The organism is Rubripirellula tenax (assembly GCF_007860125.1).
In the GTDB taxonomy this organism is placed as follows: domain Bacteria; phylum Planctomycetota; class Planctomycetia; order Pirellulales; family Pirellulaceae; genus Rubripirellula; species Rubripirellula tenax.
Window position 1 is genome coordinate 243,844 of sequence record NZ_SJPW01000006.1, and the last position, 57,671, is coordinate 301,514.

The window sequence follows — 57,671 nt, forward strand, 5'->3', positions numbered from 1 at the left end:
AGTTCGCGATTCGCAGTGCTGCTTCCGTTCGGCCTACGGCCTCACTCCAGCAGCACTGCGAATCACCGATCCCAATTCCCCAACCCAATCTTTCATAACGCCTGGTACAGGAATTGGGGGCATCCCAGTGAAGCAACCTGTGAACATCTGCTTGGCTTCCGCCCACTTGTAACCACGGGAATGGTCAGGGTTTGATCCACCGTTGGTCCAGAATTGTGGGCGTAGAGGATCCTTAAACGAATCACAGGCACCAGGGTTTTCGAGAACAGCTGCGATCGCGGCGTTGTTACCGCCCAGCATCGAGCCGTCATTCGGTGCACTGGTCGAAACGGCACCGTCGCCCAAGTCCGTCGCAATTTCTCCCATGGCAATCGTGTTGGACAATCCGTCTAGGATGTCACGGAAACGAGAATCAGCACATGGCTTGAAAAAGCCTCGATGGGCTGCTCGGCAAGACTCTTCGCGCGCCGATGCCAAGCGACGGTCATTCCAAGGTCCGAATCGGGTGTGATAGGTGCTGTCGCCCAAACAGGCGGCGTAGTTGGTTCGCCCAAGAGCGGGCAAGCCCACACCCGGGTCACTTGGGCAGCGGAAAGTTTGAATCTCGTACGTCCATGGGAGATATTGGATCGTTCCTGGTGTTGGACCCATGGCCGGCCATGGGTTCGTCGGAGTTCCGGGTGGAGTATTTAATCCGTCGGTCCGCCTGGCATTCGGGTTAGAAATCTCCTCCCAAATTGCCTGCAGTTCAACGAACGGCAGGATTCCGACAAGCATGCTAAGACGCTTGCTGTTCGTCAAAACGTTTTCTGCCCACCAGGCATTTGGATCGCCGGTGCCGATTCGCAAGACCGTCCCGGTACCCTGCGTAGGCAATTGCTTATACGCGGAGTGATAGTTGTGCATGCCAAGCCCGATCTGCTTGAAGTTGTTGCTACAACTCATACGTCTAGCGGCCTCGCGGGCGGCCTGTACGGCGGGCAACAATAGTCCCACCAGAACGCCAATAATGGCGATCACGACGAGCAATTCAACCAGAGTGAATCCACGTCGGATTTTCGAATGACCCATAATTTCTCCTTCAAGTTAAAGTAAACAAACACAAACGGAACAGACTCAATCGTCTATTTTTCGAGGGGCAGTTTTCTACCGGACGAAAAAAGGTTTTGGCTTCCTCGGCGACGTAAGTTCGCTTCGCTGGGTCCATCCCATTGGGATTGGACGGTGACCGCATTCGACGAGGCAGATCAGCAAGAAAAGACGGCTCGATGACCACTCGGTGTTTTGGCATCTCGCGGAGTTCGCGGCCCTAGCAGCAGCGAACCGGTTCAAATTCTACCTTTGCCGAAAACTCTGGCTGTCACCTCTTTAGATGACAAGCCGAATGATCCTTGACGAAGCAGCGCCATCGATTTTGCCAACACGCCCCCATTTCCATCGATATACTGCGCTGATGGCCCCTCCCTTAAAACTTCTTGCATCGCTCATTTTGCTGCTTTTGTGCGATGCTGGCTTGTCTGCTTATGAGCCCCAGTCGAACGCGGCCCTTGCTGCGAACGCCCATCTTTCAAATGACGTTGGCGACGACGCGAGACTGCGCGGTCTTTCGATATCACAGCTAGAAAAACATCTGGTCGACATCGATAGTCAACTCGGTCGGCTCGCGACCTTCAGCCTGCGAAGCGGAATCGGAGTGATCGGCTACCGTTCCGGTTGGCGAGGAACGCCCGAGCGGCATGAATGGGTTGAGGTAAAGCTGGACAAGGAATACTCCATTGATGAAGTCGTTTTGGTGCCTACGCTTTGGCGTGATTCTCAGAAGGGATTTCAATCAGACGGATTCCCGCAAGAGATTCGCGTTTTGTTGGGAACCGCCGACGATCCCGACGGCAAGGTCGTCGCCGAGTACACGTTAAAAGATCAGATTGAACCAAGGATCGGTCCACTCGTGGTCTTCACCGAACATAGGACGGCGTCGTGGGTACGTATCGAAGCTACACGGTTGTCGACGCGGGCGTACGACGGGAAGCACATTTTCCAACTCGCCGAGCTTCTTGTTTTCAGCGGAATGGAAAACGTGGCCCTACGAGAGAAAGTCGTCACGTCGTCCAATTCCAACGACCGTGTTGGTGCGTGGGACGAGAAATTCTTGGTGGACGGACTGACGCCCTATTTGATGGATTCATCCGAAGGCGACCAAAGCCTCGCCTACGTGAGTCGCTTCGGCGAGCAGCCGATCCTGTACGTCGATTTGGAATCGCGATTCTCGATTTCCGAGATTCACCTACATGCGGTGGACCAGGACGACACAGTTCCGCAAGCGTACGCAGGCGATCTCGGTGTTCCCAATCGGCTTAAAATCGAAGGGGCCGACGACGAAGATTTCTCCAACTCCAAGATGTTGCTCGATTACCAACGTACGAACATCAACGACATTGGACCGACCATGATTTGGCGGATCCCGAAAACCACCTGTCGCTTTGTCCGGTTGAGCGCAGCCGAACCAGATGTGTCGGTGCAGGACGTTTCGACCGGTAAACGGTCGCGAGATAAACGCATCGGGTTTGCTGAGATCGAGCTGTACTCGAAAGGCAAAAATGTTGCTCTCGGAAAGCGTGCCTTCGCAGACTACCAACCCAATCCCGGTGATCGTTCGCTGGACGCACTGACCGATGGAAGGAATCTGTTCGGCGATATCCTTCCCATCCGCACGTGGCTCACCGAACTGGCGAAGCGTCACGATCTGGTGCACATGCGACCCGTGGTCGTCGCCGAATTGAACCGCCGCTACGCCAGACAGCGAGTCCAGTTGACGTGGGTAACGTGGCTCGCCGTGTTTCTAGCCGTTGGGATTGGCGCCACGTTCTTGCTTGACCGAATTTTTCGCATGCGCCAACTGGCTGAACTTCGAGTTCGATTTGCTGCGGATCTTCACGACGAACTCGGTGCCGATTTGCATGTGATCGGACTTCTGAGTGACCTCGCACAGTCGGCCGTCAATTCTCCGGAAAAGCTCGAATCCATGCATCAACGAATCCGGACGATGACGCAACGTTCCAGCGATGCGGTCCGATACTGCACGAACATGCTGGAAGCCAAAGGGCTTTACGGAGACCTGCTGGATGATATGCAACGATCTACCGAACGCATCATGGCCGACTTCGAAGGCGAACTTACGGTTGAAGATGACGACGAAATATTGTGCAAACTGAAACCACGCACACGCGCCGACCTATTTCTTTTTTACAAGGAATCTCTGGTCAATATCAGCCGACACAGCAACGCGACGCATTTTAGCGCTACACTGAAGGCGCACGCCAACACGATCTGCTTGACGGTTTGCGACGACGGTTCCGGACTCGCCGACACGCCCATCAATGGGCTCCCTTCTTCTTTGATGCGGCGAGCAAAACTGCTCAGAGCAAAAGTTAATGCAGAGCAACCCGAAAGTGGCGGAACCTGTATTTCCCTGAAGATGAAAATTCGAAAATGGGGTTTCCGCAAATAGCGTCAGAGCCATGAATAAGACAACCAAAGTCATGCTGGTCGAAGATCATCCCGAGTATCGCGACGTCATCGCGCTCGCTCTGAACGATCAACCCGACATTCACTTGATCGGCCAGGTCGGTTCGTCCGAGCGTGCGCTGCAGATTCTGCGCAACCGATCGAACGAAGACGTGCCGGATCTGATTTTGCTTGATCTGAACCTGCCAGGCATGTCGGGGTTAGAGGCACTGCCGCTGCTGCGATCGTGTTGCCCCGCTGCCAAGTTCATTGTTCTGACGCAGTCGGATAACGAATCCGATGTGCTGTGTGCGGCGCAACAGGGCGCCACCGGATACCTGCTCAAGTCCTCGACCGTCAACCAGATCATCGAGGCGATCCGAACCGTGGCCGAAGGGGGGGCGCTGCTGGGCAGTGGAGTGGCCAAGTATATCCTCGGCAAGTTGCAATCTCGATTGGTATCAATTGAACTGCACGACGCGCTATCGCAACGAGAATTGGAGATCTTGACTTTGCTGGGCGAAGGAAAGCTGAAGAAAGAGATCGCGAGTCAGCTAGATATCAGCATTGCCACGGTCTCGACTTACATCCGCCGCATCTACGAAAAACTTCACGTCCAAAACGCTCCCGCGGCAATCACCCAGGCCTACCGCGCCGGCATCCTACCGCACGAACCGCAAGCGGACAGTCCCGACAAGCGGCGTGACGATCATTGATCACGGCGTTGTTTCTTGGCGCAGTACAATCGGAATATAGCCGACTTCCAAACCCTTCGGCGGCGTCACCAACACAGCCGGGTCCAAGGCAGCCAAGGTGCCTTCACGCGGCGGTTGCAGGTAGTCGCGGTCACTGGACCAATCTCGGTGGATCAGTTCAATGCGCCGCTGCATTTCAAGACGCTCGGTCTCGGACCAATCTGCTGCGCGGACAGCCGGTTGATCACAGAAACGATACCATCCATAGGTGACTCGGCTGCCGTCACCCAGGTCCACCGTGAATGGCCCCGCCGCCGGACCGGGATCGGCCCAGACGCTCGCCGCTTCGTCGGGCGTGGTGTAGGGATCCGTCTTCGGTCGCTTGAACGCTTCGAAACGAGCATCGTGCAATTCTGTTTCTTTGGGAACTTTTTTGGATGCGATGGGCACCCAACGTTGGCGATCGCCTCCGGTTTCCAGGCGATAGTACTGGGGCAATGTCAGCAGTGACTCCGCCGCGTCACCGACGTCGCGGACTAGCCCGTCGTCCCAGCGGTAGCCGAACACATCGTCGCCCACTTTCGTCGTTGTTGCAAAAGACTGCCAATCAATCGGGATCCGATCTTTGCGTGAGTCACCTTCGATGAACAATGCCCACGACGCACCACCGCCACCGGTAAAGGTGTGAACCTGCGACTGGTCAACGGAAACACCTCCGCTTGCAACCGCCCCGCCGGCAAACCACGCCTCGACGTCATTCCAGAGTGCCGATTTTTTGTAGGACGTGATTTGGCGAACGACGGTCGAGACGCCATCGGTCGGCTTCGGGAAACGCGTCGGCGCGATGCGTGCGTATGCGACGCCCTTGGAGTCCTTCGCTTGGACAGACGGAATGTACTGCGTTTCCATTTGCAGCGCGCGATTGGGATTGGCCGGTGCGGAGTCGAGCATCTTGCCCACCAGCCCGTCTTTCTCAACGGTATGGCGGGTCCAGAATTCCGGATTGAAGAAAGCAACCGGCCCCTTGAAGTTGTCGGTGCTTAGAAAAAGAGTCCAGCACTGATTTCCCGTTGGATAGTCCTTCCCTGCCGTTCGTAACTTCGGTTCCGTCAGTGGAAGCGGCAGGTACCCGTAACCGAACCACTCGTTGACGGTGCCCTGTTTCAAGTTCAAACCGTCGGGTGGCCACAGCACGTGCGGGCTGATTTGGATGACTGCGTACTTGCCTCGCGGTTTTTCCCAGTCGCGGCCTTTGCCGGCTCCCGGTCCGTTGGCCCACTCGACGAAATTCAGTGCGACACCGCCCATGATGAATTTGGGCGTCGGCGTGGCAAAGCGAGTGTCACGCCACCAACCCAAACCACCTTCGATGTCGGTGTAGACACCTTCACGCAGCGGACGTTGGACTGGCGGATCATACACCGGGAACATCCACGTTCCGAACAACCCGGTCTGAAACTTTCGTCCGGGGTAGTTCTCCAACAACGGCCATGCTTTGACGAACAACGAAAAACCACCACCGTACTCCTGGGGCACCTTTTCGTTGGGCACCATCAAGTACCCGGCCATGATGGACTCTTTGTCGTCGGCCTTAGCTTCGTCGTCCGCCTGGCTGGGGCCTACCACGACGTGCAACAGTGCGAATGCCGCAAGCACAGCCAAAAAACGTGCACCTAACAATCGCGTGATATTCGCATTCATCGATTGGGCTTCCATCAAGTTGGTTCAACAAAGCGCGCAGGGCATGTTGCAGTAAGAAAATCGAGAACAAAAGGGGCGGGTTTCTTCAAGCCAACGGTCGACTCAAGGTCGACTCCGTCCCGATTCAAGCGAGGCTCGCAATTGTTTACGAAGCCGGTCCGCGACATCGGGGTACAGACTGGCGACGTTCGTCACCTCGCCCGGATCAGTCTCTAAATCATAGAGTTGCCCGTCGCTATCCGGCGCCGTGTCGGGCAAGGCGTACTGGCGAAGCTGATCGCTTTTGTCGTAGTTGTTTCCGCCGGAACCTTTGTGATCAAGGTATTTCCATTTGCCGCTGCGAATCGCGAGCCACCGAGTCCCTCCGAAACCTTGTTGCAGCAAGTACGGCCGCAGCGGTTCGGTTTGCCGGCCCTGAAAAATCGAAAGCAGACTAAAACTGTCTTCGGCTGCATCGTCGGGAAGCGGTTGCTCGGTAATCTCTGCGACTGTCGCAAAGACATCGCATAGGGAAACCAAATCATCGGAAGTCGACTCTGCGGCAATTTTTCTCGGCCAGCGAGCGATCATGGGTACGCGGTGACCGCCTTCCCAATTGTCGCGTTTGACACCACGCCACGGTCGGGCGCCGTCGTGATCGTGGTCGTTGCGCATGTGGTAGACGGTGGGAACTTCCGGCCCATTGTCACTGGTAAAAATAAGCAGCGTGTTGTCGGCGACACCAAGTTCGTCAAGCGTCTTCATCAGTTCGCCAACGACATGGTCGAGTTCGAAGATGAAGTCGCCATGTGGCCCCGATTCGGTTTTCCCTTGGAACTCGGGTGCCGGGAACGACGGCAGGTGAACGGCTTGCGTACTATGAAAAAGAAAGAACGGTCGATCGGGTGATTGCCGCACGTGATCACGAAGAAACGCTTGACTCTTTTCCAGAAATTTTAAGTCCACCGCTTCCAGATCAAAGTCCGGCGCCCGCAATCCGCCACGGTTGTCAACGGCGTAGGGGTGCTTGGGAAGCGTCGATTTGTCCAGTCGACCGGTCGGCACAACGGGAATGCGATCGCCGTCGATGAACGCGTAAAGCCAATCGGTTGTGGGGCAACATGCGGTGCCAAAGAATTGATCGAAACCGCAATCGAGCGGCCCACCATCGATTCGACGCGAGAAATCGATGCGTTCAACGTCACTCGGGCCACCGGAATGAATCGGTTTGCCGTCGGTGTCATAGAATGTCAGTCCGATGTGCCACTTGCCGACACAGGCTGTGGCGTAGTCTCGCTCGCGAAGTAGCTTTGGAATCGTTAAGCGATCCGAAGCGATCAGCGACGGCCCGCCGGCACCGCTGAAGACTCGACCTCCGTTCGGGACCCGGAACGCCATTTGCCCAGTTAGCAAGCTGTATCGCGTCGGCGTGCACACCGTACACGGGCTGTGCGCATCCGTGAAACGCATGCCTTGCCGGGCCAGTCGATCGATGTTCGGAGTCGGAATTCTTGAGGCCGGGTTGTAACAAGCGACGTCACCGTACCCCAAGTCGTCCGCGAGTATGACAACCACATTGGGCGGACTGTCCGCCGATACGCTTGAGCCCAACAGTCCAAGAATCACGGCGATCGTAATTCCAATTAAATCGACGAAACGATCTCGCATATCACTTTCATTCCGACGACGGGGTTCACCGCTCATCGTGCTCGTTTGGGGCAGCAGGTCATTCGAATTCTTGCGTCAGCAAGAATTCGACTCATCGATGGAACACCCATCGTTAGATGGCCAGACTCGTTAGCACTCGAACACAATACTATCAGAATTCGGAGACCCGTTCGCCCAAGGCTCCATTGCCAAGGTCAACCGAAGTCGCCTCAAACTTTGTGTCCACGCAGCCCGGCGACTGAATCCACAACAGCGTCCGTGACCAGCGAATACATCGATCAGTTTGCGAGACGTATCCGACGAAGTTCAGCACGGCACCAGGAGTCGTTTTTCGTAGAGCGTTCTGCGCGAGTTCCTAGAGGCACAAACGAAAAAAGGCCACCGAGCAAGACGCCCGGTGACCCAATCTTAGGGTTCAGTCGAGTTCAGTTGCCTATAGCTCTTCTTCAATCGTCTCTTTCGATGCTCGCGTACCGAGTGAACCCCAAAGTCCGAATGGACTCGCCGATCCAGGTACGGTCGACAGAGTCGGTTCCGCTGGAAGGCCGGCGGTGCGAACGGTTGCGTGAGTCCGGCTGCCGGCTTCGATCGAGTCGGTGATGAACTTAACCGCACCGTCACCCATCAATACGTGGCAACCACCTTGGTGGCGACTGCCGGCGCTGATCACGCCGTCGTACCAAATGCCCGCGCCGCTGGTCGCGCGTTCATGGATACACGATTCGGAGTTTGGCGGCAGGATCGTTTGAAATCCAGTAAAGCCAGTCATCCCGGCCGACCACTTGTAGCCACGACGACGTTCGGCTCCCATCGAATCCGTTGTCACGGTTGGTGTTGCTGACCAGAATTGTGGACGAAGTGGATCGACGTCTACCGAACATGCGCTTGGATTGGTAAGCAAGCCATCAGCGACGATCAATCGCATGATTTGGGTGCGTTTGTCTCGGTCACCAATGTCCGTCACCTGTTCACCGCACATGATTGTGTTGGACAAACCGTCAAGCACATCACGGAAACGCATGACACGTCGCGAGACGAACATGCCCCGAGCCGAGTTTTGATTGTTGGTGATGTGGGTAAGAGACGCGCGGGTGCCGTTGTTGTTCTGAATTCCTTCGTTCACACGCAGGATCGAATCACCGTTACATGCACCGTAGTTGGTTCGACCTTGGGCCGGCAAACCGACGCCGGGATCGCTCGGGCAACGCAATGTCGGAATGTTTAGGAACCAGGGGTTGTAACGGAAGGTCGAGTGGTTCGACAGCGACATATCGGTGTTCGGCCCCATCGCCGAGAATACCGATCCAGCACCTGGGTCCCCAGCTGGGATCATGTAAGGATTGCTGATCAGTTCCCAGGTGGCCTGCTGTTCAACGAACGGCATCACTCCAACGATCCAACTCAGGCGGTTCACATTGTTGGATACGGGGGCTGCTGGCGGTGCAACAGCAATCGCATTCCCGGTACCGAAGTCGTAGGTGCCGCCCTGCATCTTCGGAAGCTGCTTGTACGCAGATTCATAGTTGTGAAGTCCCAACCCAATTTGTTTGAAGTTGTTGCTGCAACTCATCCGCCGAGCCGCTTCGCGTGCCGCCTGAACGGCGGGCAACAACAATCCGACCAACACACCGATGATCGCGATCACGACCAACAATTCAACCAACGTGAAGCCAGCGTGCTTCCGTTTCGATCTAACAAAACTCATGATTCCGTACCCAAAAACTTTGATGAGAAGAAAACACTGTCGCAACAGTGCGACAAAAATGTGTGTATTTTGCAAAAGCACAGCAATATGCCGCACTTCAGTTGGACAAATTGCCCGAGGTCAGTTCGAACTACTCTCCGTCACCTTGGGTGTCGGGGACGTTAAGCTCGGGGTGCTCAGCCAAGTAAGAAGTCAGTTCGTCACTGGAGGATCCCGCCGTGACATCCGTTGACTCACCGCAGCCCGTGACCGCCAAAAGTCCCACAAGAAGGAATGCGTGAACACCCAAAGGAACCCGCCCGAAAAACACTAAGGACATCGCAGATCACTCCGTTAAGTAAGTTGAACCAGTGAAGTTTTTTTTGATGGACGCCGTGCTGAGGGAAGCGAAAGAATCAATCCGTCAATCGCGTTAACCCATCAGCGATAGCGGGCCTCGGTGTGACGAGCTAGGTGATAACGGGACTCCGCGGCACCCCTCAACCCAAACACGGTGGAACATCTGCGCAGTATGTGATCGCACGACCCGCCGGTCAAGTGATATTTATGAATTTGAATTAAATTTTAGAAACAATCATGGCTGCACACTCGCTCAATGGCGGAGTCAGCGCATTGCGGAGCATTTGATTTTTATCATTCACAGGCAGGATTGTGGCCGTTGGCCTTCGGTATTTGTGAGAGCTTCCGACCCGATGGAAAGCGTCTTGCTGCAAGCTTCGGCGATCGAACCAACGAATCGGACATCCCCCGAGTGACGTCCACATGATCGATGTTGCTCATGGGCAATCGGTAGCCCTCTAGTCCAATTGCTAGATCGCGATGATCGTGTTCGGAAACCGATGCGTAATTCATAGAAGGGAATCACGTCTATCTTCGCTTCCAAGCCCGCATAGTTAAGCTCCGGAAAAAAGTGAGCGTGTAAGCGGCTAGCGCGGTTCTGTCATTGCATAGAAACATCATCGTTGAAACGCCTGGTGCACAAACGCTGCCTCTACTCGAACTGAATGACGCCGGGTAGCCTCTGCGGTGACGACCATGAACTGCAACGTTTCTTCATCCCGACTGACTGGGCGCTGCTGAGCACGACGAATCGTTCGATACATCGCACGAACAACGGATACGGATATGGATACAAAACCTGGACAACTCCTTGATCTTCACGATTTTGGCAATGATGCCGAACCGAAACCGAAGTTGTTGCTGCAGAACGATTCGTTCAAAGTGATGCGGTTGGTCTTGCGGGCCGGGAAAACCATTCCTGAGCACAAGGCAATGAAAGAGATCACCGTGCAAACAGTCGCTGGGAAAGTTGAGTTCATGACAATGGGTGAAACGCACACGATGACAGCAGGCAACTTGATCTATCTGGAGCCAAGCGAACTGCATTCGCTGACGGCGATCGAAGACGCCATCGTCTTGGTCACGATGGCGAAGTGACGCAGGAATGCAGTGCAAAAATGCCTAGACGACATCGTGTCGCCTAGTGCTTGGCCGGTTGCTTTAGTGTTGGCAACGCGGTCTTGATTGCGATGGTGAACACCATCAATCCAAAGGCCCAGATGCCGACCGTGACTTTCCATTCTAGTTGGCTGGGAACATATTCGACGATCTCGTGCAGCGTGCTTGGTATAAAGCCGGGGATGATCAATCCCATGCCCTTCTCGATCCAAGCTCCGACGAATGCCATGCAACATGCCGCGACCAACAAAGGTCGCCAGCGGAATCGCAACAGCCCCGGCCACAAGAATAGCAGCGCCGCGGTAACGTTCAGCCCGATTGCCGTCCACGTCCAGGGCACCAATGCCGTTTTGCCGTGTAAGCCAAAGAACAAATACTTCGCCGCACTGACGTGCGCGCCGCCGGTGTAGAACTCGGTAAACAACTCAGATGCAACCATCAACAGGTTGACCAGGATCGTGACTCGGATGATTTTGGTCAGCGTCTCGATCGGCTGGTCTAGGCCACCGATGCCCGTGAGTCTCTTGATCAGCACCATCGCAACGATGATGAACGCGGGCCCAGAAACAAACGCGGAAGCCAGGAAGCGTGGCGCAAGCAGCGCCGTGTTCCAGAACGGTCGTCCACCGAGACCACAGTACAAGAACGCCGTCACCGTGTGGATCGAGATCGCCCATACGATCGACAACATCACAAACGGAATGTACCACGTCGGATTGGGTTGGCGACCTAGAAACCGCATGTAAAGCAGGTAACCACAGATGTGCAGGTTCAAAATCAGATAGCCGTTAAGAACGATCACGTCCCACGTCAGCATCGAGATCGGAAAGTTGAACTTGCCGATGATCGGCATCATGTGCCAAAAGCGATCGGGTCGCCCAAGATCGGCGACAACAAACATCAAGCACATCACGATCGCAGCGATCGCCAGCAGCTCGCCGATGATGACAACGTCGTGCATCTTGCGATCGTGATACAGATAGGCGGGGATAACCATCATCACTCCGCCCGCCGCCAAGCCGACCATGAAGGTGAAGTTGGCGATGTAGAGCCCCCAACTCACTTGATCGGTCATGTTCGTACCGATCATGCCGCCGGCGACTTGGTTGGCCCAAGCGTTTGCGCCGACCAGGAACAATGCCGTCAGCATTGTCATCCACGCATAGAACGCGAACGATCCTTCGGTTGCCAACCACAACGAACGACCAATGAATTTTGGATAGCTCGTGATGTGAGACTTTTCGTCCGCAGATGCGGTGATGCTGCTCATGTTAGTTCTTCATCGCCTAGTCAAAGTAGTAGAAAAACGCAGGCTTCGTTCCGAGCTCTTCTTTCAGGATGTAGACGCGTTTGTTCTCGAGGATCCAACGGAGGTTGGAGTCCTTGTCCAGAATGTTCCCAAACACGCGCGCGCCCGTCGGACATGCCTCCAAGCACGCTGGTAACTTGCCGCGGCGCGTTCGGTGCAGACAGTACGTGCACTTTTCGACGACTCCCACCGGGCGAATTCGGTTGCTCAGATAGCTTTGGTCCGGATTGACTTCCTCGGCCGGAACTTCGGGCTTTTTCCAATTGAAACGCCGCGCGTGATACGGACACGCCGCTTCGCAGTAACGGCAACCGATGCACCAGTTGTAGTCGACAACAACGATGCCATCCTCTTCCTTCCACGTCGCCTTTACCGGACAGACGTCGACACACGGTGGCTCGTCGCATTGTTGGCATTGAACCGGCAGATAAAACTTGCCGTCTTTGGGTACCGCGCCGGTATAGGTCGTTGTTCCCTGTTCCATGTCCATTGTGCCCATGGGCATCTCGAGGACTCGGATGTATGACTGGTTGGTGCTGCGATCGTGGTTGTTCTCTTTGTGACAGGCCTCGACGCAGTTCCCGTTCCCGTTGCAGACGCTCAGGTTGATCGCATAGACGAACTTGGTACCAGGAATCGGACGGTCGTCGCCGATCGTTACTTCCGCGCCGTAATTTTGCTTGGTCTCCGCTTCCAATCGAGCAATCACGTCGGCTTTTTGTTCCGGCGACAACTCGGTGTAGTGTTGTTGCATGAACTCGGCCGCCGACTTATCGCTGGCTGCTTGTCGCAATGGCGAAACCGCAGCCACAAACGCAGCAGCACCCAACGTCGCGAACCCGCCTTTTACGGCGGCGCGTCGTGAGAAATTCTCGACAATCGGTAGTGAGGGTTTGTCGGTCATGTCTAGTTCGTGAGAGTTTGGACGTCGAAGTGGGGGAGTCGCTTGAAAAAAACGTGGATCCGGGAATCGAATTCGCCACCTTAGGTCACTTCACGCCTAGTGTTCTGCGGGGTCGGTTGGTTCGTTGAAACGGTCTTTGGGCTTGAAGCCAACGATCATCTTGGGATACGCCGGCGCGTGTGGATCGTGGCAGTCGATGCAGTTGTTCTTCATCTGCGGCCCGACATTCAAATCCCAGTGTCCGTTCATGCCACCGTGCGCGCCGTGGGCAAACGATTCCGCTTGCTTGCTGTGACACTGCGAGCACAGTGTCATCACGTCTTCGTAAGCGACGGATGCTCCATCGGCCAAGTGAAGCGTGTCGGCATCGCTGGGATTGTGGCAGGCGTAACACGCGATCTTGCCATGCTCAAACGTCATGCCTTGATGGAACTCGTCCAGTGTCGCGGCGGAAACGTTCTCAAGATTGGGTTTGCGAACGGAGTGGCACGTCGAACAAGCTACGCTGGCGGATCGGCCCTGAGGGTCTGTGCCGGCGAGCTCGATTCGCGGCGGCCCGATGGGCTTGCGAACGATGATCGGGAAAGTTTTCGCCGCGGAGTTCTCGCTGGCCGAGCTTTCTGACTGTGCAACGTGAACCGAGGCGTCACGCACGGTGTGCGATTCGTCGCTGCCGGTGTGCGTACTGTCGCGCAGTGCCGTCTGGCCGGCAGCGATCAAAATCATTGCTGCGGTAACACACACCACGCAAGTGAAGAACAGATTGGCGATTCGCGGCATGAATTTCTGTCCTAGATGAGGTTCCACTAACGACGCCCAATGTATACATTCACGTGCAGGTTCGCGAAACCTCACTTTTTCAACTTCCCGCCACTTTCCCAAAAGCAATCACGGTGCCAATCAGCGGACTCGTCGTCACGTTTCGTTCGTCGGTCGACCAAAACGCGGCGGCGATCACGTCGCTTCGTCAGATTCCTGAGATCGAAATCGGTAACGCCGGCGGCAGCAAACTTGCGATCGTTGTCGACACGCAAAACAAGCGACGCGATCAAGAAATTTGGAACACGGTCCGAGAGTTGCCTGGAGTGATCGACTTGGCCGTTGCGATGGTCGCCTTCGATGAAGAGACAGAATCGCGTTGAACCTCTTCGACAAGCGACGCTGCGTAAGTTCTTGTAACACCCATGAGCAGATCAATGAAAATGATGGATCCCGATCGCCGTTCGCTTCTTAAATCTGTCGCGATGGCTGCCGCCGGTTCGATGGTGGCAGGCAATACTTCTTTGCCGATCGTTCATGCAGATCAGGCTGTTCGCGATTTGCCCAATGCCGATGGTTTGACATGGAACAAGGCCCCTTGTCGCTTCTGTGGCACGGGATGCCATGTCCAAGTCGGGGTTGAAGACGGCCGCGTTGTGGCAGTCGCCGGCGATAAGGCTGCGGATGTCAACAAAGGCTTGCTGTGCGTCAAAGGCTATCACGTCGGCGGGATCCTGTACGGCAACGACCGACTGACTCAGCCGCTGCTTCGTAACAATGGGAAGCTGACTGCGATCACGTGGGACGAAGCAATTGAGACGATTGCCCAGCGGATCTTTGATTCTCCCAGCACGTTCGCGTTCTATGGGTCGGGGCAATGGACGATTCCCGAAGGCTACGCCGCTCAAAAATTCATGAAGGGCGGCCTGGGCAATAACCACATCGACCCCAACGCTCGGCTGTGCATGGCGTCGGCGGTGACCGGATTCTTGGCGACGTATGGCGTCGACGAACCGGCGGGATGTTATCAAGACCTCGATGAATGCGATGTGTTGATCACGTGGGGAAATAACCCCGCCGAAATGCACCCCGTGCTATTTTCGCGAGTCACCGATCGTCGGTCACGTGGCGAGACGGTTCGCATCATCGACATCGGGACACGGCGAACGCGAACAACGGACGCCGCCAGCGACTATCTGGAAATGAAGCCGCATGGTGACGTTGCGATTGCGTTGGGAATCATGCACCTGTTGATCGAGAACGACAACTACGACAAGTCGTTCGTCGAAAAGCACTGCAATTTCCGTGGTGCCGAGGCCAGCGAACCGACGCTGCAAGGCGAACAAATCAGCGAAGACGATTTTCGCAAACGCATCTCGAAGTACACACCCGAATTGGTCGAAGAACTTTCGGGAGTTCCGGCGGACAAGATTCGCATGCTCGCGGACCTGTTCGGCAATCACGATATTCGCATCACATCGTTGTGGTGCATGGGCATGAATCAGCACACGATGGGTACGGCTATCAACTCGATGGTTCACGGTGTGCATTTGCTATCCGGTCACTTCGGGCGTCCCGGCGATGCGCCGACCAGCTTGACAGGTCAGCCCTCGGCGTGCGGAACCGTTCGTGAAGTCGGTACACTCGCGCACGCGCTTCCCGGTGGTCGAGTGGTTGCCAAGCCCGAGCATCGCCAGCAATCCGAAGCGTTCTGGAATATGAATCCCAACAGCATCAACGCGGTGCCGGGATATCACACCGTGAAGATGTTTGAGCAGTTCACCAAACCAACTGCCGATGGCGGCGACATCACGACAATGTTCGTGCAGGTCACCAACCCAGGGCAAACGCTTCCAAATTTGAACGCACTGTTCAATGACAAAAAGGATCTGGATGACAAGTTCTTGATCGTCAGCGATGTGTATCCCACTGCGACAACCGAACTTGCCGATCTGATCCTGCCGGCCGCGTTGTGGGTGGAAAAGAACGGCGTCTACGGGAATAGTGAACGGCGAACCCAACAGTGGTTCAAGATGGTCGATCCACCGGGCCAGGCTCGCGACGACTGTTGGATGACGATCGCGATCGCACACAAATTGTTTGAATTGGGTTACGAAGGCATGAAGGACAAGGACGGCGATTTCATTTTCGCGGTCAAAGACGACGAAGGCGAAGAGATTCCGATTTGGGAATTCGAGCATTACTACGCCACCAACGTCGACAAGCACTTGTTCGAAGAGTATCGCCAGTTCACAACGATGAAGCACAAGAATCTTGCTCCGTACGATGAATACGTCAAAGCCCGCGGTCTGCGCTGGCCGGTCGTCGAACAGGAAGACGGGTCGTGGCGAGAGACAAGGTTTCGGTTCTCGGCTTTCGATGACCCCTTCGTCAAGGAAGGTCAAGAGTTCGATTTCTATCACTCGTCGAGCGAAGATGGCCGGGCGCAGATTTGGTTCCACGAGTACGCACCGCCGCCGGAGATGCCTGATGACGAGTATCCGATGTGGCTGTGTACCGGACGCGTGCTCGAGCATTGGCATACCGGTACGATGACCAGGCGACTCGCCCCTTTGAATCGAGCCATGCCGACGGCCTACGTCGAAATGCACCTGGAGGACGCCAAGGCGGCAAATATCCGGCAGGGTGAGATCGTCACAATCGAGTCTCGTCGTGGCACCTGCGAATTGCCGGTCTGGATCGACGGCCGCGGTCGACCACCGCGCGGAACGGTTTTCGTGCCGTTTTTTGACGAAACGAAACTGATCAACAACTGCACGCTGGAAGCGCACGACCCGTTTTCCAAACAACCGGACTACAAAAAGTGCGCGGTACGCGTCAAGAAACTTGCAAAGGTGAAGTCATGATTTCATCAAAAGCTGACTTCTTGTTGTCTTGGCGAGCCCACGAGTCGTTGTCAAAGGCGAATCCAGAAAAGTTGACTCGCTCACCAAGCCAAATGACAGGCATCGCGGCGGTTGCTTGCGGAGGTGAATGGTCATGATGAAGCGATATGCACCCATTTTCTTCTCTTGTATGATGGCTGTGGCGGTCGTCGGTTACATCTTCGGCATCGCGGATGGTGTACCGGTACCGGGCGGCTTGAATGAAGCGTCCTTGGCTGTGAAAGATGACGGTGCGTCCATCGACACAGATACAAAACTGATCCCAGCGGTCTCGTATTCGGAAATTGCCAACACCCCGATGGGGCCGACGAAGCATTGGCAGGCGACACCTCAAGTATTGCCGAGTGCGGAATATGATTTGTTCCGAAAGATCGAAACGAGTGAAGCTGACAAGAAAGCATCGGGCCAACTTCGCGCGTCGCGGCGCGCATTCAACGGCGCACCTCCGATCATTCCCCACCCGGTCGAAAACACGACCGACGCGGCTTGTTATGCATGTCATTCCGGCGGTGTTCAGATGGCTGGATTGAAGGCGAGCGTGATGTCACACGCGTTCCTTGGCAACTGTGTCCAATGTCACGCCCCGATGGCTCCCGCGCCATTTCAAGATGTGGACGCTGCCGTCGCAACTAGTTTCGTCGGCTTGCCGGCGCCGACGGAGGGCAAGCGTGCTTACAAGGGGGCGCCGCCGACGATTCCGCATTCCCAGTGGATGCGCGAGAATTGCAGCGCCTGTCACGGGGGACCAAATGGATGGGCCGGATTGGAATCGACTCACCCCTGGCGAACGAATTGTACTCAGTGTCACGCCCCATCCGCTTCGCTCGATCAGATGCCTGAATCCGACGTGGTGCCGATGCTGCCATCGTTGGACGTGGTTTCGAAGTAACCAGGAGACGACATTGACGGACAGTCGCGAAATGCCGACACATGCCAAGGAAGAAAGCGTCCAAACCGAGTCTTTCGTTGCCAAAACGGCGTGGCTATTGGCCGCGATATTCCGCGTCCCCATTTCGGTGTTGCGTTTTCTGTTTCGCCCTGTACGCCCGAGTCGGGGCCGCCGCGATCTGATCCAAGGTCGGTTTTGGAAATTCATTCCGTCGGCGAAGTTCGCGCCGCTGGTAACTCGCTACCCCAAACCCGAGCCTGCGACTGATTTGCCGACGAAGTCGATCCAGGGCATTTCGATCGCGCCGGTTCGGCCAACTGATCTATCGAGCAGACCTTCGCCGCGAACGATTCCCGTTCATCGCCCGCCGGGTGCGGTTTCCGAAACGCAGTTCATGGCCGGTTGCACTCGATGCGGCGACTGCATGGTCGCCTGCCCGTATGACGCAATCGTCAAAGCCCCCGCTCGGCTCGGCTCGGTCGCAGGCACGCCCGTCATCGAAGCCGACAGTTCCGCGTGCATGATGTGCGTCGACTTCCCGTGTATCGCGTCGTGCGAACCCGGCGTGTTGGTGGCTTCGAGCCCGCCGATTATGGGAACTGCTCGAGTGACAGAGCATTTGTGTCTTGCCCATCACCACACGACATGCACTGTTTGCAGCGAACGTTGTCCTGTCGGTGACGCAATAGCGGTTACCGACGGAAAGCCGACCATCAACGAGAGTACGTGCACCGGATGTGGTGTGTGTCGCTACGTTTGTCCTGCGCCGGAAAACGCGATCCTGCTGATGCCGGCGCTGGAACGTCCGTGGCTGAGCCCAAGAAGTTCGCTTTGACGACGGACATCGAGAAGCCGCAAGGATGAAAATCGATCCTCGATCCCGTTGCAATACATTCGAAAGCACGAAATCATGAATGAACCACTTCCCGAGATCTTGCAAGCCGAATGGTCATCGGATCAAGTCATGCAACTCTTTGCCGATTTGTCCGCTGGTGCCGTTGTTCAGCACGTGCAGTTGAAATCATCGCGGTCCGATGGGACGGTCACTCTGCAGAACGCAGTCTCTGCCTTCGCGGCCAGAGAAGCGCAAGCGATCCAGATCCGGTACGACTTCGAAGGCGAATCGTGGTGCGACACGATCATGCCCGGCGACCCAACGACCAAGATCATTCGCAACCGAATACCCGATGAAGATACTTTTCCGGGCTGAATCGGATTTGCCGCCTCCAATCGCGTTCGGTACCGTTATTTCGATTTGTCACGCTTGTCCGCCAGCGGCTCAGAGTCGCTTCGCTGACCTCGAGGGACTGCAGCACTTCGCCGACCGTCTTGCCGGCGGCGAGGATCGCATCGGCATCTCGCAACTTCTTGACGATCTGCTCTGGGGAATGTCGTTTTCGCTTCTTCATCGAAAGTCCTTTCGCCAATCTTGGCTGGTGAACTTTCAAAACTCATGGATCAGGATTTGGGGAGCATTCCACTGTGGTAGACCACAAGGGTTCAACGTTGGCAACGTAATCGAACCAAAAAACGGCGAGTCCTGATGGTAAGGACTCGCCGCAATCGTCATGTCGACATCAGCGTTCTGAAATGAACGCGATTACTCAGCTAGCTTTTGGTTAAGTCGGAGCAGTTCTAGAACAGCTTCTGCTGTTTCGACGCCCTTGTTGCCGACCTTCCCGCCGGCACGTGCGCGAGCTTGCTCGGCAGTATTGCACGTAAGCAAACCGAAGCCGATCGGCAATCCGCTCTCAACAGCCAAATCCATCAGGGCGCTAGCGACCGTTCGATTGATGTGTTCGTCGTGAGTCGTTTCACCCTTGATCACGCAGCCAAGGGCGAGCACGCCAACAACGTCGTCGTCGTCGATCACGGTTCGAACAACGGTCGGAAGTTCCCACGCGCCGGGCACGCGGACAATTGGAATCAACTCAACTGGATATCCGGCGGCGGCGATAGTGGCGATAGCGCCATCGACAAGCGCGTCACAGATTTCGCCGTTGTATCGGCTTGCCACGACGACGATCTTTCCTTCCGGCAGATCGCCATCGATGCCTGACAGTTCACCATCGCGGGCTTGGGAAGCGGGGAATTTTTCAGTCGACATCTTTTTGGCTCAGTAAGAATTCAGCGTTGTTTTGGGTTTTACATAGACCCGATAGGAGTTGTTTCATTGCGTCGGCAGGCGACAGCGACGCAAAGCTGCGTCGTAAGTTCGTCACGCGACGATATTCGTCGGGATCCATCAGCATTTCTTCGCGGCGAGTTCCGCTTTGACTGATGTCGATCGCTGGCCAAATGCGTTGGTCGACGAGTTCGCGATCCAGGACGATTTCCAAATTTCCGGTCCCTTTGAATTCTTCAAAGATGACGTCGTCCATTCGACTTCCCGTATCGACAAGCGCGGTCGCCAGGATGGTGAGCGAACCGCCCTCTTCGACTTTGCGGGCGGATCCGAACAGGGCTTTCGGTTTCTGCAGCGCACCGGCGTCAAGTCCACCGGTCAACAGCTTGCCGGTCGATTCGCCTTCTGAGTTGTGTGCTCGGGCCAGTCGCGTGATGGAGTCGAGGAAGATCACCACGTCGGTGCCCGCTTCGACCATTCGCTTCGCCTTTTCGATCACCATTTGCGCCACTTGAATGTGTCGCTGGGCGGGTTCGTCAAACGTGCTGCTGATGACTTCGCATTGTGGGCCGCGAATTTCGCGTTCCATGTCGGTCACTTCTTCGGGGCGTTCATCGATCAGCAGAATGAATGTGTAGGCGTCGGGATAATTTTTCAACACCGCCCGAGCCATTTGCTGCATCAGGATGGTTTTCCCGGCGCGGGGCGGGCTGACAATCAAGCCACGCTGGCCGAAACCGATCGGCGTCAGCATGTCGACGACGCGCGTCGACATCTCGACCGCATCATGTTCCATGATGATGCGTTTGTTCGGGTGCAGCGGTGTCAGTTCGTCAAACGGGATCACGCTGCCGCGGGAAGAAGGGTCCTGGCGATTGATGGCTTCGATGCGAAGCAATGCAAAGTAACGCTCGTTTTCTTTTGGAGGACGGATTTGTCCGGCGACGTGCGAACCGGTCTGCAATCCGAACCGACGAATCTGGCTTGGCGACACATAGATGTCGTCCGGACACGAGACGTAGTGATAAAGCGGTGATCGTAGGAATCCGAATCCGTCGGGCAGAATCTCGAGGGTACCCTCGCCATACATCAAGCCGTTCGCTTTCATGCGATGCTTGAGGATTCGGAAGATCAACTCTTGCTTTGACGAAACTTGACCGCTCGATTCATCATCGTCCCGAATGACACCTTCGGCGCGTCCAAGTGCGATCAGGTTTTCGAGCGATGACTTTTGTAAGTCGGCAATGTTCCATGTCGGCTGCGCTTCACCAGTGACCGGAATGCCAACTCGTTGCCCAGCCTTGTTGGCTTCGCTAACGATTTCTTCGGGAAGCGATAGCGGGTCGCGTTCCGCATCGAGTTCCCGTATCCGCTCGTCGACTTGCTTGTCGGGGTGTCGGGGACGATTTTGCGATTGCCGGTAGTCGCGATACTCGCGCGGACCCGTTTTTCGATTAGGTCCGGAATTGTCCCGTGAGGGATGCCGGTGAGGAGACATGATTTCGTTGAGAAAAAAGAAGAGAGGAGAAAGGTCTTCGGCGATTGATCGCCGGGAGGGGAATCGTTGAGGAGGAGGAATTGAGGAGTGAGGGAGAGAAGTGTTTTTGGAAGGAGTCTATTTCTCAGATGCAGTGATTGGTTTTCGATTGACGTAAGTTTGAAATCAAGTGGAAGTTCTCGTCGACGGCTGCAATCAGCTCGGCTAGCGAACCGTTGTTGTCAAGGATGAGTGTGCTTCGTTGGCGTTTGTTGGACAGGTCGAGCTGGTTCGCCTCGCGTCGGTTCAGTTCGTGAGCATCCCATCCTCGCTTTGCGGAACGTAGGAGTCGTTGATCGAATTCCGCGTCGACGCACCAAATCGGATCGCAAGCGAGGTCCCATTCGGACTCGAAAAGCAAAGGAACATCCAGTACCGTCGCCACCACACCGCCGCTTGATGCTTGGGCAAGCTTTTCATGGATGAGGACTCGCGTGCGGGGATGAACCACGCTCTCCAGATAGTCTAACTCCGCTCGCTTTGAATCGTCAGCCCCGAAAACCCTCTCGGCCAAGCGTCCGCGGTCAATCTGTCCGTCTTTAGTAACGATTTTGTCGCCAAATCGGCGGACCAGCGCGGTTCGCACCTCTTGTTCGTCCAGGACCCCGCGGGCGATCAGGTCGGCGTTGATCCATGTTGCACCCAGTTCCTGTAGCCTCGAGGCAACGGTTGATTTTCCACCCGCAGGGCTGCCAACGATGCCGATCACGATCATAGTGCGGGATCCGTTTTTGCGGTTCTATAGCTGCACATGGCGAAAAAGCCGATTGACGGCGGTAACGCGTTAAGGGTGGCGGAACGACCGTTGAAAAATTTTGCCATTTTCGTTTCGAGGGAACGATTCTAGGTGCGAGGGCCGCCGTTTACGGGCCCAATGAGTCGATCTGGTCGATCAATGCCTTGATGGATGGTCGGTCGGACGGCGATGAACCCACATAGGATAGGCGGACGTTGCCGCGAATATCGATCAGGAAAGTCGACGGAAACGCAAGGTGCGCGGCGATCCCAAGCTGCTTGACTGCCACAAGGTCTTCGTCCAGCAGTACGGGAAACGGGAACGCGTCGCTGTTGCCACTGTCATTACTGGCTCGAATAAATTGCGGCAGCTGCTCTTTCGATCCCGGGTAGACGAGCAGAATCTGAGTATCTCGCTTCGCAAATTCGCCGTGGTTGGCAATCAGACGCGATGTTTGTGTTGTGCAAAACGGACACAAAGATCCATTGAACCCGCGGGTGAACACCAACAGGACGTTCTGCTTGCCTTGATATTGTTTCAGCGAAACATCGGATCCGTTGGTATCGACAAAGGACAGGTTTGCGAGCGTGCCATCGTCTTCACGATTGCTGGTCACTTCGTCGTGAAATAGAACCTTGCGATTGGGGATGCTTTCGTCCACCTGCGTCGGTTCTGCGGTCACGTCCGTTGCCGGCGCCGCGGGCTCGGATGTCGATGGACTTGCACCGCAGCCCGCCAACCCGATTGATACGACGATCGTGACTGTCAACGCGCTTTGACGGAAACGATTCACAGACATCATGACGCTAGCATCCCAATGTTTCGCGTGAGCAGTCTTGCGCCGATCGATGCAATGGACTCCGGCTCACTCGGGTTTTCGTATTTGAAAACCATCGTCTAGGGTCGCCGATCTTCAGGGAAATACAGAAACGCGTTGCAGTTTGGGCAGTGAAGCAGAACGGACATTCGAAGCGTTTCGACGTGCTGGGTTGTGAGCGTTTGGTAACACCCGCCGCACGAGTTGTCTTCGACCGGTGCAAGCGCTTCTTCGCCACGCGCACCGGTAAGGCGTTTGTACTCGGCTTTTACGCCTGACGGCACTTCCGCTTCATGCGTTTCGAGTTCGCTTTCGACTCGCTCAAGGGATAACTGCAGTTCGTCGAGCTTTGTCGTCACCTCCGTCACGCGAACCTTTTGATCGGATTCTTGTTTCGCAAGTTCGGCTTCGGCCTGGGTGACGACGGCTTCGAGTCCGTCGAGGTGATCGAGCGCTTCCAGGATTTCGTCACTGAGCACTAAGTTGGCTTGCTTGTCCGCAGCGATTTGATCCTTCAACGTCGAAAATTCTCGGTTGCTGGCGGCCGTGTTCAGCTTAGCTTCGAGGTCCTTGATCCGAGCTTCGCGAGTCGCCAACTGCAATTGTTTTTCGTCAGATGCGATCTTGGCCGTCTTCACCGCCGATCGAGCCATAGCGACTGCTTCGGCCGCTTTTGCCACCATGCCCTCGCCAGCCTTGATTTGCCGCGGTCCTCGTTCGATCCGCGACGTCAGGTCCGTTCGCTGGCGGTGGATCCGGTGCAACGTGCGAAGAAGTTCGGTGCTGATTTCAATTTTCGATGCGCTGGACATTTATCGGACCGTCGGGGGTGTTTCGCTTTCGCTCTGCGTCTCAGCATATCGGAAAGTGGCAAAATAAGGTATCAGCCGACGTCGGGATCTCGAACGCGACCCCGGACCGACCGAATTCCCGTCCGGCGAATGGTAGCGAAACAAGTCGCGGGATTCGCTACGCTATTCAAAAGTGATTTTTGCATTTCTAAGATGGGAATTTCGAGTGAACGGTTGGCTCATTGCGTTGGCGGTATCCGCCGCAGTCTTTTTCGCGTTGGTTGCTTTAGCGATCATCTCTCCCCGGCGGTTCGTGCGTTTGCCGTTCAACATTCTGCTCTCGCTGCTTTATCGCAAGCGGATCTTCGGGCTCGAAAATCTTCCAACCGACGGCGGTTGTCTTGTCATCAGCAACCACGTTTCCTGGATCGACGGAATCTTGATCCTGTGGATGTTGCCGCGGAACGTTCGATTCATCGTCGATGGGGCCAACTTTTCATCTTCGATTGGGACCTATTTGGGGAACGCCTTCGATACGATTTTCATGATGTCACAAATCAAGTCGATCGGCAGGGCCATCAAGGCTGGCCGAGAAGCAATCGTCGACGGCGATGTCGTGGGTGTCTTTCCCGAGGGAACGATCAGCCGAACGGGACAACTGCAGGCGTTCAAGCCTGGCATTACCAAGATCATCAAGGGCACCGACGCCCCGGTTGTCCCGATGTGGATGGACGGGATGTGGGGCAGCATCTTCAGTTTTTCCGGTGGCAAGTTCTTTTACAAATGGCCGAAACAGTTTCGTCGAACGTTGACGTTGTATATCGACAAGCCGGTGCCGGCGGATACGCCGCTGGAAATCCTTCGCACCCGCGTTCAAGCCCTTGGCGCTCGTGCGACGATCGATCATCGGTCCCAGCTTCCGATTCTGGCAAAAGGGATGATCCGCGTTTGCCGTCGCCGTGGTGGCCAAATGCAGGCCGCCGATTCGATGGGCACCGAGGTCTCCGGTCGCGAGATGCTGATTCGTATCTTGGCGCTGCGACGAACGTTACGCCGCGAAGTCTTTTCCGATGACGAAAAGTACGTCGGTGTCTTGCTTCCACCGAGTGTCGGTGGCGTGATTGTGAACATCGCATTGGCGATGGACCAACGAATTTCGGCGAATTTGAATTACACGGTCAGCAGTGATGTGATGAACCACTGCATTGCCGAAGTCGGCATCAAACACGTTTTAACCAGCGAACGATTTCTGTCGAAATTGGACGTCAAAATAGACGCCGAAGTCATACTGCTGGACACCTTGAAGGATAAAGTTACCAAGCTAGACAAGGCGATCGCATTCATTCAAGCGACCGTGGTCCCGGCGTCTTTACTTGACCGCATCCTCGGACTATCGAACGTCGACGGCGACGACATTCTGACGATCATCTTTACCAGCGGTTCGACGGGGATGCCCAAGGGCGTCTTACTCAGCAACGCCAACATCAGTCACAACGTCGACGCCATTGAACGGGCGGTAAAGTTGGACATGAACGATACCGTCCTTGGCGTGCTGCCGTTCTTCCATTCATTCGGATACAGCGTCACGCTGTGGGGCGCGATGTCGTTGGGGCCGCGAGGCATTTACCATTTCAATCCGCTCGATTCGAAACAGATCGGAAAACTAGCCGAAAAGTATGGCGTGACGGTGCTGCTTGCCACGCCGACTTTCCTTCGCGGCTATTTGCGACGGGTTACACCCGAACAATTTTCGAAGCTGGACGTTGTTGTCGTCGGTGCCGAAAAGATGCCAGCGGAGTTGTTCGAATCGTTCGAAAAAAAGTTTGGTGTACGGCCGGTCGAGGGTTACGGCGCGACAGAGTTGAGCCCGCTGGTATCGGTCAATATCCCGCCGTCGCGATCGTCAGCCGCTCATCAAGCCGATCGCGTCGAAGGATCAGTCGGGAGACCGCTTCCGGGGGTTTCTGCGCGTGTCGTTTCGCCCGATTCCGGCGACGAATTGCGAGCGGGCGAGGACGGCATGTTGATGGTCACTGGCCCCAACGTGATGCGCGGTTACGCGAACCAAGAAGAGATGACGGGCAAGGCCATTCAAGACGGATGGTATGTCACCGGCGACATCGCCAACGTCGATGACCAAGGGTTCATTCACATCACCGGTCGATTGAGCCGGTTTTCAAAGATTGGCGGCGAGATGGTGCCGCATGTTCGCATCGAAGAAGAGTTGTCGCGATTGTTCTGTGAAGGCGATGATGACGAAACGCTAAGGATATGCGTGACCGCGGTGCCGGACGCAAAGAAGGGCGAACGTTTGATTGTCCTGCACGTCCCAACGACGAAGGAAATCGACGATATCCGCAAAGGACTCAGCGAAGCCGGTCTACCCAACCTGTTCATCCCCGGCCGCGACGGCTTCATCGAAGTCGAAGCGATCCCAATGCTCGGCACCGGAAAGCTGGATCTAAAAGCCGCGAAAGACGTCGCGGCAAGTCTGGCGACGTCGGCTGGGGCAAGCGACGGTGATGACTAGCCGCCTGCCGCTACTCAACTTTCGGTTAAGGGCGTTGCGGAAGTGAAGTTGGGGCTATTTAGAAAAGAAGTGTCTTTCCGTAGCGACCTCGGAACTGAAGGAAGTCCGATCCGTCAACTTTGCTGTCCAAATTGAAATTGAAGGCTCGCCGATATCCCACGTTCCCGACCGATTTATTGTACGCACCTCGGAAGAACAAGAAGTCGCTTCCGTCTACGTCTCGGTCACCATCGATATCTCCGTAGTATCGGAAGAACTTATCGGTAGCCTCATTTCCGAAGATGAAGTCATCACCTGCAACGCCATCTTGATTGGCATCGAGACCCAAGCCATTTGCAGAGACAATTTTCGATGCGTCAACACTCAGTTCGTAGTTGCCATCGATCAGTGACCCAAAAGTCACGAACGATCCTGAGAATGAAATCGTGAACACGCGAGACGTTGCCGATGAAAGCGGCGCGATAACCGTCCCGACAATACTTCCGGGGGTTTCTCGTCGACTGACCGTGATTGCGCCTGCTTGCAATTGCACGTCGGTGTCAAATTCGATTTGGATTGATTCAACCCTCGACCGCTGGGTACTACCATCGTTGATCAGTACGTCGGATTTGCTGATCTCCACTAGATTCGTTACATCCACGACAAACGATTTGTCTAACGACAGCATCGTTAGGTCGGTTACACGTATCTGCGTGGAGTAAGATGACTGCGTTTCGTAGTCGATCACTTGCCCGGATCGCAGGCGAAGCTCGTTTCCGACGATCGTGAACTTGTCATTGTCGCCGTAACCTTCGACAAGGGTGAACGTGTGACTGTCGTCTGGCGTAGTATCGATCGCCGATAGACTTCCGACGAACAGGTCTCCGCCCACAGTGCTGGTATTCTCGACGAGCGTTGATCCCACAAACTGGATGTCCGTCGGCGCGGGTGTGGGGATGATGGTCCCGCCGATCGACATTCCATTCAAATAGGTTTCTTTATTCTCGTATTCTCCGCCATACGGATAGATGCGGAACTCGATCGGATCCCCCGTCACGAAGCCTTCGAATGGCAAAATAAACGAGAGCGTTGTCGGGGATTGGGAATTGATACGCTCGGAATCAAACAGCGCAGCGGAAGATGTGAATCCATCGACGCTGGACATTACCGCATAATGTCGCGGCGAGAGCCAGTTGTGTCGCTCGACCGTAAAGTCGAACGAAGCAGCGGTCAAATCCAACCATTGATCGCTTGTGGAGGTGTCAACGGTAACGGACAGGTACTCGCCGTCTGCAATTGCCTGATCAAGCGTCGTTCCCGGGTATCCCTCAAACGTTCCAATAAACCCGACAAGGTTACTCGCTGATGATGACGTATCGCGAGTGAATCCGGGGCCGAGCGTTACGCCCGAATAGGCAACGTCGGATGCAATCGAACTTGTGCCCAACCAGACGGGGTCGGGACTACCCGCGTCGGTGACCGGAGCAACGGTCAGGTCAGCCGTCACCAAATTTCCCACCGATGCCGCAGGACGAACCGCGACTCGGACCTCACCGGTTACGCTAGCGCCCCCGTCATCAGTGACAGTGACTGTGACAAACTGTTCACCGACGGCGGCGTCAAAAGACACAACAGCCGTCGTGCCGATGATCGTTTCGCCGGCCATCCATTGGTAGCTGACAATCTTGCCGTCAAAGTCGCGGGATGATGACGCGTCGAGTTGAACCGACTCGATACCGTTGTCATCCAGATCGACGACAGTGATCTCGTCGGTGGCGCGAGAAATGGGGACTCGGTTGGCGGGTGCATTGCCGAGTGCCCAGTCGGATATTGCACGAAACTTATGAGCCTCGGACACCACTTGATCTTGCGATTCGAACGCGCCCCACGACCCAAAGGCGTTTGGCGCCGAAATGTGGGTGAAGTTGCTGTGTAGGGCGACGTCTTTCGCTTCAAGGAGCGTCAAAAACTCTTGATAGATCCCATACATCCGCGGACTACGATTCGCCGCGATCATCAAGTTGGCAAGGTCTTCGTTCGCGACGTTACCGCCCGTCCCGACCAAGTGCTGACCGCCCTCGTAAGTGATCAGCCACAAATCGTGATCCGACGCGATCGCTTTGTGCGTCGTCAACTGACTGGTCAGCGGTCCACGCAAGTCGACCTCAAGTCGGTCGAGCACCTGATCAACCGTAATGGGGGCGGATCCATCGGTGGGTGCGAGTTCCTGGTCTCGGACGATATCGTCCGCGATTTCGCCGCCAAAGTATGCGTTGATCGCGAGTGCATCGGGCTTGATGCCGGTCGGGTTGATGTTCGGGTCATCCAACGCGTCTAAGCGTTCGGTGCTTACGGCCGAAACGCCCGCTTGGGCCGACAAAACCTTGACCAAACGATCAGCGGATTGAGCGGCAAAGGTGTCTTCAAAGATTTGCCAAATCTGTGCCGATCGCATGGAATGAAACTTTTGACCCGCGGCGTATCCGGGCCAATCAAGGACTAGGGCTAGGCCTTGCTCTTGAATGTAGGTGGCCTGCGAGAAGCTTCCGTTCCACGTTTCGTTGCTGTACTCGATAAAGACTTTTAAACCGGGACTAAGATTGTCTCGCAAATACGTTGCCAGGTTCGTAACGAAGGCGTCGTTGGCTCGCGCCGGCACGGTGATCCACGCATCTTGTTGCACTTGATTGGCAAGTGCCGTGATGTACTCAACCGCGACGCCAACGGGAAGCGTTTGCGTGAACGTGTCCAGTGTGACGCGATCATTCCAATCCACGATCGGGTTATTGTTGGCTCGCATCCAATCCATGAAACGCAAGTTCCCATAAGTGCCCAAGTGCTGAGTCATCGATGGCAAGAATGGCGCAGTTTCATAGGTGCTTGAGTGGCCCGGTGAAATCAGTTCGAGATCACTGACGGGATTCACGGCGTCGCTGGTTGTGATCGCCAACAATAGACGTCCGACGCCATCACCGAAATCAGAATCGTAGACTTCAAAATCGGCGTCGTATCCGTTGGTGAATGTGATGATCCGAGATTCGAGTTGATCGCTCGTGTTGACCAACAAACCTTCATCGGCGCGGAACAAAAGCGAGCCACTGCCGCTGGCCTTCAACCGATACGTGCCCGGTCCATGGACGGGAATGACTGTGTGAACGATTTGATCGAGCCCACCGCCGGCGGGTGTGAACGGCAACGCGGCCGTTGCACCGACCGACGCCACGGGATAGCCGTCAGCGTCCAACAAAATCTCAGCTTCGAATCCGGTGTCGTACTGGCCTTCCAAATTCGCGTTGGCCGTCATCCAGTCCCGACTTTGCTTCATGACGTCGACAAAGCCGACCACGTCATAGTCGGTACTCGACGTCAAATTTGTCCCCAGGGCCAGCGAATCACCGGCAAGCAATTGGCGCGATTCGAATTTCTCGATCGCTAGTCGGCGATTCGAGGTTCGGGAACATTTGGCCAACCCACGACACCGCTTCAAATATCTGTTCACGCTGAATAATCCCCGATTGCCTAACTCTACTGAAGTCTTTTTCAAAGATGCAGCCGTAGGTTATAGAAGGGCGAATTGCAGACTTCCAGCATCGATCGCTTTCCAGCCCCCTAACGGCGCAGACTGCCCCGCTGTTCGCCGTCGGGGGTGGCGTGCGGGGCTCAGAGGAGGTGCAGCACTCTCGCCCTAACCGTTATTGCCGATCACCGGGATTGAGAGGGGGCTCATTCAACCAAGGAATTACGTCATGACCGGTATCGTCGACGCCATCGCCAACCGCTCGCCGCGACAACCATCCCCAACGCCAACACGGATGAGGGTTCGGGAACGGCGACGACTCGCAGAGACCCCAGGGCCGACGAAACCGCGATGGGTGTGAACAGGTCGTCTCCTAGCGTGAGACCACTTAACGATCCAGGACTAAGCGTCAGATCGTAGTTACCGCTCGCAAAACTGAGAACATTCAATGAAGCCGTCCCCAGATATAGTGAGGGATCGCACCCTTAAACACAAATTCCCAAAGCACCTACGTCTTTTGCGGTGCGTGGTCAGGTGTTGGTCATGGCGCGTCGCGCCGGACGCGAACGAACCAATTTAAGAACAACGGCAACCAGCGATACTCGCTGCGCCGATGATGTAAGGCTGGGCGATTTAGGGGGCAAGAAGTGTTTTGTCTTACGCCCAACTGTCAATGGCAGCTCAACTTTGTGCACTTAGAAAACGAGACTCTAAGATCGTTTTGCCCGACGTCGACGCCATTGCAAACCACCGGCCGCAATCGCAAATCCGACCATTGCGATCGACGAAGGCTCAGGAACTGCTACGACAGAAAACGTCGCTGAGCCAAAGGATGCTGTGGCCGCCGGAAAAATTTCATTGTTAAAGAACACTTCGCCGAAATCGTTGGGATTCAAACCGAGCAAACTCGATTGGCCCGGAGCTCCAACGACCGTGAAGGTGATCGTCGCTAGATTGACTTCGTGAAATGTAGCGTTGGAACCGATCTTGATTCCAGAGCTGTTTTCCCCGCCAACTTCGCTGACAAAATTGGGATTGTCGATCAATTTAAAACTGAGACCAGTAAACAGCCCACCAACCTCAATGTCCGCCTCATCAGCAACCTGCAATACGTCCGTCGCAGGGCCGACCGGTTGGTACGTTACACGGACGGGTCCAAGTGAGGTGAGACCAGTGGGCGCAGTGAAGAACATTAAGTTTTCACCTTCAGTCGCGGTTTCGCGAAAAATGATGTCAACACTGAACGTCGATCCAGCCTCGGCGGAATATGACGATTGATCGAATCGAAAATCGTAGATGAGGTCCGCTTGCGACGATGCAAAGCTGGTAGACGCAAGGATGACGAAAACAAACAGAAGGCGAATCATGACAAACACTCGATGCAGAACGACACGAAAGAAAAACGTTTTACTAGAACAAAAGGGTCTTGCCGTAGCGGCCACGGAATTGAAGGAAGTCCGAACCGTTTACGATACTGTCGAGATTGAAGTTGAAACTTTGGCTGTACCCGACTTGTCCCAGGGATTTCCCGTAGGCTCCGCGAAAGTACAGAAAATCACTTCCGTCAACATCGCGATCCCCATCGACGTCCCCATAATATCGAAAGAACTTATCGCTGGCGACATCACCGAACTCAAAGTTGTCGCCGGTAATCCCGTCACCATTGGCGTCCAGGCCTGTGCCATCGACCGACACGATTTTACTCGCATCGACGGTTAATTGGTAGTTTCCATCAGCCAGCGAGCCGAATTCCGTGAAATTTCCGGAAAATGTCAGGGTGAATATGCGTGCTGTGGCACCCGGCAATGGCGAAATCACCACCCCGGCCAAGCCGCCGCCCGTGCCCCGCTTGGTGACCGTGATCGCGCCCGCCTGTAAAATCACGTCGGTATCAAATTCGATCGTCATGGTGTCCACTCGAGAACGCTGATTCTCGCCGCCGTTGATCGTGACATTCGATTTGTTGATCTCGACCAAATTGTTGACTGAAAGCGTCAATTGCTTTTCAAGCAAAGTACCGGTGTGGTTGCCGACCATAACGCGGACTTGGTAGGTGGACTGAGTTTCATAGTCGATCACCTCGCCTTGTTTGAGTCGAAGTTCGTTGCCGACCACGACGAATTTTGAATTGTCGTCGTCACCGTCGCCGGCTACCAATGCGAAGAACCGCTGGGCAATCGGCGAGGCGTCGACGGCGGATAGTTCCGCGAACAAGACGTCGGCGGATGATGTATCGACGTTCTCGTTGATCGATGTCTCCGAAAGTTCAATGTCGTTCGTTTCGAATCCTGATTGAATCAGGAAATCAACGTTCGATTGGACGTCATCGACTCCGTCGTTCAAGCGGGCTTCACCATGAGGAACCTCGGCGACAGCGAGACCACTCGCGTTGCCCGTGTCATAGTCGGCCGGCAGGATACGGACCAGTTGGTTTTGCCCGTTGCGAATCTGAACATTGCCCTGCGAGCCATGATAGTGCTCGCCAGCCGCGGTACCGAAGCCAGCGTTCGTCCAAAGAAAGTTGATGTTCGGGTCTTCACTACCAAAATCAGAATCGATCGCGATTACGCCATTGTTCGATGTGCTGGCGATCAGCTGGGTGCCGTCGATGCTCTCGCCCAGCGTCCCCGTCAGATCGAAGGACGAAGTGAATGTCTCGACGACCGTTTGGCTGAGCGGATCAATCTTCAAGACCTTGTTGGTACTTGGTTCGACCGCAAAGACATGACCCGCGACCGTGGCTAACCCCGTGTAATAGCCGCTAGGCAGTTCGAGATAGGCCAGCAGTTCGCCCGTGTCGGGATCCAAACTGTAGAACCTGTCATAAGCGACAAAATACAGAGCATATTGGTCCAAGGCTAAGCCGACGCCGCCCCCGTCGTCGGGTGCATCGAACGTATTCAGCACTTGACCCGAGAGCGGATCGAGTTCGCGAATGATCGTTGGCCCGCTGCCAAAACTTTGTTGTGTCGTAAACAGCCTTGTTGCATTCCCGGCCGTCGCGATCGACCTTTCGTCGGATCCGGTCGCGACACGAATGTAATGATCGCCCGGAGTGACATCCGTAAACGTATAGGTTCCGCTTGCGTCCGTCATCACCGACTGCTCACCCGCGTCAAGAACGCCGTTACGGTTTGCGTCCAAGAAGACTTGTGCCCCGACGCGCGGTTCGTCGCCGACATCCGAGACTCCGTCGCCGTTCACGTCGTCCCGAATCGTGCCGGAAATCGTGGCCAATGTCGACTGAAAACCAAACGAGACGCCGGAACTGACTTGTCCACTCGATACATCGACGACTAACCCGCTGTCTTCGTATTTCCCGCCGCCAAACCCTTGCCGCGAATAGTTGGCAGGAAATGCCCGCTGGAATACCCAATCGGAATCATAAACCAGCGTCCCACTAGAGCCATTGGACCCGACGAATTGTTCATCGCCAACGGCGGTGGCGGCATATTCCCAACCATAGGTTTCGCTCAACTGGCCAACGCTTGTCGTTCGTCCGGTGGTTGGATCGATGGTGAACACCCCGTCCTGACTGGAGAACGCGACGATCGACTGGCCGTCGGTCGATTCGGAAAGCGCTGCGCTGAATTGAGGTGCTGTCTCGGTGGCTGTGAACGCGAGCGTCACGGACTTTCGATCAACGAACTCGTTCGTCGCGGGATCGTAGCGATAGATCGAATGTTGACTGCCAATGCTGCCGAGAACATAGATCGAACCGCGAGCAATGACTGGACCGGTGACGAACAGAAACTCATTTCCGTCCCAGGGCAGCGGAGTCGAATCCAGAACCGTTCCATCGAGCGCGATTTCATGTAAGACATCCAGGTCGTTGTCGATGACGATCAGTTGCTTACCATCAAAGGCGGTCGAATGTAGGAACGAAATTTCAACATCCGTTTGGATCACGGACAAGACGTCGCCGTTGATTGGATCGATTTCACGGATGTCCATCACGAAGCTAGGTGGGCTGTTGGGATTGGAGATCCGCCCCGTGGTGAACAATCGATCGCTTGAATAGGACACGTCCGTCGGACGATGGTTGGTAGGCGTTACTGTTCGGACGTATGCATTTCCGGCCGGGACGCCAGCGATCGTGTACGTTCCGTCGGCCCCGCTGGTTGTCTGGGGTTCATTTGCATCGGGCCACTCGTTGAAATTGGTGTCAACAAAAACAATCACGCCTTCGATCGGCAACTCACCCGTATCGAACAGTCCATTTTCGTTTCCGTCAACAAACTGAATGCCCGAGATGCTGCCGAGCTTATCGAGGATCACAAAGTCCGCCCCTGTGGCGCTATCGGCACCGTACAGGACAACGCTGTTCGAAGTTGCCGTAACCGACTCGGCGGCCATCCCATCGATATAGCCGGACGCGTTGAAGGTGATCGTTCGAGTCACATTGCCGCTTGCGTCTCGGACGTTGATCGATTTTGCAAAACTGTTGGAGCTGAAATTCCCAGGTTCAAACCATTGCCCACCTGCACCGGCAATCGCGTTGCCGGTGGTGAGGTTACCGAGGTTTTCAACAAACAATCCGGTGGCGGGATCGACGGTCCAGGCATTCGATCCGACCGAAAGAATCAAATGCTGGCCATCCGGCGCTTCGCCCAATCCGCCTTCAGTGGAATTGGTGTAATCCAGATTGAGTTCATTCAAGTTGAATGTTGAACCGAGTCGGTTGGTCCTGAGGTCGAACGATCGCAGCAGCCCGTTTTGAGAGTCATGCAGGTAGGCAACGGAATCCAGAATCGCCATCCCTTTGTAGTACCCAGCCGGAATCGCAATTTCGCGAAGCAAAGCACCCGTGTCGGCGTCGATCGCACGCATGACATTGCTTTGCGCCAGATACAGTACTCCGTTATCCAACGCCATGCCTGCCCATGCTGTTCCGTACTGTGTCGCAAATGAGTTGAGTGTTTCGCCGGTAACTGGATCAATCTCGGCAATGAATGGGTTGCCCGCGTCGGCACCTTGAACAAAAAGTCGCACTGAATCATCGGCGATCGCGTTGATTATTTTTCCGGCAATCGGCTTGACGCGAACAGAAAAGTCCCCCGGCGTGACATCTGCGATGGAGTATTCACCCGACGAATCAGTAATCGCCGTCGGCTCACCGGCATCAAAGGTTCGGTTCCCGTTGGTGTCGACATAGACTTCTGCGCCGCCGGCGGGAACATCGCCGCTTATGGAACCCGAAACCGTTGACAAGGTGGATCGGAATCCATGATTCACAGCGTCCGTTGACTGGTTCGCCGCAACGGAAACGCTAACGCCGTTGTCTTGGAAGGTTCCGCTAGCCAATCCGGTGGGAACGAAAGGCACGTTGAAGATTCGATCGGGATTCCCGTAAACTTGAATGTTGCTATTGTTCGAGACAAAGACTTCGCCGTTGAGCGAGTCGCGAGCGCGGACGCTTGGTAGAGGTCCTTCGCCTAGCACGCCCACGGCCGTTTGTACGTCTATCGTTAATGTGACCAAACTTTGGTTGCCGCTGATCACGATTGAATTCCCGTCCGCCGTTCGTCCAGCGGATACGCGCCACCAATTCGGAAGCGAAACGTTCGGCGTTGCACTATCGATGACGATTGAGATCGGCGATCGGTCTTCGAACGTGTTGGTATCTGGATTGTATTGTGCGAGATACGGTGTCGTTCCAAGGAAGCGAACCGAAATGATCGAGTCGCCAATGATCGTTGGGCCCAAATCGACTACCGTCGAAAATCCGCCCGTAGGTAACTGCTCGCCCAGTGGCCGGGAATCGATCAGCTTGCCATCGAGCGTGATCTCGTAGAGTTGATTATTCCAGTTGTCGATTGCGATAAAGCGGTCGCCGTCAAATGCAATCTCGACGCCGAACCGCGTGGTGATGTCAGTCTCGATCGTTTCAAGGACGCTGCCATCTTGCGGATCGATCTGGAACAATCTCATTCGGTACAGATTGTTTCCAACATTTTCTCCCAAACCGCTCGCGTACAAACGGTCTTCGCCTGGCGAGATCGTGACCGGCCGAAACGATGGTCGAGCCAACGCACGAACCCGGTGATTGCCCACTGGTACCTCGGCGATCGTATACGTCCCATCCACCGCACTGATCGCCTGTGGTTCATCGGCGTCGGGCCATGCGTTGTCGTTTCGATCGACGTAGACGATCGCGCCAACAAGCGGCGATTCGCCCCCGTCAAAGACTCCGTTCATATTGGCATCGATGAACTGTGTCCCCGTCACCGTGCCGAAATTATCGACGACACCAAAATCGTTACCCTCGGCCTGGTCACCGAAGGCTACGGTAACAGTGAAGGACGATGAACTGGCAACGCCAATCGCTAGGCTGTGCGGTGCAACCGATGCGACATACGATCCAACTTCCATGCCCGCGGAATCGTAGACAACGACTTCGTGCGGCGAACTAGGCACACCGACATAAGTGAATCCCGCACCACCGGCAAACCCCGCATCAGGATCAGGCTGAGTGTGTGTTTGATTACCAACGATGAATCCCGTAGCGGGATCGATCACGATTCGTTTGGCGCTATCGGTGACCGCGACGAGCAATGTTCCATCCGCGGTCTCGCCCAAGCCAGAATCAAGCTGGGGCGTGCCGGGATGGAAATTCGTTCCGACATTCAAGGCTTGGATATCGAAGACCTGCGTGACGCTGCTGCTGGTCGGATCGACGACGAAGATGCTGTCCGAAAACGAGTCCATCGCATAAAGCAAGCCATCGATACGGGCCAGTCCCGCAAACTCGGTGGTACCTGTCGAGATTTGGAACTGACGAATTTCCTGCCCGGAATCGGCGTCGGCTTCAAAGATCCATCCGTTCGCGGAGAGGGCGAACAACGAGTCACCCATCAATGCCAAACCAGAACTGTAGAACGGCACCGATCCGGCACCTTGTGTTGAGTACGTCAGCGAGAAACTGTTCAACAGCGAACCATCGGCGGGGTCCAACTCGATGACATTGCCGAGCAGATTCGCCGCAAAAAGTCGATCGACTTGCGATTGAGGTGTCGTCACAACTTGGTTCGAAGAGACGATGATGCGAACGACATGTTCGCCGGGATCAACGGCATCAAACTGATACGTTCCGTCGTTTGCGGCGATGGTCCAGCGCTCGCCCGCATCGAACGATCCGTTCTGATTCGCGTCCAAATAAACCGTCACACCCGAATCGCCAAGCTCACCAGAATCCTGGGCGCCGTTGCCGTTGGCATCGTCGAAGATCAAGCCGCTGATCGCCGTCGTGTTGAATCGTTGCCCAAAGTTCGCGGTTCCAACGATGGTTTCGAAATCCAACGTAACGTTGACGCTTGTAGGACTCGTCGCGACCCACGGGGACACGACGTCGGCGCGGACGGTGTAAGTCCCCAGCGGCAAGTCCGTAAACCTGTAGGTGCCTGATTCGTCCTCGGGCGTCTCACTGTCATCACTCAACGTTGTCGTGGATGGTTCGCCCGAATCGAAGACACCGTTGGCGTTGCTGTCCAGGTAAACGGTGCGCCCGGCGTGACCGACTTCCCCGGCATCGATCACACCATTCTGAATGGAATCATCGAAGACGCGCCCGACAATATCGCGTTTGGCATCCACCTCGATGGTGTACGTGCCGTCGGCGGGGAAGTCACCGTTGCCGACCCCCAAACCAGCCAGCAGGTTGCCTGCGGTGTCCGTGATCGAATCATCGTCAACCAATTCGATCGTGACCGTGCCGTCGCCCGAAGTCGTTTGAACCACCACCGTGTATCGTCCCGTTGAACCAGCAACCGGATCCACCGAACTGACCGTTGCACCTACGACGCCGGTCGAAGTGATTTGAAAATCGGTGGTGTCGACACTTAGAACGGCTTCCGAAAACTGCAGGTCAAACGACACACTGGATTGCGAGGTGAACAGCGGGCCGATCGTCGACAACGAGGTGACGACCGGAGCATCCAGGTCCAACGTGGTGATGACCGAATCGACGCCACCCGAATTTCCCGCGCCAGCCAAGGTGTCGCCGGTCGCATCGATGATCGAATCGTTATCGTTCACCCGCAGTAACACCGTGCCGACACCGCTTGTCGTTGACACAGTGACGACATAGTTCGCGTCGGAACCGCTTATGTTGCTGATCGTGGCCGCCAACGTCCCGGTTGTCACCACCGAAAAATCGCTTGCATCGACGCCGGTTACTGGCTTCGAAAACGCGACCGAATAACTCAGTTGAGCTGCGTTAGCATCGGGAATTCCGATCAAACGATTTTCGAAGACCGTCGGCAGAAGATCAACGACACCGAAACGTCGCGACGCTGCATCCCCCGGATCAACGTCGACGACGTGAGCCCCAAGGGGCCATACCTGCGTGAATTCCGAGTCCGCCGTCCGTACCGAGTAGGATCCCGCCGCCAAGGCTGTGAACTCATAGAAACCAAGATCGGTGGAGTCCGTGATCACGGTCGGCTCGCCAGCATCGAAGGCAGCATTTCCGTTTGAGTCCAGATAGACCGTCACGCCCGCGACTCGATCTTCACCTGCATCCTCGACGCCGTCTTCGTCGCTATCCAACCAGGCAAAACCGCTGATCGATGCCGGTTGTGGAACGAAAGAGAACGTTTGGGCCAACGTTTGTCCGGGCAGCGGATTGATCGTCGTTGACCACCCCGGCACGCCTGGATCATAGCCCGCCACGGTCTCAACAACGATGGTCGATGGGCCAGGTTCGATCGCGGCAAACGCGTAGCTGCCGTCTGCACCGGAGACGGCCGATGCTTCGCCAGCATCTTGAACGCCGTTGCCGTTAAGGTCTTGGAACACGGTCCATCCCGCTAGCCGCGGTTCCGCCGGATCGACAACGGAATCCAGGTTGTCGTCGACCCAGACGGTTCCTTCCAGTTGGGCCGCCGTCACTTGGCTGCCCAATGGGATCGCCGATGCGGTGTAGGGCGAAACCGAGAACTCGAAATTGTCGACGGCGATGTATTGTGACCAAGTGACGGATTCGACGTCGGTGAATCCGCTAATCGCAAACGTCTGCATCGAAGCGGACACATTGATTGTTTGGACGACGTCGGGCAATCCTGCCCGCTTGCCACGCAATTCGCCGACGATCGAAGATCCGTTTTGCGATTTCGTGTCGATCGACAACAGGTCGAACGGTGCTCCGTCGCGGCGCGACACGTAGGACGTTCGCGTCGTGCCTGGATAGATTGATGTGGACTCTGGCGCCACCGGATTGCCGGCGACACGCCATTTGCTGGGGAAATACGGGTCGTTGCCACCGAAGGTGAAACCGTTTGACGTGTAGGTGGGGATGGCGACGGCCGACGTGGAAGCATGGGCCAAGTCTTCAAAGCCGACGGACACGGATTGAGGCAACCCGATCGACGCGGTTGTCGAGCCATCGCCGTCACCGGTCGATGGCGACCAATCCGACGGCATTACCTGGCGTACGGTGTAGGTGCCCGTCGCGATATCGGAAAAGGAATACAGGCCGTCGGCGTCCGACGCGATCGAAGGCTCGCCCGCATCGGCCACGGAGTTGTCGTTGATATCGACGTATACGGTTCGTCCCACGATGGGCAACTCGCCCGCTTGTCGAATGCCGTCGCGATTGTTGTCTTGAAACAATTCGCCGGCAATGATGCCCGATTGAAGGACGGCGTTGCCAAAATCAAGATTTGTCGCCGTCGTACCAACGGGCGTCACGACATGCGATCGCGCGGGTTGGAAGGGTCCGACCGAACGGCGATAGATGTCGCCTTGCTCGTTCGTGTCGCCATCGACCAAGGCTGATTGAGTTCCGAAGGCGACCGTGGTTGCGTCAGTCGAAAGGCTTAACCAATCAACCTGTTCGCTGCCCTCGCTGCCGTCATCGCGGCGCGTCACCGGTTGGGTCAGCCCTGTATCCCGATCGTACACAAACCCCTCGACGTGCGGGATCATGTCATTGTAGGTCACGTCGTCGGCCTTGGAGATGTAGGCGACGTAACGACCATCGTGGCTGATCGATGGCCGGCGCAGTTCGACGTCTACGAAATCACCGTCCGTCGAGCGAGCGATCATCTCAAGTTCTTCGGTCGCAACGTCGTAGACGAAAATCATGTCGTCGGGATGAGCAACACCGCTGACGCGGGCCTCGCTGAAGAAGACGATCGAGCTACCGTCGCCGCTGACACGTGGGTCGTGCGAATCGCCTGGTGGCTCGCCGGTCAGATACCGATTGTGAGCCTGTTTGATTGTGCCGGCGGAACGATTGACGATCCAAATGTCGCTGCCGACGCTGCCGCCGTAGATCGCTGGAATGTAAGACTCGAAGGCGACGATGTTTCCGTCGTCGCTGATCGAAGGCGACGTCCCCGAACCGGACACCGATTGTGTTGACGTGGTTTGATAAGTTCCCGTCGATACAAACGTGGTCGTTTCAAGCAACCGGTCGCGGACGTAGATGTCCGCGTCGCTGGTCGTATCCAACGGGTCAATCGTTACCGCTCGCGAATCGAAAACGACGAATCGTCCGTCGGCGGAGATGTCATAGTCACGATAGCCGTCGAAATTGGCTTGCGTCCCATCCGTCGCGACATTGACTCGTTCCGTCGTTCCTGCGACCCGGTCGTAAACAAAGATGTCGTCGTAACCATTCGTATCGTTCGGCACCAAGTTGGTTGCGGAAGATCGGAAAACGACAAATTGGCCGTTGTCACTGATCACCGGTATGTACGAGTCTCCGTCGGCCAGCGATCCGTCATGACCGACCGACACCTTGGTGATCGTGTCGGTTGCCCCATCGTGTACGAAGATGTCGCGGACCGAAGTATCGCCAGCAACCAAATTCGATGACATCGATTCAAACGCAACAACGCTGCCGTCACCGCTGATGCTTGGGTAGGCCGACAAGTAATGTTCGCTGCCCGGCGTATCGTCGCCCGTCAATCGAGCGATCGAAGGCGACGCGACCGATGGGAAGGTTTGCTGTGTCGATGCGGATAAGATCTCGGTGATCACGGCATTGGCCTGCCAATGACTGACGATCGTGTAGCTGCCGTCGGCGATCGTCACGGTACTGACTTCGGTGGCACCCAAAACGCCGTCTCGATTAGCATCGTGGAAGACCGTGATTCCGGGCGTTGCCGATTCGCCGCCGTCAAAAATGCCGTCCCCGTTTGTGTCGTCCCAAATGATGCCCGAATACGTCACATCGCCGGGAATGGTATACGCGATCGCAGAAACAAATCCGCCAACCAAGTCGTTCTCGTAGTAGTCTTCGATCGTTGCCGTATCCGAAACCTTAAGCGCGATCGTTCCATCGTTTGATGTACGTCGCAGCGTGACTTCAAAGCGATCGTTGACCCCCAGCACCGACTCGACCGTCGCAGCGGCCGAACCCGTCGTCACGACTTCAAAATCAGCGACGTCCAAGAACTTGATGCGTTCGTCAAACTTGATCTCGTATCGAAACCAACTCTCGCCGGTCGTCAACGTATCCATCGGCTCGATCGAGACCACCGCGGGCGTCGTCCGATCGATCGTGTAGCCGGGGATCGACTTGATTTGGGATAGCGAGTTACCAGCCAAATCGTCGATCGTCGTTGACGCCGCGAGCGCCAAACCGAGTTGACCCGATGACGTGCCCGTGTTGGCCGTGATGGTATACACCGATCCGCCGCCGACCACAGACACAATCGTTGCATCGGGAATCGTCGTGTTCAGTAAGAAATCGCTGGCATCGACGCTCGAGACCGATTCGCTGAAGTTGATGCGGAAGCGAACTTCGTCAAGCGAGTTAATCGTCCAATCCAAAAGCGTCGACGAGGTCCACGTCGGCGCGATGTGATCGACCAGATACGTTTCGCCGGTCAAACCCGTGGCGGAAAGCGGATTGCCCGCCCGGTCGGTGATGTCGTTCCCGGTCGCCACGTCCAGCCGAACGTTCCCTTGACCGGCACCCGTATTGATCGCGACGGTATAGACGTCGTCGGCGCCGGTAATCGAATCGATCGAGACGTCACCTAACGAACTGACCAAGACAAGATCGGATACATCCACGTTCAAGACTGGTTCGTCGAACGTCACCGTGTAGTGGACGGTTGCCGCATTGTTTGGCGATGCATCGGCGCGAGCGATTGAAGTTACGTGCGGCACATAGGCGTCCTTGGTGAACATCGGGTTGTCCGTTGCACCAACGAGCAGATGAAAACCGCTCATATCGGTCACCGTTTGGTTGGGAACGATGTTGATCGTCGAGGTGCCCAGTCCGCTGGTGTTGCGCACGACAATTCGCCGTTGCGTTCCCGAGACGTAATGGATGCTGCTGATCTCTTTCGTGCCTGGTCCCGTCGCTACCAATTCGATGTCGGCAGCGGAGAAAGAGTTGATATTTTCTGAGAAAGTGACGAGAAACTCTGAGAATTCGAGATTGCCGAACGGCGGCGATTCGAGCGTGACATCCAAGACTGTCGGTGGTGTCCGGTCGACCGTGAACTGCTGCGACGTGATAGTCGAACCGCCAACAAGATTGCCCGCGGCGTCTGCCAAACCTTGGCCCGTCAGCGCAGCCATGTAGACATTGCCTTCGAAACCGGCGACCGACACGGTAACGGTAAACTCGTTCGACGCAGCATTGGCGGCGATATCGGAAATCGATAGCGAAGGCTCGTACAAGTAGAAATCGCTGGCCGTTATGCCGGTTACCGGTTCGCTGTACCCGACCAAAAACTGAACTTCGTCACCGTCCGTGCGATAGTTGGTTGGTCCCAATCGATCCACAAACGCGATCGTCGGCGCCGTCAGGTCCATGTCGACGATGTTCGAGAGGACTGAGCCATTGTCGCCAACACCGCCGATGGGTGCATTGGCAGTGTTGCGGATCGTATCGTCATCGATCATCTGCAATTGGATCGGGCCATCACCGGTTCCGGTCGCGACCGTAATCGTAAATTCGGTGGGGCCACCGACGACCGAACTAATCGATGCGCCCGTGCCCGTCCCACTGGCCAAGACAAAGTCCGTTACATCAACACCCTGTGCGGGTGCGGTGAAGGTGAGATTGAAATCGAGAGTTGATGCGTTGCTGGGACTGGACTCATCAGTGGTCAACGAAACGACCGCCAACGGCGCGAACTGAAAACCGAAATCCACATCCGTCGACCGCTTGAATTCGGTCGTCACGACGCGACCGGCCGGCGTTGGTGTCCCCGTGTAGCGCGAGAAAACCGTGATCGAATCACTCGTGCCTGATGCGACCAGCAAATCGCGGCCGTCGGCCGTATAAACCACTTCGGCGGCTCCGTCGAGCGTGGCGTGGGGCGCAACGTTCTCGATCGTCTGCAGTTCACTGAGCATCCCCGTCGACGCATCGCGACCGAACACTTTGACGCGATCCTGCGTTACGCTCGCGACGGCAACGGACAACCCGTCGGGACTAATCGTCAAGTCATCAAGATTGCCGGTGCCGGTTGCGAACGTTTGAACGAGTGTCCAATCACCCGATAGCACATCACGATCAAAGACGCGCATTTCGTTACTCCACGACGATCCCACGTAGACGAACCTGCCATCGCGACTGAACTCGGCCGTTCGTGCAGCAGGGACGGATGTGATCGTCGATCGGAACAGCAAGTCGGACGTACCGGGCTGAACATCAAAGATGTTGATGGCCGAACTGTTGAAGGCCAACACAGCAACCTGTCGGCCATCCGGACTGGCGATCACCATGTAGGGATTGTTGAAGGCAGTCGTCGGCGCCGTCCCATTTGTAAACAGCTGCGTAGGTGTCAACAGGCCCGTCGTTGTGTCGACGCGAAACACCGCTAGCGCGTCTTGACCGGTTGAAACCGAGTAAAGCGATTCGCCATCCGGGCTGATCGCCAACGCTTCGATCGTGTCGAGACCGTCGACCCCTCCGACGCCATTCTCGTAACGTGCAACGAACGACAGGTGTCCCGTCGACAGATCGCGCGACATGACGACGATTTCGTCGGACGAACGATCGGCGAGAAAACCGAATCGCCCGTTGGGGGAAAAAACGAGATCGACGGGAAACGCCATACCCGAAAACCCGTTGACACCGTTGCCGATCGTTTGCGTGTGAACCAATTCGCCGGTGGTCCAGTTTCGCGAAAGCACCGCGACGCGAGACGAATTCGCAATCGCATAAACATGGTTGCCGTCCGCGCTGGCGGTCACAAAGGTTGTGCCGTTCAAGAAGTCGTTCGGAGACGTCCCCGCGACGACGGCACTTCCGAAGGACAGCAGTTGATCCTGACCTGGGTAAACGACGGGGTTGGTTTGCAACCAGTCGGGATCCGCTTGCGCGACAATCGAGTAAGTCGTGTTGGATACGAGACCCGTGATTTCGTAGTTGCCCTCTGCGTCGGTCGTCGCACTGGGTTCACCGGAATCCAGTGTTCCGTTGCTGTTAACGTCAGCAAACACGACCACGCCGACTCGCCCCGGTTCGCTCGGATCGCGAAGTCCGTCGGCATCCGTGTCGGCCCACAGGGCTCCCCGAACTATCGGCGCGACGTTGGCAAACGTTTCGCCGACCGTAGTTGCCGGACTTGAAAGAATGTTGCCAACGGCATCCGTGATCGAGTCGTCGTTGACCAAATTCAACGTGACGTTGCCGGCACCGCCTGACAACAAGACTCGCACCACATACGAGTTGCCGTCGCCGGACACCGAATCAATGGTGCCGACCGTCGCACCGGCCGACGTAATAGAAAAATCACTCGCATCGACGCCAATTACCGACTCATTGAACGCAATGTGATAATCGATCGAAGTCACGTCGGCCGAAACAATGGGTGCGTGTGCGATCGACAAGACTTCCGGCGCCTCCGAATCGACGGCGATCGCGGGCGACTGACCAATCACCGCTCCGGTTCCCGCCCCACCGGTTGAAGCCAAATCTGCATCTAAAATCGTATCGTCATCGATCGCGCGAACTTGCACCGTCCCCGTCCCAGTCGGCGTGGCGACCGTCAACAAGTATTGATCGGCACTACCACCGATCGGTGTAACGCTATTGATCGATGCGCCGGCAAGCGTTGCGTTGTGCAGTATAAAGTCGCTGGCGTCGACGCCGGTAACATCTTCCGAAAACGTCGCGACGAAATCGACGCTGCTCGACATCGTTAGCGAGGGTTCCGTCGTGGTGATCGAGATCAGACGTGGTGTGTCTGAATTGACACCAAAATCAGACACCGTGGCATCCACACCTCCGGCGATCGTCACAGCACGAGACGCAGTCGTTCGCTCGCCCTGGTTAACCCAAAACGTTTGAAGCGAATCGCTGTTTTCCGAGGCAACGTAGACGTGGTCGCCATCGGGGCTGACCGCAAAGTTGGCCGGCCCATCCATTTCGACGACGTCAACTTTGTCTGTAATGGTTTGCAAGTCGGACAACGCCCCTGTCACCGCGTCGCGACTCAAAACCGACAAACTGTCGCCTGTGTTACTCGTGAAGTAAACCTTCGATTGATCGGCACTCAGCCCCACCCGCCACGGCGTTCGCCCCGACGTCGAAAACGTTTCGGCCACAGCAAAGTCGCCGCTGACCGCATCCCTTTCCAAGACAACGATGGAACCAGTACTGTTTGCTAAGTAGGCGAAATGACCATCGGCGGTCATCACGATGTCGCGGATCTGTCCCAAACTCTGATCGGGCTGATCCAAGGTCAGCACGCCCGTTGCCGGATCGCGACTAAAGAACGACGAACCGAATCCGTTGGCCGCACCGACGATCACTTTTGTGCCGTCAGGCGTCTGGCCGATGGACGAGGGAACGACCAACGAAGTCACGCCGTTAATGCCGTTTCGAAAAGACTGAGTGCGCGTCAGTCCGCCCGTCACCGAGTCAATCGAAAAAACTGTAAGCGACTTTCCGTTTCCAGCGATCGCATACAATTGTGATCCATCGGCGCTGACCAAAACTCGCGCGACTCCGTCCAGATCAGTGTCGCCCAATGTCGTTGTCGAAACGGTTTCGACCAGCGCCATCGACCCATTCGTGTCCTTGGAAAAGACACTGATGGAATCGTCAATGATCGCGGCAACATAGAAGTGTTTCCCATCGGGCGAGAGAGCACCTTCGTTGGCCCAATACATCTGAGGCGCGGTCACCGTACCTGTGAACGTCAGGCTTCCGTCTTGAGCATCGCGATCATAAAGTGCGATTCGCTCGCCATACGTGAACACGCCAACGGCGGTGGAACCGTCGGGCGATACTGCGATGTCGGTCATCTGCGAAACTGAAGGCGGATGTCCCTCTGTTAGCGTGTCGAACGACAACACTGTGCCATCACCACCCCCCAGACCCAGCGGAGTCGTTTGCCGCAGGTTTCCAGTGACTTCGATGCCGATGCTATGCTCGCCATCGGCAACCGTCGCGATGACGAAGTCTCCGTTGGCATCCGTCGTCGCGAACAACTCACCCGCGTCACGAATCTGGTTTGCGTTGGCGTCCACGAAGGCGATCACGCCCGATTGGCCCACTTCGCCACCATCGCGAAGTTCGTTAGCGTTGACGTCCGCAAAGACAGACCCGGTGATCGACGCCAAGACGCGGCGATCTTCCAAGGTCTCGACGATCAGTTGTCGTCGCCCACGGTGTCGATCTAATTTCGATCTGGATAGCGACCGATTCTTTCTGGATTCGCTTCTCACAATCAATTTCCTCGGTTCGGCGTGTCATCGCTCGAAGGGAGTCTTGATTGGCAGACCATGGACTATCTCAATGGCCGCCAAAACTTGGAAGCAACCAGTTTAGTGGGGATCCTTGACCCCTTGCGGGATATCGACGATCAAAACCAAACTTTCTAACGAAATAGTTCGTTTTTGCGGGAACTTAGTCAGTCTCGGTAGTTTTGGCTCCATCAAAGTCCGTCAACGACTTGGGCCGGATCGCCACGCGTAGAGCGTTCACCACCGCCGCAACGTCGATCAATTCTTGCGTGATGGCACCGGCGACCGGCGGCAAATATCCCGCGGCTGCGACGATCATGCCGATGATGCTGATCGCCATCCCGCCGACGGCGCTTTGCAACGCGATCCGCCGCATCCGACGACTGATGTGCAGCAACTCGTCGACTTTTTCGAGCGACGAATCCAGGATCACAGCTCCGGCGGCCTCGGTCGTCACGTCGCTGTTTTGACCAAACGCGATTCCCACCGTCGCTGCCATCAACGCCGGAGCGTCATTGATTCCGTCGCCGACAAAGATCGTTCCGGCGGCGGCTGTTTCTTTGCGGACGATTTCGAGCTTCTCTTCTGGCGACTTCTCGGCATGAATCTCCGTGACGCCGACGCGATCGGCCAAGTACCGAACTTCACTCTCACGATCCCCCGACAACAACATCACTCGCTCGATTCGGTGTTGCGGTCCAAGGTGACGGATGAACGATTTTCCTTCGGCTCGAGGCGTGTCACGAAACTGGTACGTGGCCGCGTATTCACCGTCAACCATGACGACACACTCCAATCCCGCCGCCGGCGGTGGCAAATCGGGTGCAACGTGTGGTAACTCGCCAAGCAGTGTTTTGCGATTGGTGATTCGCAACTGACGACCGCCGACGGTTCCGCGCAGTCCCTGTCCCGCCTTCTCGCTAATTTCCGACGTTGCAAGTACGGGTAAGTCGCGTGTCGACGCGGCTTCAACAATCGCTTCGGCGAGCGGATGTTTTGAATAGCGCTCGATGCTTCCGACCAACGATAACGTCGCGTCCTTCTGTGCAGGATCGACGACGCTCTCTTTGACCAGTTCGGGACGGCCGTAGGTGAGAGTACCTGTTTTGTCGAAGATCACGGTCCGACACTGGTCCATGCGTTCCAAAACCGCGGGGTCACGGATCACAATCGCTCGTTTTGCCGCAAGCGATATCGAGCCGATGATGGCGACGGGGATCGCGATCAACAACGGACAAGGCGTTGCGACGACCAACACGGCAAGGAACCGCACCGGATCACCGCTGGCAATCCACGCGGCGAAGGCGACGGTCAAGGCGATCGGTGTGTAGATCGCGCCCAACTGATCACCCAGTCGGCGAATTTGCGGCCGATGCTGAGACGACGACTGCATCACATTCATGATCTGCGCATACCGAGAATCTTTAGCGACTTTCTCGGCGCGAATCGTGATGGCCGAATCGCCGTTGATGGCGCCCGACAACACCGCCGATCCGGGCGTCTTGCTCATCAGGTAAGGTTCGCCGGTTAAATAGGATTCGTCCATCACGGTGTGCCCTTCGGTGACGGTCCCGTCGATCGGACAAACCTCGTGCGGGAACAAAACGATCTGGTCACCGATCACGATGGATTCGACAGGAACGTCATCGATCGAAGAACCGCTTTGCCGGTGGGCCTGGGACGGCATCCGCCGCGACAGGGCTTCCAAAACCGACGAAGCGCTGCGAACGGCATAAGCCTCCAAAGCTTCGCCACCGGACAACATCAACACCACCAACGTGCCCGCCAAGTACTCGCCCAAAATCGCAGCGGTCACGATCGAAATGCCGGCCAACAAGTCGGAACCAAATTCGCCTCGAACGAGGTTGCCCAAAAGCTCCCAGACCAATGGGATTCCGCCAAGCAGCAGAGCAACGTAGAGCGGAAAATCTGCGATATCCGCACGCCCCAACCCGTACCGCATCACCAAGTGCAGCACGATGGCTACAATCGCGAGTGCGGCGATCGCAATTTGTGAACGACTTTGATCAACCAGACCGCTTGGCGAAGATGTATTGCTCATCACTAGATTCTAAGCACAGATCGCCCAATGGGTGACGGGCGACCGTCGCCGGATGGTCTATGATGTAGCCAGAGATCGGCTGACGGGCATTCGTGTTGAATCCTGTTCTTGAACTCGCATTTTGGAATCGGCACGTTGGAACTGGCACTTTGGGGCGGCAACTTCAATCCGCCTGGAAATCATCACATCGAGATCGCGCGTGCGCTCGCAAGAGTCGCCGAGCGGGTTGTGATCGTGCCAGCGGGACCGCGCGCCGAAAAACGTGAACAGAATGCGATCGCCAGCACGTTTCGCGCAGCCCTAGTCGATCTCGCGTTTCGAGATATCGATCGCGTCGAGTTGGATTTTTCGGACTTAGAAAACCAAGTCTTCACCAGCAACGACGAACTCGCACGTCGCTACTCCGACGCCGACGTCTGGCATGTCGTTCCCCGAGAATTCGTCGATGGCGGCGCGACCGAAGAATCCATGATCCAACAGTACTGGGAACAGTCGGGCGATCTGTGGAAGTCCGCAAAATTCCTTATCGTCCATCCAAAGAATCACCCGCCAAGCGTCGCCGATCTGCCGCCGAATTATCGATTGTTGGAAGTCAACGCCGAGGGACGATCACAAGACATCCGCGTTGCCTTGGTGCGTGGCGAGAACGTGTCGCATCAAATCGATCCCGCGGTGCTGAACTTCATCGAGACGCGCGGTCTGTATCGATTGAGCTCGCCGGCGCACAGCCGAACGATTTCGCTGCAGGGTAAAAGCGGGCACGTCTACTTTGACAAGCGTAACGTGGCCGCGTCGGACTGGGCGCAACGGTTCAACAGCGTCTCGATCGACCGGGCCGACTACGTGATCGCCCTGGGTGGTGACGGAACGATGTTGCAAGCGATTGGAAAGTTCTGGGAGCGACGGATTCCGTTTTTCGGCGTCAACTTTGGACACGTCGGATTTTTGCTGAACGACCGAGAAGACGTGTCGTCGTCGTCGTTCCCTTCCGAGGATGTGATCGTGCGCGATCTGCCAATGTTACGAGTCGAGTCGCTGTTGACGGACGGTTCAACATCGGTCGGCTTAGCGTTTAATGACGCTTGGCTTGAACGGTCCACCGGACAGACGGCTTGGTTGGAAGTCAAGGTTGACGACCAGGTCCGATTCAAAAAGCTGGTTTGCGACGGCGTCCTGACTTGTACCGCAGCCGGCTCGACGGCATATGCGTCGTCGATGGGAGCGACTCCCATGCTGGCGGACACCGAAGCGTGGATGTTGGTGGGGTCCAACGTGATGACTCCGCGAAATTGGAAGTCGGCGCCGATCTCCATGAACTCGTCCATCACCGTTCGGAACCTCGACCCAGACAAACGCCCCGTCCGTGGCTTCATCGGCGGCACGTCTCTTGGGGATGTTTTGGAAATGCGGATCCGACCGTCGCGAACCGCGTTCGTCGAGCTCGCGTTCCTGCCCGAGCACGACATGTCACGCAAAATCGCCGACGTCTTGTTTCCCAACACGTGAACCAGCGATCTCTACGACAGTGCGACGATCCACGACAACGCCAAGATTCCGACGGCGATCGTCCCGGCGCCCCACTGAACATCCCCGCGTGCCAACCACTGTTCGGGCATCCGGCAGGCGATCCAGCCGATCACAAATCCGGCGAATAGTCCCGATGCGTGTGCGCCAACATCCGTCCGCTCGTCGCCGATGCCCAACATCGCGAACATCAGGACTCCGCCAACCAACGGACTGTAACGCTTCATCGCCGATTGAGTCGACCGAGTCCGCGGCGCCATCGCGTGCGCGACCATGACGCCCAATGCCCCAAACACGGCGGTCGAAGCACCAATCGAACCGTGATCCGCGTCACGCATCATTGCGTTGAGGTAGTTCCCAATGCCTCCGGCCAACAAAATCGCTAACCAACCGACGCCACCACCAAGCACACGGCCGACCAAGAACCCGAAAACGCCACCGAAGGCGAGATTCGATAGCCAATGCTGAAGATCAACATGCAATGAAAGCGCAGTGAAGGCACGCCACCATTGACCGGACATCACATCGCCGGCCTTCATCCGTCCAAATTCGTTCCAGGCTTGGTCAAGCGGCGGCGTCCAAGCCGTCACGGTAATCGCATTGACGATCACCGCGTACGCAAACACGCCGGCCAAAGCACCGCCGTACAAACGCAGCGGCCGAGTGGTTGTCACAACGGACTCGGCATTGTCGCGCAGATACCCTTCGATCTCGTCAATCGCCGCCGACTGATTCGATTCATCGACCAGCAACGACCAGCTTCCGTCTCGCATGACGCCCTCGCCCGCGATCCCAACGGCCGCCAGCGCCAATCGCAAGTCACTGCATTGTCGACGCGAATCGGTTTGGTGGACGACGACTCGTGACAACGCCTAATCCTTGTCCGCTCGCAAGACAGAAACGAACGCCTTCTGAGGAATGTTGACGCTACCGAACTGTTTCATCTTTGCCTTACCCTTTTTCTGCTTCTCCAGCAACTTCTTCTTTCGTGTCACGTCGCCGCCATAGAGTTTTGCAGTCACGTCTTTGCGAAAGGGCGCGATCGTCGCACGCGCGATGATGGTTCCACCGATGGCACCCTGAATCGGAATCTTGAATTGGTGCCGAGGAATCGCTTCGGCCAGTTGTTCACAGTAGTGCAAGGCACGTGCTCGTGACTTGTCGCGGTGAACCAAGTACGCCAATGCATCGATCGGTTCCTTGTTGACCAGAATGTCAACTTTCACGATGTCCGTTTTGCGATATTCGATCGGCACGTAATCGAACGAACCGTAACCGCGAGTGATCATTTTCAGCTTGCCATAAAAATCGAACAGCACTTCGCCAAGTGGCATCTCGCTGGTCACTTCGACCCGTCCGGCCGACAAATAGTTCATCGTTTGGCTTTCGCTGCGATGATCGCGGCAAAGTTCCATCACAGGACCAACATACTCTTCCGGGGTAAGTATTTGGGCTTTGATATAGGGTTCGGAAGCTGAATCGATCGTCGACGGGTCCGGCCAATAGCTGGGGTTGTCCACGTCGATGACGGTTCCGTCCTTCAACGTCAATTTGTATTTGACCGAAGGCGCCGAGATCACCAAGCCGATGTCAAACTCGCGTTGCAAACGTTCTTGGATGACGTCCAGGTGCAATAGGCCAAGAAATCCACAGCGGAATCCGAAACCCAACGCAGCCGAACTGTCTTTTTCAAATGTCAACGCGGCATCGTTGATCGAAAGTTTTTCGAGAGCCTTGGTCAGGTCCTGGTATTCATCGGTGCTCATCGGGTAGACAGACGAGAACACAACCTGTCGGGCCGGTTGGTATCCCGGAATGGGCGCCGACGCTTTGCGATCGAGTAGCGTGATGGTGTCGCCGATCTCGATGTCTTGAACCGTCTTGACGCCCGCGACGATGTAGCCCACTTCACCCGCAGCCAGTTTTTCTTTCGGGTTCAGCTTGAATTGGTTGTAGCCGAGTTCATCGACGGTAAAGTCACGTTCGGTATGCATGAAGTGAATCACGTCGCGAGGCATCAGCGTACCGTCCATCACGCGGCACTGCAGAATCACTCCGCGATACTTGTCGAAGAATGCATCGAAGATCAGCGCTTTCAAAGGAGCTTCCGGATCGCCCTTGGGAGGCGGCAGGTGCTTCACGATCCCTTCAAGAACATCTTCGATACCCTGCCCCGTTTTCGCAGAAACCGGAATTGCCGCGAACGGATCGAGCCCCAAGTCGGCATCGATTTCTTCGCGCACGCGATCAACATCAGCAGCCGGCAAGTCAATTTTGTTGATGACGGGAAGCAGTTCAAGATCGTACTCGAGCGCCAAATAGAGGTTGGCGACTGTTTGAGCCTCAACGCCCTGTGACGCGTCGACCACCATCAACGCTCCCTCGCAAGCCATCAGTGAACGACGAACTTCGTGAGAGAAATCGACGTGTCCTGGCGTGTCGATCAAGTTCAGCTGATACGTCAGCCCGTCCTTTGCTGTATAGGACAGCGTCACCGTATTGCTTTTGATCGTTATCCCGCGCTCCCGCTCGATGTCCATCGAGTCGAGCATCTGGTCGTGAAATTCACGCAGCGTCACGCCTCCGCATGCTTGGATCAAACGGTCGGCTAGCGTCGATTTGCCGTGGTCGATGTGAGCGATGATGCAGAAGTTGCGAATGAGTTTCATGCGTGAGAACGTTGGGTTAGTCGCCGTCGCTAGCGGGCAAATGAGGGACGTCAAACCCAAAGTTTAGTGCAGAACCCGAGTTTCCAACAGGGAATCTGATTCCGTGCGACGGACGACCACGCATGGCGCACGCATCCGACCGTGCGTGCGATCTCGAAAACCCGATCGCGAAATGGTTTTTCGCCAATCAAGCCGCATCGGCTTTGTTGTTTTGTTTCCCTTTTCGCTTCGCATTCTTTTTCGCCTTCGGTCGCGGTAGAACGCTGGAATTCTTGGCCCACGATTCCCATTGGCCGCTCATTTCATCGACGCGGTCCGCCTGTTGCTGGGCCAAGTCGTTCTGCTCGGTACGGTCGACTGCCAAATTGAAAAGTTCCCACGGCTTACCGGCAAACCGAACCAGCTTCCAATCACCGGTACGAATCGCCGCGTTGCCTTCGTGTTCCCAATACAACGATCGCTTCGCAAATTCGCCTTTGCCTGTCAGCAGCGGACGCAAACTTTGTCCCTGGGCCTTGGTGATCGCGTTTTCGTTGAATTCCGTCGGATACTTGGCCTGCGCCACATCGACACACGTGGTCATAATGTCGACCAAGTGAGTCGGTTCGGTGATCCATCGATCTCCGCCCGCTTCCGGATTGATGGCATCGGGCCAGTGGGCGATCAACGGCGATGCGATCCCTCCCTCGTGATTGAAGTGCTTATATTTTCGGAAGGGCGTGTTGTTCAAATGAGCCCAGCATTGACCGATGAAAACGTTCGAATGTGCGTCACCGGGCTGATCACCTTCGTGTTTACCTGCGACGCCGGTTTCCGCGTTTCCGCCGTTGTCGGACATGAACAGAATCAACGTGTTATGAAACTCTTGTCGTTCTTTCAACGCGGCGACCAGTTTCCCAACGCTGGTGTCGATTTCTTCGATCATTGCGGCATAGATGGCCATCATGTCGTCGTATCGCTTTTGTTCGTCGGCGGACAACGAATCCCAAGCCGGAATATTTTCCGGACGCGGTTCCAGCTTCCAGCTCGCGTCGATCAAACCCATTTCAACTTGCCGCGCGTACCGTTCTTCTCGCAAACGGTCCCATCCCTTCATGAACTTGCCGCGATACTTTGCGATCGTCGCTTCGGGCGCCATGCAAGGAAAGTGCGGCGCGGTGTGCGCCAAGTACCAGAAAAACGGTTGGTCGGCCGCCAATGATTCGTCGATGAAACCGATACCCTGCTGAGTGAACAAATCCGTTGCATACCAGGGCGGATTCAGCCGCGCGTCGTCGGACGCTATCGACTCGCCGTTGAGGAACATTTTCGAATTGCCTTTCGATCCAGTTTGGTTCCAAAAGTGAACGCCGCCGGCGGGCAGATTCATGCTGCGATCAAAACCTCGCCCCCACGGAGTCACGCCGTGTTCAAAACCGACGTGCCACTTGCCCGTCATGGCCGTGAAGTAACCGGCGTCACCGAGAACTTCGGCAATCGTGACACAACTGTCATTCAAACCGCCTCGATACCCCGGTTCACCCTGATCGGCCGTCATCCAACCAATGCCGGCTTGGTGCGAATACAGCCCGGTCAACAGCGACGCGCGCGTCGGACAGCACCGGCCGGTGTTGTAGAACTGCGAAAACTGAACGCCGCCGGCCGCCAACGCGTCCAGGTGAGGCGTCGGTATCTCGCTGCCGTTGCCAATATCGGAAAAACCCATATCGTCGACCAGAATGACAACGATATTGGGCCGTTCGGCGATGACGGCCGCGGGAATCAAAATCGTCGCCATCGCGATCATCGCGGAAAAAATCGTTTGTAAGCTCATTTCGAAACGTGTCTTTTGTGGGTTGGAGTTTGCGATCGAGGCGGCAAGTCTAACCGCTCGCCCGCCGCGGACGCTAGTTTTTGATTAACATTCCCATGGTTGTTTTGCCGTCCCCAACGATTCAGGAAGTTTGCGTGGCTCATTTCGATGTCTTCAACGGTGATGCCGATGGAATATGTGCGCTGCATCAGCTTCGACTCGACCAGCCCAAGAAGTCGACTTTGGTGACCGGAGTCAAACGGGACATTCGTTTGCTCAAGCGCGTTCAGGCAAGTTCGGGCGACACCGTCACCGTGCTGGACATTTCGTTAGACACCAATCGCGACGATTTGAATCGGCTGCTCGAAGCCGGCGCGACGGTCGATTACTTCGATCATCACTTTGCGGGCGACGTTCCCCAATCGGGTAACTTGACCGCACACATCGACACCGGCGGCAACGTTTGTACCGGATGGATCGTGAACCAATTTCTCGGTGGCAAGTTTCTGCCATGGGCGGTAACGGCGTTGTTCGGCGACAACCTGCACGACGCGGCGCGAAGTGCATCAGCATCTTTGAAGATTTCCAACGATGATTTGATGCAACTCGAACGTCTCGGAACGCTGCTCAATTACAACGGCTATGGGGCGTCGATCGACGATCTGTATTTCCCGCCCGCAGAACTCTACCGCGCGATTTCGCGGTACGTTGATCCGTTCGATTTCATCGATTCGGATAAGTCCTTTGAATCGCTCAGCAATGGCTTTGACGACGACATGACACGGGCCCGCTCGATCGCGCCGGCGATCCTCGTCGAGCGAAGTGCCATTTTTGTTTTTCCTGACGCGGCATTTTCGCGACGCGTCAGTGGCGTATACAGCAACGAGCTTGCTCGCGAACATCCCACGCGCGCTCACGCGCTGGCCAGCTTGCTGCCGACGGGCGACTACTTAGTCAGCGTGCGTGCGCCGCTCTCAACCAAGACGGGCGCCGATGCGTTGTGTCGGCAATTCCTAACCGGCGGGGGTCGCAGTGCCGCAGCGGGCATCAACCAGCTGCCAGCGTCAGACTTGCAAAAGTTCTTTGACGTGATGCAAAGCCACTTCGGTGCCTAGGGCGTACAGATCGCCGTGTTCGATACGCTCGCGCTATTGCGAGCGGGGCGGCTACCCGCCGGCACATCCTGCCCACGAACGAGTTTTCATGAAGCGAGACAGTCCGTGTGCCCGTTGCCCTCCATTCCCTCAGCCGAAAAACTCGAATAGCAATGAAACAACAGATTTCCGGTTTCCATACCGACGACGAGGGACACTGGGTTGCACAACTTGCTTGCGGGCACAACCAACACGTTCGACACGATCCGCCATGGATGAATCGAAAGTGGGTCACGACCGAGCAAGGTCGCCAGTCGATGCTTGATTGTTTGCTGAATTGTAAGAAGTGTGACGAGAACGCGGCACCCGATGAACGACCTTGATTTCACCGTACAGCAACGAATCTTCAGCCAGGAAACCCAAGATGAAGTATTATTTTTTTGCCTTGATCTTGATCGCTTCGTTGTTGGCATTGAGTCCGTTGTCGGCGCAAAAGCCATCCGAACAATCGCAAGCCGAGAAAATATCTGCTGCCACCAGCGTCGCCGAAGCTCGTGCTCGTGCAAGGCTATTGCACGAGTCTTTTCGCGGCACGTTGCAGGTTGTCCATCGAGATTTCTTCGACGAAGACAACGCACACGCAATCCCCTCCGCGTCGATTGAGGATGTCTTCGACGTGTTAGCGGAAAGCTACCAAGTTCAGCTGAAATGGTTGATTGTTGAGACCGACATCATCAACGTCGATCACAAGCCTAGCGATGCTTTTGAGAGGGCGGCTGTTGCGGCTCTCAAAAACGGCAAGCCAAACCACGAAGAGGTTGAAGAGAATCGCTACCGGTTTGCGGGACCGATCCGGTTGGCGTCGCAATGCTTGAAGTGTCATGTCAAGCATCGCACCAGCACCGAAGATCGAACGGCGGGACTGTCGATCTCAATGCCGCTGGAAAAGGGACCGTAGCGGAAACCGGTTGAGCCTCGCTGTTTTCTTAGCAGAAGAGGCCTTTGCTCACTTTGCGACTACGGATTCCGTCTTGTCCGCGGCTGAGGGTGCAGCCGTTGCTTTCAAGCCGATGATCGCGACTAACATCAACAGCAAGAACAGGATCCGCGCGGGGGACAAGGATTCGCCAAAGAAAAGCACACCATACACGGCGGTTCCGATCGCTCCGATTCCGACCCAAACGGGATAGGCGGTTCCAATGGGTAAATTTCGGACGGCAAGTGCGAGCAAAAACATGCTTGCGATCAACGCCAAAATGGTCCACACGGACGGCCAGATTCTTGTAAATCCGTCGGTGTACTTTTGCCCAACAGCCCACCCGGTCTCAAACAAGCCAGCGATGAACAACAGTATCCACGGCGCCATGACGACTCTCCTACGCGATCAAATTCGTAAGTGCGTCGTCTTGTCGTAACCGGGTACGGCGCGTCTCGCCCGGGCGGTGAGTTTTACCGATCTGGCAATTGGGTGCCAACGGGTCACGGAAGCAAATCGGTGCTTCGCGAGCCGAGTGGGCCTTCTGTGCGATTTGGGTTTCCTGAGGCTTCGCTTTCGACTTGAAAACGGAACTGCGACTCAAATTCAATGCGTCAGCAGCCTGGCCTCTCGGATAGAGCCGTTTTCCTTAGCTGGAGTTGCCACACTTCATGGAGTCTCAAAAGTAGCGTTCTGGCGAGTCCGGCTACGTTTGCAGAGGCAATATCTGAGTCTTCCCGATGGCGGTGCTGTTCGTGCTCCTCGCATTGGCGGCTCAATACGGGAGTTGGCTGCTGCCCATGGCGATCATTTTGATCGTGCCCCTGTGTCTGTTGTTTGCGTTGATAGGCGTTTGGTTTCGTGGCATGGATAACAATGTGCTCACGCAAATCGGTTTCATCGTATTGATCGGACTGGCATGCAAGCACGCGATTTTGATCGTGGAGTTTGCCAAAGCGGAGGAGGACGAAGGCAAGAACCGTTTCGACGCGGCGGTTTCGGCGTGTCGATTGCGACTGCGACCGATTCTGATGACCGCGTTTTCGTTCATCCTGGGCGTCGTTCCTTTGTTGGTTGCCACTGGTGTCGGCTTCGAAATGCGCCGCGTTTTGGGAACGGCGGTGTTTTCCGGCATGTTGGGTGTGACGTTGTTCGGATTGTTCTTGACACCTGTGTTTTATGTCCTGCTGCGAAAGTACGCAAAGGATCGTGTCGCCCAGCGGTAATTGACTTGTCAATTGCGAACGAAGACACTAAGGCGGGGTACCCTTGTTGGTTCCCAAACTCGAAGGGTTCCGAATGCTTTCTGCGGGACGTGGAACCTTGAATTGTATTTTTAAATTCAAATCACCCGCTGATGCGGGACGTAAAGTCACAATGGGT

General features: G+C 55.8%; 36 protein-coding genes, 2 pseudogenes and 1 riboswitch. Of the genes and pseudogenes, 15 read left to right on the plus strand and 23 right to left on the minus strand.

The window, feature by feature from the left end:
• Window positions 1-33: 33 nt before the first annotated feature.
• Window positions 34-1,071: a DUF1559 domain-containing protein gene (locus tag Poly51_RS21830; protein ID WP_146460124.1), complete on the minus strand. Its 1,038-nt coding sequence runs from the start codon at window positions 1,069-1,071 to the stop codon at window positions 34-36.
• A 382-nt stretch (window positions 1,072-1,453) separates the two neighbouring features.
• On the opposite strand from Poly51_RS21830, the gene Poly51_RS21835 reads away from it, so the two are divergent.
• Together Poly51_RS21835 and Poly51_RS21840 are read left to right on the plus strand one after the other, a co-directional pair.
• The gene (locus tag Poly51_RS21835; protein WP_186775716.1) at window positions 1,454-3,508 is read left to right on the plus strand and encodes a histidine kinase; all 2,055 of its coding nucleotides are present in this window, start codon (window positions 1,454-1,456) and stop codon (window positions 3,506-3,508) included.
• A 10-nt stretch (window positions 3,509-3,518) separates the two neighbouring features.
• On the plus strand, window positions 3,519-4,220 hold the full coding sequence (locus Poly51_RS21840) for a response regulator (protein WP_146460128.1): 702 nt from the start codon (window positions 3,519-3,521) through the stop codon (window positions 4,218-4,220).
• Here the strand turns inward: Poly51_RS21840 and Poly51_RS21845 are convergent, their stop codons facing one another.
• From Poly51_RS21845 to Poly51_RS21860, 4 genes are all read right to left on the minus strand, one after another.
• Window positions 4,221-5,900 carry a hypothetical protein gene (locus Poly51_RS21845; protein WP_246114682.1) on the minus strand — a complete coding sequence of 560 codons (1,680 nt, stop codon included), beginning with the start codon at window positions 5,898-5,900 and terminating at the stop codon, window positions 4,221-4,223. It abuts the gene before it with no gap.
• 102 nt (window positions 5,901-6,002) lie between these two features.
• Entirely contained in the window at window positions 6,003-7,547 is a 1,545-nt protein-coding gene (locus Poly51_RS21850) for a sulfatase family protein (protein WP_146460129.1), read from the minus strand.
• A 433-nt stretch (window positions 7,548-7,980) separates the two neighbouring features.
• Entirely contained in the window at window positions 7,981-9,252 is a 1,272-nt protein-coding gene (locus Poly51_RS21855) for a DUF1559 domain-containing protein (RefSeq protein WP_146460131.1), read from the minus strand.
• 130 nt (window positions 9,253-9,382) lie between these two features.
• Window positions 9,383-9,571, minus strand: coding sequence for a hypothetical protein (locus Poly51_RS21860; RefSeq protein WP_146460134.1), 189 nt, complete (start codon window positions 9,569-9,571; stop codon window positions 9,383-9,385).
• An 806-nt stretch (window positions 9,572-10,377) separates the two neighbouring features.
• Here Poly51_RS21860 and Poly51_RS21865 point away from each other — a divergent pair.
• Window positions 10,378-10,689: a cupin domain-containing protein gene (locus Poly51_RS21865; RefSeq protein WP_146460136.1), complete on the plus strand. Its 312-nt coding sequence runs from the start codon at window positions 10,378-10,380 to the stop codon at window positions 10,687-10,689.
• Between the two features lie 43 nt (window positions 10,690-10,732).
• Here Poly51_RS21865 and dsrP read toward each other — a convergent pair whose 3' ends face one another.
• The 3 genes from dsrP to Poly51_RS21880 form a co-directional block, all read right to left on the minus strand.
• Window positions 10,733-11,980 (minus strand): sulfate reduction electron transfer complex DsrMKJOP subunit DsrP, encoded by a 1,248-nt coding sequence (gene dsrP, locus Poly51_RS21870; protein WP_146460138.1) that lies wholly within the window; start codon window positions 11,978-11,980, stop codon window positions 10,733-10,735.
• Between the two features lie 16 nt (window positions 11,981-11,996).
• The gene (locus Poly51_RS21875) at window positions 11,997-12,923 is read right to left on the minus strand and encodes a 4Fe-4S dicluster domain-containing protein (RefSeq protein ID WP_146460141.1); all 927 of its coding nucleotides are present in this window, start codon (window positions 12,921-12,923) and stop codon (window positions 11,997-11,999) included.
• Window positions 12,924-13,019: 96 nt separating this feature from the next.
• Window positions 13,020-13,703 carry a cytochrome c3 family protein gene (locus Poly51_RS21880; protein WP_146460143.1) on the minus strand — a complete coding sequence of 228 codons (684 nt, stop codon included), beginning with the start codon at window positions 13,701-13,703 and terminating at the stop codon, window positions 13,020-13,022.
• Window positions 13,704-13,816: 113 nt separating this feature from the next.
• Between Poly51_RS21880 and Poly51_RS21885 the strand changes: the two genes are divergently transcribed.
• From Poly51_RS21885 to Poly51_RS21905, 6 genes are all read left to right on the plus strand, one after another.
• The gene (locus Poly51_RS21885; protein ID WP_146460145.1) at window positions 13,817-14,065 is read left to right on the plus strand and encodes a chaperone NapD; all 249 of its coding nucleotides are present in this window, start codon (window positions 13,817-13,819) and stop codon (window positions 14,063-14,065) included.
• Window positions 14,066-14,107: 42 nt separating this feature from the next.
• Window positions 14,108-16,549 carry a molybdopterin-dependent oxidoreductase gene (locus Poly51_RS21890; protein WP_246114683.1) on the plus strand — a complete coding sequence of 814 codons (2,442 nt, stop codon included), beginning with the start codon at window positions 14,108-14,110 and terminating at the stop codon, window positions 16,547-16,549.
• Entirely contained in the window at window positions 16,546-16,686 is a 141-nt protein-coding gene (locus tag Poly51_RS30630; RefSeq protein WP_186775717.1) for a hypothetical protein, read from the plus strand. Before Poly51_RS21890 ends, Poly51_RS30630 begins: the two co-directional genes overlap by 4 nt.
• On the plus strand, window positions 16,683-17,477 hold the full coding sequence (locus tag Poly51_RS21895) for a diheme cytochrome c precursor (RefSeq protein WP_246114684.1): 795 nt from the start codon (window positions 16,683-16,685) through the stop codon (window positions 17,475-17,477). The genes Poly51_RS30630 and Poly51_RS21895 overlap by 4 nt, the downstream gene beginning before the upstream one ends.
• 13 nt (window positions 17,478-17,490) lie before the next feature.
• A complete protein-coding gene (locus tag Poly51_RS21900) occupies window positions 17,491-18,312 on the plus strand; it encodes a 4Fe-4S dicluster domain-containing protein (RefSeq protein WP_246114685.1) in 822 nt (273 codons plus the stop codon).
• 75 nt (window positions 18,313-18,387) lie between these two features.
• The gene (locus tag Poly51_RS21905; RefSeq protein ID WP_146460147.1) at window positions 18,388-18,687 is read left to right on the plus strand and encodes a hypothetical protein; all 300 of its coding nucleotides are present in this window, start codon (window positions 18,388-18,390) and stop codon (window positions 18,685-18,687) included.
• A gap of 58 nt (window positions 18,688-18,745) precedes the next feature.
• Here the strand turns inward: Poly51_RS21905 and Poly51_RS21910 are convergent.
• The 6 genes and pseudogenes from Poly51_RS21910 to Poly51_RS21935 form a co-directional block, all read right to left on the minus strand.
• Window positions 18,746-18,886, minus strand: a pseudogene (locus Poly51_RS21910) (transposase); the annotation flags it as partial.
• Window positions 18,887-19,077: 191 nt separating this feature from the next.
• A complete protein-coding gene (ribH, locus tag Poly51_RS21915; protein WP_146460150.1) occupies window positions 19,078-19,584 on the minus strand; it encodes a 6,7-dimethyl-8-ribityllumazine synthase in 507 nt (168 codons plus the stop codon).
• Window positions 19,574-21,100, minus strand: a complete 1,527-nt coding sequence (gene rho, locus Poly51_RS21920) for a transcription termination factor Rho (RefSeq protein WP_146460151.1) — start codon at window positions 21,098-21,100, stop codon at window positions 19,574-19,576. Before rho ends, ribH begins: the two co-directional genes overlap by 11 nt.
• A gap of 124 nt (window positions 21,101-21,224) precedes the next feature.
• Window positions 21,225-21,854, minus strand: coding sequence for a dephospho-CoA kinase (gene coaE, locus Poly51_RS21925; protein WP_146460153.1), 630 nt, complete (start codon window positions 21,852-21,854; stop codon window positions 21,225-21,227).
• A 148-nt stretch (window positions 21,855-22,002) separates the two neighbouring features.
• Window positions 22,003-22,677, minus strand: coding sequence for a peroxiredoxin family protein (locus Poly51_RS21930; protein WP_146460154.1), 675 nt, complete (start codon window positions 22,675-22,677; stop codon window positions 22,003-22,005).
• A gap of 95 nt (window positions 22,678-22,772) precedes the next feature.
• Window positions 22,773-23,504, minus strand: coding sequence for a zinc ribbon domain-containing protein (locus tag Poly51_RS21935; protein ID WP_146460156.1), 732 nt, complete (start codon window positions 23,502-23,504; stop codon window positions 22,773-22,775).
• Window positions 23,505-23,709: 205 nt separating this feature from the next.
• Between Poly51_RS21935 and Poly51_RS21940 the strand changes: the two genes are divergently transcribed.
• Complete coding sequence (locus Poly51_RS21940; protein WP_146460157.1) at window positions 23,710-26,013, plus strand: AMP-binding protein; 2,304 nt, start codon at window positions 23,710-23,712, stop codon at window positions 26,011-26,013.
• Between the two features lie 58 nt (window positions 26,014-26,071).
• Here Poly51_RS21940 and Poly51_RS21945 read toward each other — a convergent pair whose 3' ends face one another.
• The 5 genes from Poly51_RS21945 to Poly51_RS21965 all read right to left on the minus strand — a co-directional run bounded on the left by Poly51_RS21945 (window position 26,072) and on the right by Poly51_RS21965 (window position 48,233).
• Window positions 26,072-29,491 (minus strand): hypothetical protein, encoded by a 3,420-nt coding sequence (locus tag Poly51_RS21945; protein ID WP_146460159.1) that lies wholly within the window; start codon window positions 29,489-29,491, stop codon window positions 26,072-26,074.
• Window positions 29,492-29,736: 245 nt separating this feature from the next.
• On the minus strand, window positions 29,737-29,958 hold the full coding sequence (locus tag Poly51_RS21950; RefSeq protein ID WP_186775718.1) for a PEP-CTERM sorting domain-containing protein: 222 nt from the start codon (window positions 29,956-29,958) through the stop codon (window positions 29,737-29,739).
• A 261-nt stretch (window positions 29,959-30,219) separates the two neighbouring features.
• Window positions 30,220-30,876 (minus strand): PEP-CTERM sorting domain-containing protein, encoded by a 657-nt coding sequence (locus tag Poly51_RS21955; protein WP_146460161.1) that lies wholly within the window; start codon window positions 30,874-30,876, stop codon window positions 30,220-30,222.
• A gap of 43 nt (window positions 30,877-30,919) precedes the next feature.
• Window positions 30,920-46,066 carry an SdrD B-like domain-containing protein gene (locus Poly51_RS21960; RefSeq protein ID WP_146460163.1) on the minus strand — a complete coding sequence of 5,049 codons (15,147 nt, stop codon included), beginning with the start codon at window positions 46,064-46,066 and terminating at the stop codon, window positions 30,920-30,922.
• A gap of 268 nt (window positions 46,067-46,334) precedes the next feature.
• Complete coding sequence (locus Poly51_RS21965) at window positions 46,335-48,233, minus strand: heavy metal translocating P-type ATPase (protein ID WP_146460165.1); 1,899 nt, start codon at window positions 48,231-48,233, stop codon at window positions 46,335-46,337.
• 108 nt (window positions 48,234-48,341) lie between these two features.
• Here Poly51_RS21965 and Poly51_RS21970 point away from each other — a divergent pair, with 108 nt between their 5' ends.
• Window positions 48,342-49,739, plus strand: a complete 1,398-nt coding sequence (locus Poly51_RS21970) for an NAD(+)/NADH kinase (protein WP_146460166.1) — start codon at window positions 48,342-48,344, stop codon at window positions 49,737-49,739.
• 11 nt (window positions 49,740-49,750) lie between these two features.
• On the opposite strand, the gene Poly51_RS21975 is transcribed toward Poly51_RS21970, so the two are convergent.
• The 3 genes from Poly51_RS21975 to Poly51_RS21985 form a co-directional block, all read right to left on the minus strand.
• Entirely contained in the window at window positions 49,751-50,626 is an 876-nt protein-coding gene (locus Poly51_RS21975) for a rhomboid family intramembrane serine protease (RefSeq protein ID WP_146460168.1), read from the minus strand.
• A gap of 3 nt (window positions 50,627-50,629) precedes the next feature.
• Window positions 50,630-52,426, minus strand: a complete 1,797-nt coding sequence (gene lepA, locus Poly51_RS21980; protein ID WP_146460169.1) for a translation elongation factor 4 — start codon at window positions 52,424-52,426, stop codon at window positions 50,630-50,632.
• Between the two features lie 187 nt (window positions 52,427-52,613).
• Window positions 52,614-54,239 carry an arylsulfatase gene (locus Poly51_RS21985; RefSeq protein WP_146460171.1) on the minus strand — a complete coding sequence of 542 codons (1,626 nt, stop codon included), beginning with the start codon at window positions 54,237-54,239 and terminating at the stop codon, window positions 52,614-52,616.
• A 134-nt stretch (window positions 54,240-54,373) separates the two neighbouring features.
• Between Poly51_RS21985 and Poly51_RS21990 the strand changes: the two genes are divergently transcribed.
• From Poly51_RS21990 to Poly51_RS22000, 3 genes are all read left to right on the plus strand, one after another.
• Window positions 54,374-55,333 (plus strand): acetyltransferase, encoded by a 960-nt coding sequence (locus Poly51_RS21990; protein WP_146460172.1) that lies wholly within the window; start codon window positions 54,374-54,376, stop codon window positions 55,331-55,333.
• Window positions 55,334-55,485: 152 nt separating this feature from the next.
• Window positions 55,486-55,695: a DUF3565 domain-containing protein gene (locus tag Poly51_RS21995; RefSeq protein ID WP_146460174.1), complete on the plus strand. Its 210-nt coding sequence runs from the start codon at window positions 55,486-55,488 to the stop codon at window positions 55,693-55,695.
• A gap of 41 nt (window positions 55,696-55,736) precedes the next feature.
• Window positions 55,737-56,270, plus strand: coding sequence for a c-type heme family protein (locus tag Poly51_RS22000; protein WP_146460175.1), 534 nt, complete (start codon window positions 55,737-55,739; stop codon window positions 56,268-56,270).
• Between the two features lie 48 nt (window positions 56,271-56,318).
• Here Poly51_RS22000 and Poly51_RS22005 read toward each other — a convergent pair whose 3' ends face one another.
• Entirely contained in the window at window positions 56,319-56,678 is a 360-nt protein-coding gene (locus Poly51_RS22005) for a DMT family transporter (protein ID WP_146460177.1), read from the minus strand.
• A 29-nt stretch (window positions 56,679-56,707) separates the two neighbouring features.
• Window positions 56,708-56,771, minus strand: a riboswitch (guanidine-III (ykkC-III) riboswitch).
• A 248-nt stretch (window positions 56,772-57,019) separates the two neighbouring features.
• Here Poly51_RS22005 and Poly51_RS22010 point away from each other — a divergent pair.
• A pseudogene (locus Poly51_RS22010) lies at window positions 57,020-57,514 on the plus strand (efflux RND transporter permease subunit); the annotation flags it as partial.
• Window positions 57,515-57,671 lie beyond the last annotated feature (157 nt).

Coding starts and splice junctions, on each gene's coding strand:
- Poly51_RS21830 (WP_146460124.1), bottom strand. CDS start 1,071: ATGGGTCATTCGAAAATCCGACGTGGATTCACTCTGGTTGAATTGCTC.
- Poly51_RS21835 (WP_186775716.1), top strand. CDS start 1,454: ATGGCCCCTCCCTTAAAACTTCTTGCATCGCTCATTTTGCTGCTTTTG.
- Poly51_RS21840 (WP_146460128.1), top strand. CDS start 3,519: ATGAATAAGACAACCAAAGTCATGCTGGTCGAAGATCATCCCGAGTAT.
- Poly51_RS21845 (WP_246114682.1), bottom strand. CDS start 5,900: ATGAATGCGAATATCACGCGATTGTTAGGTGCACGTTTTTTGGCTGTG.
- Poly51_RS21850 (WP_146460129.1), bottom strand. CDS start 7,547: ATGCGAGATCGTTTCGTCGATTTAATTGGAATTACGATCGCCGTGATT.
- Poly51_RS21855 (WP_146460131.1), bottom strand. CDS start 9,252: ATGAGTTTTGTTAGATCGAAACGGAAGCACGCTGGCTTCACGTTGGTT.
- Poly51_RS21860 (WP_146460134.1), bottom strand. CDS start 9,571: ATGTCCTTAGTGTTTTTCGGGCGGGTTCCTTTGGGTGTTCACGCATTC.
- Poly51_RS21865 (WP_146460136.1), top strand. CDS start 10,378: ATGGATACAAAACCTGGACAACTCCTTGATCTTCACGATTTTGGCAAT.
- dsrP (WP_146460138.1), bottom strand. CDS start 11,980: ATGAGCAGCATCACCGCATCTGCGGACGAAAAGTCTCACATCACGAGC.
- Poly51_RS21875 (WP_146460141.1), bottom strand. CDS start 12,923: ATGACCGACAAACCCTCACTACCGATTGTCGAGAATTTCTCACGACGC.
- Poly51_RS21880 (WP_146460143.1), bottom strand. CDS start 13,703: ATGCCGCGAATCGCCAATCTGTTCTTCACTTGCGTGGTGTGTGTTACC.
- Poly51_RS21890 (WP_246114683.1), top strand. CDS start 14,108: ATGAGCAGATCAATGAAAATGATGGATCCCGATCGCCGTTCGCTTCTT.
- Poly51_RS30630 (WP_186775717.1), top strand. CDS start 16,546: ATGATTTCATCAAAAGCTGACTTCTTGTTGTCTTGGCGAGCCCACGAG.
- Poly51_RS21895 (WP_246114684.1), top strand. CDS start 16,683: ATGATGAAGCGATATGCACCCATTTTCTTCTCTTGTATGATGGCTGTG.
- Poly51_RS21905 (WP_146460147.1), top strand. CDS start 18,388: ATGAATGAACCACTTCCCGAGATCTTGCAAGCCGAATGGTCATCGGAT.
- ribH (WP_146460150.1), bottom strand. CDS start 19,584: ATGTCGACTGAAAAATTCCCCGCTTCCCAAGCCCGCGATGGTGAACTG.
- rho (WP_146460151.1), bottom strand. CDS start 21,100: ATGTCTCCTCACCGGCATCCCTCACGGGACAATTCCGGACCTAATCGA.
- coaE (WP_146460153.1), bottom strand. CDS start 21,854: ATGATCGTGATCGGCATCGTTGGCAGCCCTGCGGGTGGAAAATCAACC.
- Poly51_RS21930 (WP_146460154.1), bottom strand. CDS start 22,677: ATGATGTCTGTGAATCGTTTCCGTCAAAGCGCGTTGACAGTCACGATC.
- Poly51_RS21935 (WP_146460156.1), bottom strand. CDS start 23,504: ATGTCCAGCGCATCGAAAATTGAAATCAGCACCGAACTTCTTCGCACG.
- Poly51_RS21955 (WP_146460161.1), bottom strand. CDS start 30,876: ATGATTCGCCTTCTGTTTGTTTTCGTCATCCTTGCGTCTACCAGCTTT.
- Poly51_RS21965 (WP_146460165.1), bottom strand. CDS start 48,233: ATGAGCAATACATCTTCGCCAAGCGGTCTGGTTGATCAAAGTCGTTCA.
- lepA (WP_146460169.1), bottom strand. CDS start 52,426: ATGAAACTCATTCGCAACTTCTGCATCATCGCTCACATCGACCACGGC.
- Poly51_RS21985 (WP_146460171.1), bottom strand. CDS start 54,239: ATGAGCTTACAAACGATTTTTTCCGCGATGATCGCGATGGCGACGATT.
- Poly51_RS21995 (WP_146460174.1), top strand. CDS start 55,486: ATGAAACAACAGATTTCCGGTTTCCATACCGACGACGAGGGACACTGG.
- Poly51_RS22000 (WP_146460175.1), top strand. CDS start 55,737: ATGAAGTATTATTTTTTTGCCTTGATCTTGATCGCTTCGTTGTTGGCA.
- Poly51_RS22005 (WP_146460177.1), bottom strand. CDS start 56,678: ATGGCGCCGTGGATACTGTTGTTCATCGCTGGCTTGTTTGAGACCGGG.